This window comes from Marinobacter koreensis (assembly GCF_023156285.1).
GTDB classification, from domain to species: Bacteria; Pseudomonadota; Gammaproteobacteria; order Pseudomonadales; family Oleiphilaceae; genus Marinobacter; species Marinobacter koreensis.
In genome coordinates this window covers 403700-459916 of the sequence record NZ_JAKZAJ010000003.1, presented here as the reverse complement: position 1 = coordinate 459916, position 56217 = coordinate 403700, and the positions used below count along the sequence as shown (strand labels likewise).

Annotated in this window: 54 protein-coding genes and 1 tRNA gene (2 of these 55 only partly in view); 28 read left to right on the top strand and 27 right to left on the bottom strand. The window is 58.8% G+C overall.

Annotated features, from left to right (window positions below; genetic code table 11):
* Nucleotides 1-748, top strand: the 3' portion of a protein-coding gene (locus tag MLD04_RS10405; protein WP_248157869.1) for a saccharopine dehydrogenase family protein. Its footprint begins 494 nt before the window's first position; the window shows 748 of its 1242 coding nt (coding positions 495-1242); its start codon lies beyond the left edge, outside the window; its stop codon occupies nucleotides 746-748.
* Here MLD04_RS10405 and cydC read toward each other — a convergent pair.
* From cydC to MLD04_RS10385, 4 genes are read right to left on the bottom strand one after another with little or no spacing between them, the layout of a single operon-like run.
* Nucleotides 745-2361: a thiol reductant ABC exporter subunit CydC gene (cydC, locus tag MLD04_RS10400; RefSeq protein WP_248157867.1), complete on the bottom strand. Its 1617-nt coding sequence runs from the start codon at nucleotides 2359-2361 to the stop codon at nucleotides 745-747. The genes MLD04_RS10405 and cydC overlap by 4 nt on opposite strands.
* Entirely contained in the window at nucleotides 2354-4039 is a 1686-nt protein-coding gene (gene cydD, locus MLD04_RS10395; protein WP_248157866.1) for a thiol reductant ABC exporter subunit CydD, read from the bottom strand. Before cydD ends, cydC begins: the two co-directional genes overlap by 8 nt.
* Complete coding sequence (cydB, locus tag MLD04_RS10390) at nucleotides 4040-5041, bottom strand: cytochrome d ubiquinol oxidase subunit II (protein WP_248157864.1); 1002 nt, start codon at nucleotides 5039-5041, stop codon at nucleotides 4040-4042. It abuts the gene before it with no gap.
* A 2-nt stretch (nucleotides 5042-5043) separates the two neighbouring features.
* On the bottom strand, nucleotides 5044-6471 hold the full coding sequence (locus tag MLD04_RS10385; protein ID WP_248157862.1) for a cytochrome ubiquinol oxidase subunit I: 1428 nt from the start codon (nucleotides 6469-6471) through the stop codon (nucleotides 5044-5046).
* Between the two features lie 187 nt (nucleotides 6472-6658).
* Here MLD04_RS10385 and MLD04_RS10380 point away from each other — a divergent pair, with 187 nt between their 5' ends.
* From MLD04_RS10380 to MLD04_RS10330, 11 genes are all read left to right on the top strand, one after another.
* A complete protein-coding gene (locus MLD04_RS10380; RefSeq protein WP_248157856.1) occupies nucleotides 6659-7288 on the top strand; it encodes a class I SAM-dependent methyltransferase in 630 nt (209 codons plus the stop codon).
* A gap of 82 nt (nucleotides 7289-7370) precedes the next feature.
* Nucleotides 7371-7457: transfer RNA gene (locus MLD04_RS10375), tRNA-Leu, on the top strand.
* Nucleotides 7458-7775: 318 nt separating this feature from the next.
* Nucleotides 7776-8225, top strand: coding sequence for a hypothetical protein (locus MLD04_RS10370; RefSeq protein ID WP_248157855.1), 450 nt, complete (start codon nucleotides 7776-7778; stop codon nucleotides 8223-8225).
* Nucleotides 8226-8340: 115 nt separating this feature from the next.
* Complete coding sequence (locus MLD04_RS10365) at nucleotides 8341-8619, top strand: hypothetical protein (protein WP_248157854.1); 279 nt, start codon at nucleotides 8341-8343, stop codon at nucleotides 8617-8619.
* A 59-nt stretch (nucleotides 8620-8678) separates the two neighbouring features.
* Nucleotides 8679-9113 (top strand): hypothetical protein, encoded by a 435-nt coding sequence (locus MLD04_RS10360; RefSeq protein WP_248157853.1) that lies wholly within the window; start codon nucleotides 8679-8681, stop codon nucleotides 9111-9113.
* Nucleotides 9114-9138: 25 nt separating this feature from the next.
* Nucleotides 9139-9387, top strand: a complete 249-nt coding sequence (locus tag MLD04_RS10355) for a CV_2116 domain-containing protein (protein WP_248157852.1) — start codon at nucleotides 9139-9141, stop codon at nucleotides 9385-9387.
* Nucleotides 9388-9931: 544 nt separating this feature from the next.
* The gene (locus MLD04_RS10350) at nucleotides 9932-10378 is read left to right on the top strand and encodes a hypothetical protein (RefSeq protein ID WP_248157851.1); all 447 of its coding nucleotides are present in this window, start codon (nucleotides 9932-9934) and stop codon (nucleotides 10376-10378) included.
* Between the two features lie 75 nt (nucleotides 10379-10453).
* The gene (locus MLD04_RS10345) at nucleotides 10454-10987 is read left to right on the top strand and encodes a hypothetical protein (RefSeq protein WP_248157850.1); all 534 of its coding nucleotides are present in this window, start codon (nucleotides 10454-10456) and stop codon (nucleotides 10985-10987) included.
* A gap of 79 nt (nucleotides 10988-11066) precedes the next feature.
* Nucleotides 11067-11483 carry a GNAT family N-acetyltransferase gene (locus MLD04_RS10340; RefSeq protein ID WP_248157849.1) on the top strand — a complete coding sequence of 139 codons (417 nt, stop codon included), beginning with the start codon at nucleotides 11067-11069 and terminating at the stop codon, nucleotides 11481-11483.
* 89 nt (nucleotides 11484-11572) lie between these two features.
* On the top strand, nucleotides 11573-11989 hold the full coding sequence (locus MLD04_RS10335; protein WP_248157848.1) for a VOC family protein: 417 nt from the start codon (nucleotides 11573-11575) through the stop codon (nucleotides 11987-11989).
* A 66-nt stretch (nucleotides 11990-12055) separates the two neighbouring features.
* Nucleotides 12056-12304 (top strand): hypothetical protein, encoded by a 249-nt coding sequence (locus MLD04_RS10330; protein WP_248157847.1) that lies wholly within the window; start codon nucleotides 12056-12058, stop codon nucleotides 12302-12304.
* Here MLD04_RS10330 and MLD04_RS10325 read toward each other — a convergent pair whose 3' ends face one another.
* Both MLD04_RS10325 and MLD04_RS10320 read right to left on the bottom strand, forming a co-directional pair.
* Nucleotides 12305-13084 (bottom strand): alpha/beta fold hydrolase, encoded by a 780-nt coding sequence (locus MLD04_RS10325; protein WP_248157846.1) that lies wholly within the window; start codon nucleotides 13082-13084, stop codon nucleotides 12305-12307. It lies immediately after the preceding gene.
* 3 nt (nucleotides 13085-13087) lie between these two features.
* Nucleotides 13088-13225 (bottom strand): hypothetical protein, encoded by a 138-nt coding sequence (locus tag MLD04_RS10320; RefSeq protein ID WP_248157845.1) that lies wholly within the window; start codon nucleotides 13223-13225, stop codon nucleotides 13088-13090.
* Between the two features lie 192 nt (nucleotides 13226-13417).
* Here MLD04_RS10320 and MLD04_RS10315 point away from each other — a divergent pair, with 192 nt between their 5' ends.
* Entirely contained in the window at nucleotides 13418-14209 is a 792-nt protein-coding gene (locus tag MLD04_RS10315; RefSeq protein ID WP_248157843.1) for an enoyl-CoA hydratase, read from the top strand.
* 4 nt (nucleotides 14210-14213) lie between these two features.
* Here the strand turns inward: MLD04_RS10315 and MLD04_RS10310 are convergent, their stop codons facing one another.
* Genes MLD04_RS10310 through MLD04_RS10300 form a run of 3 tightly spaced genes read right to left on the bottom strand, consistent with a single transcriptional unit; the run spans nucleotide 14214 to nucleotide 16420 of the window.
* On the bottom strand, nucleotides 14214-14717 hold the full coding sequence (locus tag MLD04_RS10310) for a DUF192 domain-containing protein (RefSeq protein WP_248158275.1): 504 nt from the start codon (nucleotides 14715-14717) through the stop codon (nucleotides 14214-14216).
* A complete protein-coding gene (locus MLD04_RS10305) occupies nucleotides 14717-15478 on the bottom strand; it encodes an ABC transporter permease (protein ID WP_248157840.1) in 762 nt (253 codons plus the stop codon). Before MLD04_RS10305 ends, MLD04_RS10310 begins: the two co-directional genes overlap by 1 nt.
* 21 nt (nucleotides 15479-15499) lie before the next feature.
* Nucleotides 15500-16420 (bottom strand): ABC transporter ATP-binding protein, encoded by a 921-nt coding sequence (locus tag MLD04_RS10300; RefSeq protein WP_248157839.1) that lies wholly within the window; start codon nucleotides 16418-16420, stop codon nucleotides 15500-15502.
* Between the two features lie 152 nt (nucleotides 16421-16572).
* Here MLD04_RS10300 and MLD04_RS10295 point away from each other — a divergent pair, with 152 nt between their 5' ends.
* Nucleotides 16573-17031 (top strand): hypothetical protein, encoded by a 459-nt coding sequence (locus tag MLD04_RS10295; RefSeq protein WP_248157837.1) that lies wholly within the window; start codon nucleotides 16573-16575, stop codon nucleotides 17029-17031.
* An 85-nt stretch (nucleotides 17032-17116) separates the two neighbouring features.
* A complete protein-coding gene (locus MLD04_RS10290; protein ID WP_248157835.1) occupies nucleotides 17117-17407 on the top strand; it encodes a hypothetical protein in 291 nt (96 codons plus the stop codon).
* Between the two features lie 4 nt (nucleotides 17408-17411).
* On the opposite strand, the gene MLD04_RS10285 is transcribed toward MLD04_RS10290, so the two are convergent.
* The 4 genes from MLD04_RS10285 to MLD04_RS10270 form a co-directional block, all read right to left on the bottom strand.
* Entirely contained in the window at nucleotides 17412-17999 is a 588-nt protein-coding gene (locus tag MLD04_RS10285; protein ID WP_248157833.1) for a hypothetical protein, read from the bottom strand.
* Nucleotides 18000-18137: 138 nt separating this feature from the next.
* On the bottom strand, nucleotides 18138-19604 hold the full coding sequence (locus tag MLD04_RS10280) for a PhnE/PtxC family ABC transporter permease (RefSeq protein ID WP_248157831.1): 1467 nt from the start codon (nucleotides 19602-19604) through the stop codon (nucleotides 18138-18140).
* A gap of 17 nt (nucleotides 19605-19621) precedes the next feature.
* The gene (locus tag MLD04_RS10275) at nucleotides 19622-20272 is read right to left on the bottom strand and encodes a phosphonate ABC transporter ATP-binding protein (RefSeq protein ID WP_248157829.1); all 651 of its coding nucleotides are present in this window, start codon (nucleotides 20270-20272) and stop codon (nucleotides 19622-19624) included.
* Nucleotides 20272-21147, bottom strand: a complete 876-nt coding sequence (locus MLD04_RS10270) for a putative selenate ABC transporter substrate-binding protein (protein WP_248157827.1) — start codon at nucleotides 21145-21147, stop codon at nucleotides 20272-20274. Before MLD04_RS10270 ends, MLD04_RS10275 begins: the two co-directional genes overlap by 1 nt.
* 110 nt (nucleotides 21148-21257) lie before the next feature.
* Between MLD04_RS10270 and senB the strand changes: the two genes are divergently transcribed.
* Nucleotides 21258-22250 (top strand): selenoneine biosynthesis selenosugar synthase SenB, encoded by a 993-nt coding sequence (gene senB, locus MLD04_RS10265; RefSeq protein WP_248157825.1) that lies wholly within the window; start codon nucleotides 21258-21260, stop codon nucleotides 22248-22250.
* On the opposite strand, the gene selD is transcribed toward senB, so the two are convergent.
* The 4 genes from selD to MLD04_RS10245 all read right to left on the bottom strand — a co-directional run bounded on the left by selD (nucleotide 22234) and on the right by MLD04_RS10245 (nucleotide 27256).
* Nucleotides 22234-24510, bottom strand: coding sequence for a selenide, water dikinase SelD (selD, locus tag MLD04_RS10260; protein WP_248157823.1), 2277 nt, complete (start codon nucleotides 24508-24510; stop codon nucleotides 22234-22236). The two genes, senB and selD, sit on opposite strands and share 17 nt — an antisense overlap.
* Entirely contained in the window at nucleotides 24510-25121 is a 612-nt protein-coding gene (locus MLD04_RS10255; protein WP_248157818.1) for a helix-hairpin-helix domain-containing protein, read from the bottom strand. Before MLD04_RS10255 ends, selD begins: the two co-directional genes overlap by 1 nt.
* Nucleotides 25122-25160: 39 nt before the next feature.
* Nucleotides 25161-25559, bottom strand: a complete 399-nt coding sequence (locus MLD04_RS10250) for a hypothetical protein (RefSeq protein WP_248157817.1) — start codon at nucleotides 25557-25559, stop codon at nucleotides 25161-25163.
* Between the two features lie 167 nt (nucleotides 25560-25726).
* The gene (locus tag MLD04_RS10245) at nucleotides 25727-27256 is read right to left on the bottom strand and encodes a bifunctional GNAT family N-acetyltransferase/carbon-nitrogen hydrolase family protein (protein ID WP_248157816.1); all 1530 of its coding nucleotides are present in this window, start codon (nucleotides 27254-27256) and stop codon (nucleotides 25727-25729) included.
* Between the two features lie 195 nt (nucleotides 27257-27451).
* Between MLD04_RS10245 and MLD04_RS10240 the strand changes: the two genes are divergently transcribed.
* Entirely contained in the window at nucleotides 27452-29338 is a 1887-nt protein-coding gene (locus MLD04_RS10240; protein WP_248157815.1) for a methyl-accepting chemotaxis protein, read from the top strand.
* Nucleotides 29339-29343: 5 nt separating this feature from the next.
* Here the strand turns inward: MLD04_RS10240 and MLD04_RS10235 are convergent, their stop codons facing one another.
* Entirely contained in the window at nucleotides 29344-30261 is a 918-nt protein-coding gene (locus MLD04_RS10235; RefSeq protein ID WP_248157814.1) for a hypothetical protein, read from the bottom strand.
* A gap of 158 nt (nucleotides 30262-30419) precedes the next feature.
* Here MLD04_RS10235 and MLD04_RS10230 point away from each other — a divergent pair, with 158 nt between their 5' ends.
* On the top strand, nucleotides 30420-30980 hold the full coding sequence (locus MLD04_RS10230; protein ID WP_248157813.1) for a YiiD C-terminal domain-containing protein: 561 nt from the start codon (nucleotides 30420-30422) through the stop codon (nucleotides 30978-30980).
* Here MLD04_RS10230 and recQ read toward each other — a convergent pair.
* Nucleotides 30977-32845: a DNA helicase RecQ gene (recQ, locus tag MLD04_RS10225; protein ID WP_248157811.1), complete on the bottom strand. Its 1869-nt coding sequence runs from the start codon at nucleotides 32843-32845 to the stop codon at nucleotides 30977-30979. The two genes, MLD04_RS10230 and recQ, sit on opposite strands and share 4 nt — an antisense overlap.
* Before the next feature lie 229 nt (nucleotides 32846-33074).
* Between recQ and MLD04_RS10220 the strand changes: the two genes are divergently transcribed.
* Nucleotides 33075-34253 carry a lysophospholipid acyltransferase family protein gene (locus MLD04_RS10220; protein ID WP_248157809.1) on the top strand — a complete coding sequence of 393 codons (1179 nt, stop codon included), beginning with the start codon at nucleotides 33075-33077 and terminating at the stop codon, nucleotides 34251-34253.
* 15 nt (nucleotides 34254-34268) lie between these two features.
* Here the strand turns inward: MLD04_RS10220 and glgP (MLD04_RS10215) are convergent, their stop codons facing one another.
* Genes glgP (MLD04_RS10215) through glgB form a run of 3 tightly spaced genes read right to left on the bottom strand, consistent with a single transcriptional unit; the run spans nucleotide 34269 to nucleotide 40203 of the window.
* Nucleotides 34269-36824 carry an alpha-glucan family phosphorylase gene (gene glgP / locus MLD04_RS10215; protein ID WP_248157803.1) on the bottom strand — a complete coding sequence of 852 codons (2556 nt, stop codon included), beginning with the start codon at nucleotides 36822-36824 and terminating at the stop codon, nucleotides 34269-34271.
* A 38-nt stretch (nucleotides 36825-36862) separates the two neighbouring features.
* Nucleotides 36863-38320: a glycogen synthase GlgA gene (gene glgA / locus MLD04_RS10210; RefSeq protein WP_248157802.1), complete on the bottom strand. Its 1458-nt coding sequence runs from the start codon at nucleotides 38318-38320 to the stop codon at nucleotides 36863-36865.
* Nucleotides 38317-40203: a 1,4-alpha-glucan branching protein GlgB gene (gene glgB / locus MLD04_RS10205; RefSeq protein WP_248157801.1), complete on the bottom strand. Its 1887-nt coding sequence runs from the start codon at nucleotides 40201-40203 to the stop codon at nucleotides 38317-38319. The genes glgA and glgB overlap by 4 nt, the downstream gene beginning before the upstream one ends.
* A 194-nt stretch (nucleotides 40204-40397) precedes the next feature.
* Here glgB and glgC point away from each other — a divergent pair, with 194 nt between their 5' ends.
* The 5 genes from glgC (at nucleotide 40398) to glgP (MLD04_RS10180) (ending at nucleotide 47881) form a co-directional block, all read left to right on the top strand.
* The gene (glgC, locus tag MLD04_RS10200; RefSeq protein ID WP_248157800.1) at nucleotides 40398-41663 is read left to right on the top strand and encodes a glucose-1-phosphate adenylyltransferase; all 1266 of its coding nucleotides are present in this window, start codon (nucleotides 40398-40400) and stop codon (nucleotides 41661-41663) included.
* Nucleotides 41653-43374 carry a glycoside hydrolase family 57 protein gene (locus MLD04_RS10195; protein ID WP_248157799.1) on the top strand — a complete coding sequence of 574 codons (1722 nt, stop codon included), beginning with the start codon at nucleotides 41653-41655 and terminating at the stop codon, nucleotides 43372-43374. The genes glgC and MLD04_RS10195 overlap by 11 nt, the downstream gene beginning before the upstream one ends.
* Before the next feature lie 6 nt (nucleotides 43375-43380).
* On the top strand, nucleotides 43381-44880 hold the full coding sequence (malQ, locus tag MLD04_RS10190) for a 4-alpha-glucanotransferase (protein ID WP_248157798.1): 1500 nt from the start codon (nucleotides 43381-43383) through the stop codon (nucleotides 44878-44880).
* Between the two features lie 81 nt (nucleotides 44881-44961).
* Nucleotides 44962-45312: a PilZ domain-containing protein gene (locus MLD04_RS10185; protein WP_248157797.1), complete on the top strand. Its 351-nt coding sequence runs from the start codon at nucleotides 44962-44964 to the stop codon at nucleotides 45310-45312.
* A gap of 43 nt (nucleotides 45313-45355) precedes the next feature.
* Nucleotides 45356-47881, top strand: a complete 2526-nt coding sequence (glgP, locus tag MLD04_RS10180; RefSeq protein WP_248157795.1) for an alpha-glucan family phosphorylase — start codon at nucleotides 45356-45358, stop codon at nucleotides 47879-47881.
* Nucleotides 47882-47890: 9 nt separating this feature from the next.
* Here glgP (MLD04_RS10180) and MLD04_RS10175 read toward each other — a convergent pair whose 3' ends face one another.
* The gene (locus MLD04_RS10175) at nucleotides 47891-49303 is read right to left on the bottom strand and encodes a TrkH family potassium uptake protein (RefSeq protein ID WP_248158273.1); all 1413 of its coding nucleotides are present in this window, start codon (nucleotides 49301-49303) and stop codon (nucleotides 47891-47893) included.
* A 251-nt stretch (nucleotides 49304-49554) separates the two neighbouring features.
* Between MLD04_RS10175 and MLD04_RS10170 the strand changes: the two genes are divergently transcribed.
* The 3 genes from MLD04_RS10170 to MLD04_RS10160 are packed head-to-tail and all read left to right on the top strand — an operon-like array spanning nucleotide 49555 to nucleotide 51314.
* Nucleotides 49555-50115: a porin family protein gene (locus MLD04_RS10170; RefSeq protein WP_248157793.1), complete on the top strand. Its 561-nt coding sequence runs from the start codon at nucleotides 49555-49557 to the stop codon at nucleotides 50113-50115.
* 27 nt (nucleotides 50116-50142) lie between these two features.
* Nucleotides 50143-50715 (top strand): acyl carrier protein phosphodiesterase, encoded by a 573-nt coding sequence (locus tag MLD04_RS10165; protein ID WP_248157792.1) that lies wholly within the window; start codon nucleotides 50143-50145, stop codon nucleotides 50713-50715.
* Complete coding sequence (locus MLD04_RS10160; protein ID WP_248157791.1) at nucleotides 50715-51314, top strand: ATP-dependent zinc protease family protein; 600 nt, start codon at nucleotides 50715-50717, stop codon at nucleotides 51312-51314. Before MLD04_RS10165 ends, MLD04_RS10160 begins: the two co-directional genes overlap by 1 nt.
* Nucleotides 51315-51366: 52 nt before the next feature.
* Here MLD04_RS10160 and MLD04_RS10155 read toward each other — a convergent pair whose 3' ends face one another.
* The 4 genes from MLD04_RS10155 to MLD04_RS10140 form a co-directional block, all read right to left on the bottom strand.
* Nucleotides 51367-52419, bottom strand: a complete 1053-nt coding sequence (locus tag MLD04_RS10155; protein ID WP_248157790.1) for an NAD(P)-dependent alcohol dehydrogenase — start codon at nucleotides 52417-52419, stop codon at nucleotides 51367-51369.
* A 149-nt stretch (nucleotides 52420-52568) separates the two neighbouring features.
* Entirely contained in the window at nucleotides 52569-54770 is a 2202-nt protein-coding gene (locus tag MLD04_RS10150; RefSeq protein WP_248157789.1) for a PepSY domain-containing protein, read from the bottom strand.
* Nucleotides 54771-54791: 21 nt separating this feature from the next.
* A complete protein-coding gene (locus MLD04_RS10145) occupies nucleotides 54792-55250 on the bottom strand; it encodes a DUF2271 domain-containing protein (protein ID WP_248158270.1) in 459 nt (152 codons plus the stop codon).
* A gap of 104 nt (nucleotides 55251-55354) precedes the next feature.
* Nucleotides 55355-55747: a PepSY domain-containing protein gene (locus MLD04_RS10140; protein WP_248157788.1), complete on the bottom strand. Its 393-nt coding sequence runs from the start codon at nucleotides 55745-55747 to the stop codon at nucleotides 55355-55357.
* Nucleotides 55748-55926: 179 nt separating this feature from the next.
* On the opposite strand from MLD04_RS10140, the gene MLD04_RS10135 reads away from it, so the two are divergent.
* On the top strand, nucleotides 55927-56217 hold the start of the coding sequence (locus MLD04_RS10135) for a response regulator (protein ID WP_248157787.1). It continues 369 nt past the right edge of the window; only the first 291 of its 660 coding nucleotides appear in the window; the start codon lies at nucleotides 55927-55929; its stop codon lies beyond the right edge, outside the window.

Below are 56217 nucleotides of genomic sequence, written 5' to 3'. Positions count from 1 at the left end.
CTTCGGCGAACCCTGCAAAGACGTCCGCATGCGCGTAAAGGCGGCGAAGGGCGGCCTTTCCGGTGGTACCGTGGCGTCGATGATCAATATCGCGAAGGAAGCCGGCGCGGACCCGCAACTGCGTAAGGAACTGGCCAATCCCTTCTCGATCTCTCCGGCGGGCCATCGGTCCGAAACCCGTCAGCCAAGCCTGAAAACCGCGGAATTCGACAAGACTTTCGGAGTCTGGCTGGCGCCGTTTGTGATGGGCGCGATCAATACCCGCATTGTTCACCGCTCGAACGCATTGCAGGGCGCCCGTTACGGCAAGGAGTTCACCTACGACGAGGCCATGATGACCGGCCGTGGGCTCAAGGGCAGGGCGGCGGCCTATGCCATGACCGGTGCGCTCGGTGCCTTCTTTACGGCCTCCGCAATCAAACCGACCCGCTGGATTGTCGAGAAACTGGTTCCCAAGCCCGGCGAAGGACCGAGCCCAGAAGAGCAAAAGGCCGGTTTCTTCGATCTGCGCTTTTCCGGGCGGACCGAATCGGGCAAGACACTGATTTCGAAAGTGACCGGTGACCGGGATCCGGGCTACGGTTCCACCAGCAAGATGTTGGGCGAGGCCGGAATGTGCCTGGCGTTCGACGTTGACCGGGAGCGTCCCGGTGGTTTCTGGACGCCGGCATCCCTGCTGGACGGGGACCTGCTCACCCGGCTCCAGGAAAAGGCCGGCCTGACCTTTGAAGTGGTCAAGGCGGGCTAGTAACGGAGGTGGATGACCCTGTCCGTGGTGGGCAGGGCATCGGGCCCATGAGCCAGGCTCAGGACGGTCTTGCCAGCCAGCCAGCGGTCCATGCGCTTGATGATCTGTTCGCGGGTGTCACTGTCGACGCCCGTGAACGGCTCGTCCAGTATCACCAGGGACCGGGGCGTCATTAACACCCGCGCCAACGCCACACGGCGGGCCTCGCCGCCGGACAGGCGGCTACCGGTACTGCCAAGCCAGGTATCGAGCTGCCTGGTCTCCATGGCGAATCTCTCCCCCAGGCCCACCAGTTCCAGTACCTGCCAGAGTTCGGCATCCGACGCAGTGGGGTTGCCCAGGGTCAGGTTGGCACGGAGTGTGTCCTCGAACAGCACCGTTTGCTGGGTCAGGTAGGCGCAGGGAATCCTGGCCAGCCGGCCCTGAGCCGGTGGCAGCAAGCCCGCCAGAGTGTCCGCCAGTGACGATTTCCCGCTGCCCGAGGGACCGACGATACCCAGCCGCTGGCCCTCTGCGACCGTCAGATCGAAATGAGTCAGAAGCGGTGGCAGGTCTTCGTGCCGAACCGTGATACCGTTTGCCTCGACGGCCACACCATCTGCAGGAAGCGGGGCGTCGTCCGTTCCGGATTCGGTTGCGGGCTCGGTATCGCGATTCAGACGGGCGGCGGCCGCCAGGGTGCCACCGAGCTTTCCGAAGGCATCGGGCAGCATCGTGTAAACCTCAACCAGTCCGAGCAGAGCGATAGGAAGCAGAACCAGCACCGGCCCGGTCAGGTGTCCGGATTCATAGAGATGGAACCCGGCCCGCAGGGCGAATACGGCGGAAAGGTTCAGAACCAGATGACTGGTGGCCTGATGCCAGCCGACCCGTGTTTCGGACCGGGTCTGTTCAACGTTCATCTGATGGGCCTGGCGCAACAACCAGGATCCATGCCGGCCGAGCCGTCCTGCCGCCCTGAGTTCGGCAAACCCTTCCAGATGCTCTACCACCGCGGTGCGAAGCGCCTCCTGCTGGTCGCTCTGCCGGAACGCCAGGTCCCGGGTCCGGTAGAACACGCTAATCGTCGCGATCAGGAACGCCAGGAGTCCAAACAGCAGGATCGCGGTGCCGACGATACCATCAAACAGGATCCAGCCGAGCAGGGCCACCAGACCGGTAACGACGAGCGCCAGTGCGGCGGGCGCGATGAGTCTGAGGTAGAGCGTGTCGAGGGCGTCCACATCGCTGGTCAGGCGGGACAACCACTGGGCTCCCGACAGTCGGGACCGTCCGGTCCGGCTGGCCCCGGTCAGCTTCCGGAACAGGGTGGTCCGGATTTCGGTCAGCAACCGCAGGACGGTGTCGTGGTTGTAGACACGCTCCATATACCGCGCCACGGTCCGGGACACCGCGAAAAACCGGATGGCGCCGCCGGGCACGTAGAGATCGATGGTGGCTTTCACGCCAGCGGCGAGCAGCAGTCCCACCAGGGCAGTCTCGGTAATAAACCAGCCGGACACAGCCAGCAGGGCAATGCCGGAGAGCAGGGTGGCGAGAATCAGCAACGCCCCGATGAACAGTCGGCCACGGCGTTTCAGGATCAGGCGAAGCCAGGGAGTCAGGTCACGCATCGGCAACCTCCCCCTGGTTTACCGCCAGAATCCGGTCGGCCAGCGACAGCAGGGCATGGTGATGGGTCGAGAAAATCAGCGTCTTGCCGGCCTCGCTCAGTTTGTGGAGCGACTCCAGTACGAAGATCTCGCTGTCCGCATCCAGCCCGGCGGTGGGTTCATCCAGCAGGATCAGGTCGTAATCCGCCACAAAAATACGCGCCAGGCTCAGTCGGCGGGCCTGCCCCCCTGACAGCCCTCGACCGTCCTCCGCAATGGGGCTGTCGATGCCCTCGGGCCGACTGTTCACCAGATCTCCCAGGCCAACCCGTTTCAGGGCGGTTTCGATGGCCACATCGGAGGCGTCGGGTGAGGTAAGCCGGAGATTGTCGGCCCAGGTGCCCTGTACCAGAAAGCCCCGCTGGCCCAGCCACCCGAAGCTGAAACTTCCGGGTTCCTGGCCAAACACCTGAATGGTCCCCGATGACGGGGTCAGGAAGCCTGCCAACAGGTGCAGCAACGTCGACTTGCCGCCTCCGGAAGGCCCTGTGAGTGCAATCGCCTGTCCACGGGGAATCGTCAACGACAGCCCGCGGAGGAGGTCGGTAGAGGCATCCGCGTAGCGGAAGGTGACATTCTGGAGCTCAATGGTTCCGGAGGTCTCTGTTTTCGCTTCGACACGGCGGGGCGGTGTCCCGGCTTCCTCCTCGAATTGCTGAAAGCGGGCCAGGATTTCGGCGCTCGCGCCCAGCGCCGCCGCACGGTCGTGATAGTGCTGGGAGAGCGTGCGCAGCGGCTGAAAGAACTCCGGAGCCAGAAGGAGAATGAGCAGCCCGTTGAACAGGGTGAGCTCGTCCGCCGGACCGAACTCGATGTAGCCGAGCAGCCCGAAGCCGATGTAGATCGCGATGACGGCGATGGCCACGGAGGAAAAGAACTCCAGCACCGCCGACGACAGAAACGCGACTTTCAGCGTTTTCATGGTGACCTTTCGATACCGGTCGGAGCGATGCTCGATGATCTCCGCCGCCGGTTCGGTCTGGCCGAACAGTTGCAGTGTGGTGAGCCCCCGCACCTTGTCCAGGAACTGACCGGAAAGCCGGCTGATGGTTTCGAAATGCTGTTGGTTCAGCTTCTCGGCGCCCATGCCGACCAGTGCCATGAACAGGGGAATCAGCGGCGCGGACAGGAGCAGGAAAATCCCGGCAAGCCAGTCCAGCCAGAACACCAGGGCCAGTATCATCAACGGAATGATGACGGACAGGCTCATCTGCGGCAGGAACCGGGCAAAATACCCGTGCAGCGATTCCACGTGGTCGATCCATTCCCGGGCCAGCGCCCCGGCGGATTCCTGACCGGTAACAATCGGGCCGGCCGCCTGCCAGTGCTGATGGATCTGTCGACGAACCGAACGCCGTACCTGGGCACTCGCGTGGGTGGCCATGCGGGTCTGGAGCCCCTGGAACAGGGCGCGCACCACCATGGCGCCGATCAGCGCAAGGAAGAGATACGTGAGATGGGAGACCGGGGTCTTTTCGATCAGGCCCCGGTAGACAATGAGGGCCAGAAGTACCATCTGGCCTATGGTGGCGACGCCGGCCAGGGTACCGAAGAGAACGGTACCCTGTATCCACCGGCGGTTGCCGTTAGCAAGCTCCGTGAGCCAGCGCCGGGTTGTACGCTGTTCCGGAGCCGTCACTTAGTGGTAACCCTCACCCGGCCGGACCTTGCCACGGAACACCCAGTAGGACCAGGCGGTGTAGGTCAAGACGATGGGGATGACGAACAGCAGTCCCAGCAGCAGGAACAGCTGCGAGTTATAGGCTGAAGCGGCGTCCCAGAGGGTGTAGTTGGGCGGCACCACGTAGGGCCAGCGGCTGACCACCAGTCCCAGGTAGGTGGTGATGAACAGCCCCATGGTGGCCACGAACGGCATGCCTTCGAACCGGTTACGCACCGACCGGAAGATCTGGAAGGCACACAGCAGAGTCAGCACCGGCAGCACCCAGATCACGCTGAGGTTGGAGAACCAGCGATCCCGAACCATGTCATCCACGAACGGGGTCCACACGCTGATGATGCCGAAGATGACCAGCACCGCAGCCAGCAGCGGCAGCGTGATGCGATAGGCCCACTCCTGGAGCCGTCCTTCGGTCTTCATGATCAGCCAGGTGGATCCGAGCAGGGCATAACCGGCCAGCATCCCCAGACCGGTAAGGACCGTGAACGGCGTCAGCCAGTCCAGGGCGCCACCGACGTACACGCCATTGGCGGTCTCGAAGCCCTGGATGTAGGTGCCGACCACCGCGCCCTGGGCAAAGGCCGCCACCGTGGAGCCGCCGGCAAACGCCCAGTTCCAGAGGTAGCGCGATGTCCGCGCCTTGAACCGGAACTCGAACGCCACACCGCGGAAGATCAGGCCGGCCAGTAGCAGGAAGACACCGATGTACAGCGCCGGCAGGAAGATGCTGTAGACCATGGGGAAGGCGGCCAGCAGGCCGGCACCGCCCAGCACCAGCCAGGTCTCGTTGCCGTCCCAGACCGGTGCCACAGAGTTCATCATGGTGTCCCGGTCGGTCTCACTGGGCGCGAACGGGAACAGGATGCCCACCCCCAGGTCGAAGCCGTCCATCAACACGTACATGATGATGCCAAAGCCGATGATAAACGCCCAGATCAGGGCCAGATCGAACTGTTGCATAATTAGTGTCCTCCCTGATTGGCGGGTTTGCCGTGGTCGTCTTCGCCGATTTCAAACGGCACATGGGCCGCAGAGAACGGACGCATGGGACGATCGGACTCGTGCTCCTCTTCGTCCTTATCTTCAAGGCCGACGTACAGCACACGCATGAGGTAATAGACACCGGCTGAGAACACACAGGCGTACACAACGATATAGCCGATCAGGGTGAACAGCGCCATACCGCCGGTCAGCGACGGAGTGACCGAGTCCGCCTGACTCATGATGCCGTAGACCAGCCACGGCGCGCGGCCGGTTTCAGTCACGAACCAGCCGGTCAGGACCGCCAGGAACGGCGCAATGCTCATGAAGCGAAGGCCCTGGAGGAACCAGTTGGTCTTGTAGAGGCGGCCGCCCTTACGCAGGAACAGGCCTGCCACCGCAAACAGCACCATCAACACGCCCATGGCCACCATGATCCGGAACGACCAGAACACGATGCCAACCGGCGGTTGCTCGTCCACGGGAATGTCCTTGAGGCCCGGCACGACACCGTCCCAGGAGTGGGTGAGAATCAGGCTGGCCAGCCCCGGAATGCCCACTTCCACCAGGTTGCTCTGGCTTTCCTTGTCAGGAATGGCGAACAGCAGCATGGGCACGTGGGAAGAGGTTTCCCAGTTACCTTCCATCGCCGCCACTTTCTCCGGCTGGTGTTCCAGGGTGTTCAGGCCGTGGAAATCGCCCACCAGCACCTGGGCCGGGGCGATGAACAGCAGCAGCCAAAGGCACATGGACAGCGCCTTGCGGTTGGCCTCCACTTCGCGCCCTTTCAGGAGGTACCATGCGCTGACACCGGAGACCACGAAGCCGCCGGTCAGGAAGGAAGCGAGCACCATGTGGGTAAAACGGTAAGGGAAGGAATCGTTGAAGATAGCAGCGCTCCAGGAAGTCACATGGAACATGCCGTCTTTCAACTCAACGCCGGCCGGAGTCTGCATCCAGCTGTTGGCCGCGAGAATCCAGAATGCCGAGATAAATGTGCCCAGCGCCACCATGATGGCCGCAAACAGGTGAACGCCGGCAGGAACCTTGTTTCGTCCGAAGAGCATGACACCGAGGAAGCCAGCCTCCAGGAAGAACGCCGTGACCACCTCGTAACTGAGGATCGGACCGAGGAAGTTGGCGGAGGCCTGGGCGAAATTACTCCAGTTCGTGCCGAACTGGAAGGACATCACGATACCCGACACCACGCCCATGCCGAAGACCACCGCGAACACCTTCGTCCAGAAGCCCGAGAGTTTTTCCCAGACCGGATTGCGGGTTTTGAAGGCCAGGCCTTCAAGAACGGCGATATAGGATGCTAGGCCGATGGTAAACACCGGAAATATGGCGTGAAATGACACCACAAACGCGAACTGGATTCGCGATAGGATAAGAGGATCAAGTTCCATGGGAACCTCCGGCAAAACCATACATCACAAAAGAACAAGCGCTGCTGGAGCACTCGCTCAGCCGCTGCCTTAGCTCATATTGTTCTGTTGTTATTACCGGCAGATGGTGAACATGCTACATAAATTTCATAAACGCCAACAGGTCAGAATGTCGCACCGTTGACTTAAAACAATTATGGTGATTCCAATGAGTTTTTACGAAGACCGGATACTCCCACACATCATAGACAAGGCCTGTTCCATGGGCCAGGTCATGAAGTTACGGAGCCAGGTCGTGCCCAGGGCAAAAGGCGTTGTGCTCGAAGTAGGGATGGGCTCCGCCATCAACCTTGAGTTCTACGATCAGTCACAGGTGGATCTGGTGTACGGCCTTGAGCCGTCCGAAGGCATGCGCAAGAAGGCACAGCCAAACCTCAGCCATTCAAATGTATCCGTTGAATGGCTGGACCTGCCCGGCGAGAAGATTCCCCTGGACGACGAATCCGTCGACACAGTGCTGCTGACCTTCACGCTGTGCACCATCCCCGACAGCCACGCAGCTCTGCAGCAGATGAAGCGCGTACTGAAGCCCGGCGGAGAACTGCTGTTCCTCGAACACGGACAGTCCGTTGATCACGGCGTGCGCAAATGGCAGGACCGCATCACCCCAGCCTGGAAGAAACTCGCCGGTGGCTGCCACCTCAATCGCCACATTGCCGACCTGATCGGCGAGGCGGGCTTCGAGGTCCAGGAACTCAACAACCTCTATGTGCCGGGCGCACCGAAGATCGCCGGTTACATCTACCAGGGCCGGGCCATCAAGCCGCACGCAAGCTGAAAGAGGGGCGGTTGGCGGATTGAGAATTGCGTTACCAGACACGGCCTTATACAATTCCGCCCCTCAAATCTCCCTCCGAAATGCCCGGATGGTGAAATTGGTAGACACAAGAGACTTAAAATCTCTCGGCCGCAAGGCCGTGCCGGTTCGATTCCGGCTCCGGGCACCATTTAGATCAGCATATTCCTGCTTTCTTTTCACTTGCTAATTACGTTCTCTCGCCAAAAATACAATTGTTGGCACTTGACGGTGTGTGGCATTCAAACTGTCAGGGTCCAATCCAGATACAGTCTCACCTCGAGCGAAACGAGAAGCCAGGCGATTACATGGCAACCACGCCCAGCGTTGGCTAAGCTGTTGTTAATTTGAGAACTTTAGGCCGCGAAGGTTAGGGAAAAATGCGGAGTTATGTGGGACGCACTTTTTGGCAATATCTTGGCATTCGGTCTAGTTGCTGTTATGCCCTACGGCGGGCCATGGGATTTGAATGCTAAAGGTTACGGGGTTTCACCTTACGATAATCGCAGTTCTCATCAATCTGAAGAACTGGTTTGAACAGCCCATCGATACGTTGCCTGTAATTGGGCTTGCCGTGCCCAGTGAGGCCACATGGCTAAACCCGGTACTCTACGCGTGGTTTGGGATAGCTATTCTGCTGTACGTCCAGCTTTTTATCCGTAATGGTTTTTCAGCGATATCAGGCGAATATCAAGATGTTGCCCATCCTCACTACGAGCATCAGGCAGTTATGAGTGACTATGAGCGGGTAACGAACGGTGGAGATTATGAGCCGAGCCCTGCAGCCAAAGCTGCGGGTGCGCTCAAACTATTGATTTGGTACCCATTAAAGCTGTTATTGCTTAGCCCTGTTGCACTTGGTTTTTTGCTTCCGGTTTTTTTCAGTGGTGCAGCGGTAGCATCGATCTTTTTGGCATAACCAGTCATTCCAGTTCGTTACGGGCCCGAGGGCCCGTAACCGGACGGCCTTTTCTCCGCATCGCTACGCAAAGGCGGCCGCTGAATATTGGCGTTAGAGCGTTTCCGGAGGATTTATGGAAAAGGTCAAAAGCTACGATATTGAAATCGTCAACTCATGGTTCGATGTAATAGTTTATGAAAAATCTTACGGTAGCGGTTTCGTAGGTGAATATTCTGGTATTTCGCCGAAAGCCACTCAGGTAAAGCCTGCTGGAGGGCACACGCCAATTATGAAAGAGCGGGGAGGCGGAACGGTCACGGGCTACGACCTCGAGCAGGTTGTTCAGCAATGTTTCGTAGAGATCGAAAAGATTGATGGCGAGATCGTGAGAAGCATTGAGCGCAATGAATAGCTATTCTGGCGTTTCGCCTGGAGCAGGCTCAAAAAAATGTTAGAAACAGGGAGGGGATTATGTCAGATGAAGGGAAAAAGAAGCCATTTCTGAAGATGTTCTCTCTTGCTGACAGGGCATCGTGCGAAAAAGCGATTCGAATTGGCGGGATCGTCGCGATGGTATCTGCGGCGTTAACCGGCATTTTCGCTGCTATTGGCTTTTTCTCAGATCCCTCAGATCCAGAGTTGGCCTACCTATTTGACCCCTATATGGTACTCGATTTCGTAATAATCTTTACCCTTGCCATTTTCATATTAAGAAAAAGTCGCGTCGCTTCAACTACGATGTTGGGGTATTTTATATTCAATAATTTGTACTTTTGGCAAGATACCGGGAATATACAGGGCCTAGGGATCACAATAGTGCTTTTTGTTGTTTATCTCACCGCGATGAGGGCCACATATATCTGGCATGGCTCTTATAAAATTGAAAGCCATAACGAAGACATCTGATCGAACTTATTGTGGATGAGGTCACATGGACATTGTGGAATATAAAGGATTTGAGTTGGTTCCTGCACCGTATCAACTCGCAGAGACGAGCGAATGGGCAGTACGGGTAACTATTACCCGCCACCATGATGTGCGTGGTCAGTCTCTAGAAAAAACCTGTATTGCCCAGAACCGCGCGGACACTCTGGAGGAAGCTAAATATTTAGCGATCCAGTTTGGAACAGGAATTATAGATGGGAAGCATCCAGATGTGTCACTGGATGATCTTTTCTAACCAGTGCAGGCACGGCGACGCCCATTACATTGCGCCTTCGGCTTCATTCCATGGGCGCGCATGCTGCAAGCGTTAGGGCCACAGAGGATGAGCGTTCACGGGAGATAGCTGAATGGTAGGGAATATTGTTGTTAATGCCATCTTGGCAGCGATTCTCTTCGGGGCTTACAGCTGGACGCCATGGGCTAGTCTGGTCCTCGCTACACTATCCGCGCTCGCTTTTAGTCACATCTTTATTTTTGACCGGGCTTTTCTTGAGGAGATCGCCAAGCAAGGAATAGACAGGTTCTCGTTGCTTATTGGGGCCGGGATTTCATACATTGGGGTCATTGTATCTATAGTGGGACTGCTGGTAACGCAATGATCAGGTTCTACCTTCACCGTTGCAGCCCTAACCATTCATTCCAGTTCGTTCCGGGCCGGACGGCCTTTGCTCCGCTTCGCTCCGTAAAGGCCGCCGCTGAATATTGGCGTTAAGAGTTTCAGGAGGCATACGATCGACTCCAGTTTAAATGACGAGTTGTCGGCAGTTTATGAGGAGATCATGTGGCTTGCTGCCCGCCCAAATGTTACTCCGAGCGTGGCTCGCTCTTGGTATACCCATGCAACTGCAGAGCGGCTTAAAAAGAAAATTCGAATGTTCACGGGGCGCGTCTCCAAACAAGCCTCCTATTTCGAGGACGAGTTGCGGCTGGAGCACTTTTTGCGAATTCAGACCACTCTGACACAGCTCGTTAAAAGGCATCTAAGAGACGATCATCGAGACGCCCAAGAATTTATCGAAACCATCAAACGCTGCGAGCAGGTTCATATCGTAACTAGATCTGAGAATTACGCGGCGATGAAAGCGAAAGGCGACTATCAAGATGCTGGTATAGAGCTCTTGGACTGGTCTTCGCTGGACTACGAAACTCAATCTAAGCTTTGGAAGAAGATGCTGAAGGGCAAGGTAGCCAATCATGATGAGTACCAGCCTCTAAGTCATTCTTAACAAGGCGCATTAGTACACGGCCGATGGCCGCCGGACGCCACTCTCGTGGCGCCGCTGTGCTCGGCGTTAGGTATTATGAACATAACGGATAAGCAACTCGTAAGGGCGATTTACTCGACTTGGGACTTCCAGCAAGCCCTGTCTGCTTTGACGTTCCTGCTTGAAGACTGTGACTTTGGAGCGAAATATAGTCACGTAGAATTGCGTCGATTCAGATGCTATGAATCCAACCTAATAATCTCAATGGCGCGGCCCTTCGAGACAACCAGAGGCGGGACGACAATTGGTTTGCGCGCGCTCGGTATCACCTTGAATCAAGAGCAAAAGACGCTAGTTGACAGAATATTGGACCTGCGTCGCAAGATAGTGGCGCATTCCTCGGAGGAAGAGATGCATTTTAGGGTTTCTACCATCCCCATAGAGGACGGCCGATTCAATCTTCCCCATTTTCAGTTTAATGAGCGATTGCATCTCGAAGAGAAGGAGCTTCGCCAACTCGAATCTTTTCTAAGATATTTGAAAAGTCAGATGGTCGAGTTTTTTTATAAAGTGGCCCAAGAGCAGCCCGACCTCCTTGATCGTTACAAGGAGCCTACCAATTTTTTGTAGTTCGTTCCGGCCTGCGGCCTCCACCGGACGCCCCTGTCGGGGCGCCGCTAAACAAGCGCTTTAATTACCAAGGAGAGGTATGGACATTAGCTTCAAGGTGAATCACCCCATTACCACTGACCAGTTCATCGGGTTGTTGGAGAGTTCTACACTCGGGGAGCGACGGCCAATCCACGACCGAGAATGTATGGAAGGGGTGGTTTCCAATTCCAATCTCCTCATAAGCGCTTGGGATGAGGATTTATTGGTCGGTATCGCCCGCAGTGTCACGGACTTTCACTATGCGTGCTACCTGTCCGATTTGGCCGTTCACAAGGGCTACCAAAGATCAGGAATAGGTAAGCGATTACAGTCACTGACCCAAGAGCAACTGGGGCCGCTCTGCAAATTGATACTCATCGCAGCACCGGCAGCCAACTCGTACTATGGGCAGATTGGTTACACGCACAATGACCGCTGTTGGGTTCTGGATCCGGGGGCGACCATCGGCAATTGACAAGGTCAGGCACGCGGCGCCTACTGCATCGCGGCTTCGCCTCCATCCGGTAGCCGCACATGCTGGCCGGCGTTATAGAAGGAAGAATCATGAAGCCACGGATTAGTATGATTACTTTGGGTGTGAGTGATATGCAGCGTTCGATTGAGTTCTATGAAAGAGGGCTTGGCTTTCCCCGAATGGACTCTCCGCCGGAAGTAGCCTTTTTTACTTTAAACGGCACATGGCTGGGTTTGTATGGTCGTGACGCCCTAGCGGAAGATGCGCAGGTAAGTGCAGGTTCCGGAGGCTTCGCTGGATTCAGTCTGGCGCACAATGTAAGTTCAGAAGACGAAGTTGACCAGGTCATGTCTCATGCTGCTTCCGCGGGCGCTGTTGTCACGAAATCCGCCCGAAAGACGGAGTGGGGTGGCTACTCAGGCTACTTTGCAGACCCTGATGGCTATCTTTGGGAAATCGCACACAATCCATTGTTCTGGGTCGGTCCTTCCGATGAGCCCGCATAACCAATTGCAGCAGTTCGCGGCCTGGGGCCGTCCAGTATTGGCGTCCATCCCTTCGGTGACCCTTACATGAGATTCTGGATCCTCCTCACAGCCCTTGTTCTCACCGGCTGCGACAACACCACGGTGTCGGCGGCTCCCAATTTTTCGCTCTTTGAAACCTCAGCAGGTGTTGTCTATTTGCTGAATCAAAATACCGGAGAACTGAAAGTCATTTCCTCGGAGCCGACTATCATCAATACCGGAGACGTTTTCAGAGACGATGAGGGGCCGCTCTTCAGATACCTGGGGAACGGGGAAGTTCATAGGCTCCAGTAATTACCCCAAAAATTCCCGAACCACCTCCAACACCTCATCCTCCTGTTCCCGGTGCGGAACATGGCCACATCCCTTCAAAAGTTTCAGCGTAGATGGTCCTTTCGGCAGCTCCGTATAACGCTCCGCATGACGTGGCGACCCGAATTCATCGTCATCCCCATGAATGGCCAGAACCGGGCACTGGACCTGCTTCAGCGTCTCATCCAGTTGCCAGTCCTGAAAATCGTCCGACAGCCAGGTGTCGATCCAGGCGCTGAGTACCCAGCGGGCCTTGTCTCCATGGTAGCGCGCGAGACGATCCACCTGGCCTTCTTCGGCGAAGGCGATTTTGGCGTCTTCGATCCCGGCTACGGTGCGGTCTTCGACAAACGCCTGGGCGGATTCGGTAATCAGGGCTTCGCAGTCGTACGGGTAGTGGGCAGCGCAGGCGGCGGCCATGGCGCCACCAACGCTGTGGCCGAAGGCGATGAATTTGTGGATATCCAGCGCCTGGCGCACGGCGTCGAAGGTGGCTTCGGCTTCTTCCAGAATGAACCGTTTATTGAGCGTGCCGGGGTGGGCATCGGACTGGCCGAAGCCGAGGCGGTCGTAGGCGATGACGGTGCGGCCGGTGGCCTCTGCCAGGTGCTCCGGGAAGGATCGCCACAACTGGACGCTGCCGAGGGAATCGTGGAACAGCACGATGGGCGCCTTGTCGGACTTTGCATCCCCATGGCTGTTCCAGGTTTTTACATAGATTCGGCCTTCGGAGGTGGAAAGGGTAACGTCAGAGCTGGTCATTCATTATTCCTGAGTGGGTACCGGCGAAATGCTGTTGATGTTGCCGGATGGGACGTTCGGGTCGTCGTCCATAATGACGAGTATGCCTCCGACAATAATGGCGATCGCAACGATGGCTTTGAGAATCATTGATTTGGACATGGTATTCACCTCCCGAGTTTGAGGGAACTACCAATAGGTGTGAGGGCGAGGGTGCGGAATTCCAACCACCCTGGGTGACACGCCGGTACCGACAAAAGTCGCTTCGACAGGCTCTGTACTCTGGTCAATACTGTTTCTGGCCTCTTTGGACAGGCGCACACGTTTCACTGACAACAGGACAGGGCATTTTCCATGACAGACGCTGCCGAACTGCTTATTCACACCTATACCGAAAACGGCGTCACCACGTTGATGCTCGACCATCCCGAGCGGCGCAACAGCCTTTCAATGGCCATGCTGAATGCGCTGGGCGAGGAACTGGACCGGGTAGCCCGGGATGACGAGACCCGTGTGGTGGTCCTTGCCGCCCGTGGCAATGTGTTCTGCGCCGGCCACGACCTCCGGGAAATCCGGGAACGCTTCGACAGTCACGAATTCCAGCAGGCGCTGTTCGACCGTTGCAGCGAGGTGATGCAGAAGATCGTAAACCTGCCCAAGCCGGTAATTGCACGGGTGGCGGGCGTGGCGACGGCGGCCGGGTGCCAACTGGTGGCCTCCTGCGATCTGGCTATTGCTGCTGATACCGCCCGCTTTGCGACGCCGGGGGTAAACATCGGGCTGTTCTGTTCCACGCCGATGGTGGCGCTGTCGCGGAACGTTCACCGGAAGCAGGCCATGGAGATGTTGCTGACCGGTGAGCTGATCAGCGCGAGCCGGGCGGAAGAGATTGGCCTGGTCAATCGGGTGGTGGACGAGCAGATTCTGGATGAATCGGTGTACCGGATGGCACGGACCATCGCGGACAAATCCGGCCACACACTCCGCATCGGCAAGGAGGCGTTCTATCGCCAGCTGGAGATGCCGCTGGACGAAGCGTACGCCTATACCGCAGTGGTAATGGCCGAAAACATGAAGGCCGAGGACGCCCAGGAAGGTATCTGCGCGTTCCTGGACAAGCGCAAGCCGGAGTGGAAAGACCGCTGATCGGTCAGCCCTGGCAGGCGGCCCGGCCGATCCTCAGTCGGTCGCCGGGTTGTATGTCCTTCTTCGAAAAGAAGCCCGCGTTCATCTCAACGGCGGACCAGTAGGACTTGTCGGCGGGGTAAACCGGGCAGTGCTGGCCCTGGGACCTGGGGCAGGGCGTCATGGTCCGGATGGTGTGGATCGTCCGCTCTTTGTCCAGAAACGCAATGTCCAGGGGGATGAGGGTGCGGTACATCCAGAATCCCTGCGAGGCTTCCCGTGATTCCGGATAGTCAAACAGCATACCCCGGTTGGCGGGCAGGGTTTGCCGCAACATCAGTCCCATCTGCCGCTGGGCATGCTCCGTGGCCAGTTCCAGAGTGACCGGAATAAGCCCCTCGCTCGTTTCAAAGCAGGCCTCCACTTCGTCCAGTCCGGTCTGGGGCGGCGCCGCATTGGTTCCGCAGCCGGCCAGCGCCAGCACCAGGAGCGCCGGGATGCCGATGGCCGGATGGCGAGGGGTTTTCATCACGGGCGCAGCCGGTAGCCGGTCCGGAAGATCCACCAGACGGTGGTCATGCAGAGCGTCAGGAAGACCAGGGTCATGCCCACGCTCACGCCCACATGCACGTCGGCAACGCCGTAGAACGCCCACCGGAATCCACTGATCAGGTAGACCACCGGGTTGAACAGGCTGATGGTCTGCCAGATCTCCGGCAGCATGTCGATGGAATAGAAAGTACCGCCGAGAAACACCAGCGGGGTGACGATCATCATCGGCACAATCTGGAGTTTTTCGAAGCCGTCCGCCCAGATGCCGATGATGAAACCGAACAGGCTGAAGGTCACTGCAGTGAGGACCAGGAAGGACACCATCCAGAAGGGATGCAGCACGTGGTAGTCCACAAACAGCCGGGCCGTAGCCAGGATGATCAGGCCGAGGATCACCGATTTGCTTGCGGCCGCACCGACATACCCGAGAACCACCTCCACGTAGGACACGGGCGCCGACAGTACTTCGTAGATCGTGCCGGAAAATTTGGGCATGTAGATGCCGAAGGAGGCGTTGGAGATGCTCTGCATCAACAGCGAGAGCATCACCAGCCCCGGAATGATGTAGGCGCCATAGCTGATGTTGTTGATGTCGCCCATGCGGGAGCCGATGGCGGATCCGAATACCACGAAATAGAGGCAGGTTGAAATCACCGGTGACAGTACGCTCTGCATGACCGTGCGTTTCATCCTGGCCATTTCGAACTTGTAGATCGCCCGGATGCCGTACAGGTTCATGACGTTCTCCCGTTTCTGTGCTCAGTCATTGAGTAATCCGACAAAAATCTCTTCAAGGGAACTCTCGCGGGTCTGGAGGTCGCGGTATTCGATGCCGAGTTCGCCCAGGGTTCTCAGCAATCGCGCCACGCCGGCCTGTTCGTGCTGGGAATCGAAGGTAAAGATCAGCTCCCAGCCGTCTTCGGACAGTTCCACCGGCTCCAGGGTCAGTTCCCCGGGCACGCGATCCAGCTTGTGCTGGAGTTGGAGGCGCAGTTCCTTTTTGCCAAGCTTCGACATCAGGCTGCTTTTCTCCTCCACCAGGATGATCTCGCCCTGGCGGATCACGCCAATGCGATCCGCCATTTCCTCGGCTTCCTCGATGTAATGGGTGGTGAGGATGATGGTAACGCCGCTTTCCCGAAGCTGCCGGACCAGGTTCCACATATCCCGGCGAAGCTCGACGTCCACGCCGGCGGTGGGTTCGTCGAGGAACAGGATCTGGGGTTCGTGGGACAGGGCCTTGGCAATCATCACGCGGCGCTTCATACCGCCGGACAGGGACATGATGCGGTTGTTGCGCTTGTCCCAAAGCGACAGGGCCTTGAGCACCTTTTCGATGTGGCCGGGGTTGGGCGCCTTGCCAAACAGGCCCCGGCTGAAGGAGACGGCGTCCCAGACGGTCTCGAAGGAATCGGTGTTGAGTTCCTGGGGCACCAGGCCGATGGTTTCGCGGGCTTTCCGGTACTGGGAAACGATGTCGAAGCCGCCGGCGGTGACGTTGCCACTGGTCATGTTGACCAGCCCGCAGATGATGCTGATCAGTGTGGTCTTGCCGGCACCATTCGGGCCCAGGAGGGCAAAGATCTCTCCCGGATGTATTTCAAGATTGATGTCCTTCAGGGCCTGAAACCCATCCCCGTAGGTTTTGTTCAGGTGCCTTACGGATATATCCGACTGCACGGGCGTGTCCTGTGATCAAAGGTTGAAAGAGGAACCGTTCCAAAGATCGGACGGAAGGCGCGGTATTTTCTCATGAGTGGCGACAATTTAGAAACCTTTGCCTTGTCGTCGCGAACCCTCATAATGCGTTTTTCGCTGACCGAGGGTGAACAATGGTACGTGTCATCGCCATCGCGGGATTACTGGTGGCCCTGATCGCTGCGGTGGTATTCGGGCCACGTTATCTGTCCTCCACCGATACGCAGGCACCAGCCGGCGGGTCGGCCGCGGCCTGTGATCTTCAGGCAGGGCCCTGCACCTGGGAAAACGAAGCAGGGCAGTGGGCGGTGGCCATTACGTCCGTCGGCACCGGCGATCAGGGCACCGAATTCCGGTTATCGGTGACCGCGCCAACCCACCCGGGTCGATTCCTGGCGGTGCTGCGTGGCGAATCCATGTACATGGGGGAATACCCGGTGCCCCTGAAACAGGCCGGGGACAACCGCTACACCGCGCAATTTACGGCGCCGTTCTGCACCAGTGGCTCGGAGATGCAGTGGCGGATCGACCTTCAGAGCGGCGAGGATCCGGTAGGGCGGGCACCGGAAAAACTGACCTTCTGGGCGCGGTGACGCGCCGGAAGCGTGATCCGGGTGGTGCTCCCGGTGCCCCGGGTTGGTGTACCATTCGAATCGGTTCAATCAAAGGGAAAGGGTAATGGATTACGGTGACAGTGTTCAGGGTGTACTTCTCAGGAAAATCCGCAAGGCCGAGCAGGATGTGCTGCAGCTGAGGCTGGACTACTGCCGGTTTGTGTTCGGGCTTTCTCACCGCTCCCGGGTGTTGTCCGGCGACCGGGTCTATGAAGTCACCGGGGTCGACGTTGACAGCATGGTGTACACCGACGATGGAAGCCTGTCCCGGCCCGGTATTACCGGTGTGCCCGTGGATGCCGGAGCCAGTACCGAGCCGGTGGATCTGGGTACTGACTGGTCACTGGACGCGTAAGCGATCAAATAAAGGCGTTACTGGTGACCGCGTCGAACAGGCTGGAAGGTGTCGGTACAAAATGGTGTCGCCCCCAGTGTTCCGCGCCTTCCAGACCGCAGCGATAACAGGCCAGGTGCACCACATCTTCCGTCAATGAATGGATCGCGGCCAGGGCGCCGCGCTCACTGACCCCGGCTTTTCGCTGGGCGATCTGGACCACAAGCTGCTTCAGCGCTTCCGAATGTCGCTCGGCGGGTTCGCACAGGGCGTTGGCAGCACCGTAAAGCCAGGCTGCGGCGTAACGCCGTACCGGTTCTGCCGCGACCGGCAGGTACAGCCCCCGTTCCCGACAATCCCGTTCCTGTAATCCGGCCACAATGTGCAGTTGGGTGATCAGTTCCGCCTGGCGAAGCTGGCTGGGACGGCTTGTCGATGTTTTCCGGGCCTGGCGCTGGTAGGGCGCGGATGGGCGGGAATACGGCGAAGCCGTAACCCGGGCCACCGGTGCCGTTGCCGATTCGGAGCGCGTGAGCATCAGCATCCTGAACGCAAGCAGCATCAGGAGGCCAATCAGGCTCGCCTGGGTAATCACGATCAGCCAGTCCGACATACGATTTTCCGATCCGATATTCAGTGGATTTCAGATCGAGTGTAACAGTGTGTAACGTCAAAAGAATGCCGATGACTGTGGGTTTGCGATTTTGGTCGGTGCTACTTGACGAAAATGTGACGGCGCTCTCGGTGCGGCCTAGCAGGTCGGCATGGTTTGGAGGGCGAGCTTGCGGCGAATGTAACGGCCAAGGGTGTCGATGCCGATGTTCAGCAGTGCGGTGATCAGGATCAGCACCAGCGCCCGGTCAAAGTGGATGTTCTGGATGGCGCTGTCGACGTAGAAGCCAAGGGTGTAAATCCCCAGGATGCCCAGGATCGCGGTTTCCCGCATGATGATTTCCCACCGATAGAACAGGAAGGCCAGGAACGAACGGTAGACCCGGGGCGTCAGCTCCCAGGTATAGCGGTTGAAGCCTTTGGGGGCATCCGGGCGCAGGCGGATGCTGTTGGTCTGACGACCAATCAGGTGGCCGATGATGCCCCCGTTGTGCAAGGCCAGGGCAACCACAGCCGGCAGCATGGACGGCCCCCACAACTGGAGCAGAATGTACGCCAGTACGTATTCCGGCGTGGAACGGGCAATCACCAGGAAGACGTGGCCGAAGGTGCGTCGGATGGGCCCGCCGAAATGGTTGGACACCAGGGGGAAGGCCAGCAGGGCCAGAATGCCGGTGGCAACCAGGGCAATCTGGGTGAGGATCACCGTGTTCCAGATCCCCGGCAATGCCGCGTTTACCATCAGATCATTCAGCCAGGGCCCGAGGCCGGCCAGACCCTCGCCATTGCGCAGCGGCGCGGGAACAATGTCCTGGGTGAAGAACCGCGCCACATTGCCCCAGACAATCGGCAGGCCTTCCCCCAGGAAGAACGGTGCCGAGAGCACATAGATGGGCAGCAGTTTCGGGCGTACCCAGATGGGAATGGTGGCGATCAGCACGTAGAACAGGATGAGCATGGCGCCGGCGTCGGAATAGAGCCCCTGGGAAAAGGAGGCTTCCAGGTAGAAGCCCAGGGTCGGCAGGCCCACAAAGCCCAGTATGGCGCTGGAGCGGAGGCCGCATTCGAGCCGGTAGGCGGTGTAGGTGCGGATCTGGTGCCAGCAGTCCGGGATGCGTGCAAACAGGAAAGCCGAGATAACCCCGGTGCCCGGTGGCAGCAGGTTGCGCGGCTCGGGGTCCGCCTCGTCCAGGATTTCGGAGTAGACCTTGGCAAAGATGCCCGCGTAGGGAATGGCGATGGCCAGCACGCCGGTGAGCGGGTGAAACCCGAAGAACTGGAGAAAGATCAGTGCCCAGAACAGTTCGTGGATTGCCCGGATGAAGTTGCAGAAAATCCGCACGGGCAGAAAGCGGTACACCAGCGCCAGCAGGAATCCGGAAGCACTGCCGACGGCCACCCCAACGAACGCAAAGGCCACCGTGCGTAGCAGGGCGGTCATCAGGCCTTCGGAGCTGAAAAAGTTCGGGGTCACCACGCCAAGGAAGAAGTTTCCCAGATCCTGCCAGGGGTTGGAGGACGTGATGGCGATGTCCGAAAACAGCAGACTCACCAGGGCAATGGCGACAAAGATCAGGCTGGTACGAACCGTGGGATAGGAAAACATGGCGTCAGGCCCGACCGTCAGTAAAGCGACATGATGTCGGACGCCACAAGCCGCTCACTGGGTTCGTCGAGAGCGACCATGCCATTCTGAATCCCGATGATCCGGGTGCAGTAGGCGAGCGCCAGTTCCACGTCGTGCATGGCAACGACGCTGGTGGCAAACCGGTCACGAAGCAGTGCCATGACCTGGTGCGCCCTGGGACCGTCCAGGGCGGAAACCGGCTCGTCCGCCAGCAGGAGATCCGATTGCCGGTAGATGGCCCGGGCAATGGCAACTCGCTGGCGTTGCCCGCCGGACAGCGCCGCCGTGGGCGTCCAGAGTTTTTCCGCCATACCAAGCTCACCGAGCAGCTGACTCACCACGGACTGATCGGCGGCGAACGGACGAATCAGTGTCCAGCCGTTATACCACGTGGAGTGCCGGTCGAGTTGTCCCATGAACACATTGTGGAATACGGGCAGGGCGTTCACCAGGCCCAGGTCCTGGGGGACCAGGGAAGCCTGCTGCCCTACCTGTTGGTACAGCAACCGGATCAGTGTGGATTTTCCGGCGCCGCTGCGGCCGACAAGGGCGACCTTGTCGCCCTTGTCAACGCTAAGGGAGAGCGGTCCGAGAACACGCTCTCCTCCGAACGAGGCCGTCAGCCCCGAGACTTCGAATGCAGACATTAATCGAGGATTCCGATCTCTTCTGCGGTTTTGCGGATGGGCTCGTAGGCGTCGTTCGACACCGGGATGAATCCGGAGCGGGGGAAGCTTTCAAGCAGCTTCGGATCCTTCAGGTTCAGCAGCGCCTGCTTCACTTTTTCCTTGAATCCGTCGCCGAAACGGTCGTTAACGTCGCCACGAATGGTCCACTGGTAGTCGGGGAAGGGCGGTGTTTTCCAGATCACGCGAACGGCATCGGTATCGATGTTTCCGTCATCCATTTCCTTTTTCCAGACCTGGAAGTTCAGGGCGCCCACCTGGTAGGTACCCGCTTCCACAAGGCGAAGCGTCCGGGTGTGGTTACCACTGAAACCTACCCGTGAGAATACGTCTTCAGGTGCTTCGCCGAAGGCTTCGCGAATGTGGTATTCGGGCATCAGTCGGCCAGAGGTAGAGCCTTTGGAACCGAAAGTGAAGGTCTTGCCGCGCAGCTCGTCAGCCAGGTCGGCGAGGTTGTCCGCCGGCTCAATGCCTGTGCTGGTGTTGGCGATGAAGTAGGTTTCGAAGGCCTTGTCTTCGACGCCCTGGGCCAGTGCTTCGGAACCCGGTACCAGTTTGCGCGCCTGGACACCGGACAGACCACCGAACCACGCCAGCTGGACCTGGTTGTTGCGGAATGCGGTAATGGCTGCGGCGTAGGACTTGACGGGAATATAGCGGACATCCACGTCCAGCTGTTCAGACAGGTAGTCGGCCACGCCCTGGAAACGCTCAACGAGTTTGGTTTCGTCTTCGTCCGGTATGGCCGTGAACACGAAGGTTTGAGCGGTTGCGACGGATGCGCTGAAGAACAGAAGGCTGGAAACAACCAATTTCCGTATAAAGCTGGTAGCCATAATAAATCCTTGTTGTGGAGGGGATTGCGTGGGCGTCAGGATACCCTGATTTACCCGAACTCTGAACAGCTATACGATTGAGGCTCTTTATTGGCTCAGAAGCCCCTGTTATGAACATCCTGATCATCACACCAGCACTGCGCGGCTCGAGGGCCGGAAATCGAGCGACCGCCGAACGCTGGCAGCGACTGCTCGGGACGGCGGGTCACGATGTGCAGGTGATTACCGAGTACCGCGGTGAGGCCTGCGATCTGCTTATAGCACTGCATGCCTGGCGAAGCCGGGAGGCCATTGCCGACTTCCGTTCAGACTGGCCCAATGTGCCTGTTATTGTGGTGCTGACCGGTACCGATGTCTATCAACACCAGGCCCGCTACCCTGCGGACACGCTGGCCTCGATGGAGGCGGCGACTGTGCTGATCGGACTCCATGACCGGGTGGGACAGGATATCCCCACGCATCTGCGTGGTCGCCTGGTGACGCTTTACCAGTCAGCGGCATTGCCTACCCGGCGGTCAGAGCCGCCATCCGAGGCCTTCCAGGTGTGCGTGATTGGTCATTTGCGGGACGAAAAAGACTCGCTTCGGGCTGCAAGGGCCGCGCGGAAAATGCCGCCGGCATCACGAATTCGGGTGGTTTGTGCCGGAAAGCCGCATAACGAGCAGTGGCAGGCTGCGGTGGCAGCCGAAGTGGCGGAAAACGATCGTTTCCAGTGGGTCGGAGAGCTCGGTGAGGCAGACACGGCCACGTTGCTGACTGGCAGCCATCTGATGGTGATCAGCTCCGTCATGGAAGGCGGGGCGAATGTGGTGTCCGAAGCCTGTCGGGCCGGGGTACCGATTGTTGCCAGTGATATTCCGGGCAACCGGGGTTTGCTGGGTGACGGCTACGAAGGCTATTTCCCGGTCGGCGACGAGGCTGCCCTGGCAAACCTGCTCTGGCGGGCAGAAACCGATCCGGCCTTTCTGGACCGGCTCAGCCAACAGGTGAACCGGCTCGCACCGAGGTTCACGCCGGAGATGGAGCGAAAGAGCCTCGAGCAGGCGCTGGCCATGGCGGTAGAGCGCGGCTCTTCAACTCAGGGAATCAATCCCGAAGGGTAATCGGCTCGATGGGCCCGGTCTCATCCTGCGCGGTGACACGACCGATGACGGCTGTGTGCAAATATCCCAGGGATTTGAGTTCCCGCACACACGCCTCGGCGTCTTCTGCCGTGACACTTGCCAGCAATCCGCCGGCGGTCTGCGGGTCGAAAATCAGCGGATACCTCGGGTGGTTCACCCACTTTTCCTGATCCCGGATACCGCGGCGCAAGCGGACGTTTGCCGGCTGCAATGAACTGAGGATGCCTTCGGCCACGGTTTCTTCCGCACCCGGCAGTATCGGAATCCGGGACAGATCCAGTTCCGCATCCACACCCGATGGACGCGTCATCTCCACCAGGTGTCCCAACAGGCCAAAGCCGGTGACATCCGTGCAGGCCCTGGAGCCAAACCGGCGCAGGCACTCGGCGGCGAGTTTGTTGGAATGCATCATTGAAGCGAGGGCGGCGTCGATCCAGCGTCCCTTGGCGGCCATGCGTGCGTGGGCGGCAAACAGGGTGCCGGTGCCGATGGGCTTGGTCAGGATCAACACGTCACCGGCGCGCAGGCCGCCCTTGCTCATGACCTCTTCGGGATCAATCAGCCCGTTCACCGCAAAGCCCAGGGCGAGTTCCTTGCCTTCACCGGTGTGTCCGCCAACCAGGGCACAGCCGGCTTCGTTCAGGACCTCGACAGCACCCGACATCATCTGGAAGACGGTGTCCTCCACCTTGGATTCGATGCCGTAGGGAACGGTCGCCACGGCGGTGGCGCTCTGCGCCTCGGCGCCCATGGCAAAGACGTCGCCGAGACTGTGGTTGGCCGCGACCTTGCCGAACACGTAGGGATCGTCGATAAACGCCCGGAAGAAATCGACCGTATGCACCACGGCCTTACCGGGCGGAACGGTCAGGACAGCAGCGTCATCCGGCGCATGAAGACCGATCAGGATGTCATCCCGCTCAATGGGTTTGAGTTCACTCAGTGCGCGCGACAGAACCGTGCTGCCCACTTTGGCGCCACAGCCGCCACAGCGCATGGCAACGGCGGAAATCGCCTGGGCGGCTTCCTCTGAACTCTGTGCCGCTGCGGTATCCGGCAGATCGGCGGTGTCCTCCATCGCCGGAAGGTCGCTGAATTTGCGCATGAACCTGCGATCAATCCAGTCTTTCCAGCGCCACACCCAGCGGCCATGGAACTCGGTGTCTCCCCGTGACGCCACCGCGTACTGGTCGCCGGTGCTGATCAGGGCAAGCCACTTCTTCTGCGGGTAGAAATTGCGGGTGGCCTTGCCGGTGGCCAGCCGTTTCAGGTTGTCGGCCAGGGGCGGGCCCTGACGGACCGCGAAAACGCCGGCCTTTTCCCGGGGATGATTCACAACATTGGCAATATCGCCGGCCGCGAAAATATTGTCGTCCGTTTCGCTCTGGAGCGTATCCCGGACCCGGATGAATCGCCCGTCATCCAGCGCCAGTCCGGTGTCCTCCAGCCATTTCGGGCCACCTGCCCGGGTTACCCAGAGCACTTCGTCCGCCTCGAAACGTTGTCCGGATCCGTCGGTCAGAATGCCGGCCTCCACCTTCGAAACGGCGGATCCGAGGTGTACCTGGACGCCTCGCTGGGCAAGCTTCTCCTGGAAAATTGCCCGTACCCGCTCGTTGTGCGTGGGCAGGATTTCGTGGGCGGCGTCGAAAAGGTGAAAATGCAGCTGGTCCGGGTCTTTGCCGCGCTTTTCCAGTTCGTTTCTCAGTCGGAACTGCATGGCCAGGGTCAGCTCGACCCCGCCGGCCCCGGCACCGACCGTCGCAATGGTGAGCGGCCCTTCGTGTCCTTCAATCCGGTTCAGCAGGGACAGCCAGCGCAGGTTGAAGCCGTTGATCGGCTTGACCGGTACCGCATGTGCCTCCGCACCCTCCACATCGCTGACCCGTGGAGACGATCCGATGTTGATCGACAGGATGTCATAGGGAACGTCGGGCCGGTTGCGGCAGTGGATACGCTGACGGTCACGATCGATGCCCATGGCTTCGTCCCGGTAAAACCGGGCGCCGGCGTATTCCGCCAGACGGCTCAGATCGATGTGCACGTCGTCGTAGCTGTAATGGCCCGCTACGTAGCCGGGCAGCATTCCGGAGTAGGGGGTGTGGGTGTCGCGGCAGATAAGGGTCAGGCGCACGCCGGGGACAGGGTTCATGGCGAACCGCTTCAGAACCCCGACGTGACTGTGCCCGCCGCCAACCAGGACAATGTCCCGTAATACAGGCTGGTCAGGCGTTTGCATCAGAGTACTTTCTTGGCCTCGACAGAGAGCTGGTCGTAGCCTTTAAGGCTCTTGAACGCCTTGAGCTTTTCCTTGTCATCCGCGGACGGATTGGCAATCTGCTCAATCGAGGTAATGCCCGCCGCTTTCATTTTCTTGGCGGTGGCCGGACCGATGCCCTTGACCTTCGTGAGGTCGGACTTGTCGACGGGTTTGGCCGCCTTTTTGGCCGTTGAAGCAGGGCGCTTGGGCGCGGTCTTCGGTTTGGCTTTCGGAGCTGCCTTTTTGGCAGCGGTGCTGGCTTCCTTGCTGACTTCGTCGGTCAGTTTCTTGACGTCCGTACCGGCTTCCTTAGCCGCGATACCGAGGCGTTCCAGTATGCTGCTCTGCAATTCGTGGAATTCGTTCAGGCGACGCTCGAATTCTTCGTTGAAGCGCTGCATTTCCCGCTCACGGAGATCGTTCACTTCCTTGAGCAGCTTGCGAACCGGCTCCTCGATCTGGGACTGAAGGCTGTCGAACTGTTTGAGGGCATCGTTCACCAGTCCTTCGATCTGGGAGGATGTCTTCTCGAATTCCTTGTTAACCTTCTTGACGATCTTGTCGACGCTCGGTTTGGCTTTCTTCGCCATGAAATTTCTCCTTGGGAATGATTGAAACGGGCAGAGCGGTCAGGCCATTTGCCGGAACCCCGACAGGGGGCCTGATGACGAAACGCGGCGGGATTTGAGTGTCAGCTTGCGTGACAGCACCTCCCGGATTCTTGCGAGCTTATCCTGCAACGGAGATCCGTCTTCAAATTCCTGAAAATCAATGGAATAGAAGAAATTGCTACAGTGCTTTCTACGTTCAGTAACCAGCGCGGGAATGCCATCCGCACGAATCTTGTCGAACGGCATATCCATCACAAGATCCAGCACCAGGTTGTCACCCGGCTTGAAAACCTTGTCGGTTTTCAGCACGCAACCATAACTGTCCAGTTCAAACAGCGAGGCCTCCACGGTCTCCCTGCGAAACAGTCCGCGCTTGATCCGAAAGCGGGCGGTAAGGTCCGGTAGTGCTTCGTTCATGAATTCTGATCTCTGGTGATTTCCGTATCCACTGCGATCCGCCTGATGGACAGACGGATTGGACATTGGTTAAACAATAGACGCTGATCCGGGCAATGGCAATCCAGTCAGTTATCTACGGTATAGGGCTAACACGGTTCATCAATAGTGCAAGCGGGCCAATTGATTTACCGCGTTTGTTTCAGTCCGACATGGTACATGTCCACGCGGCGATCCTTCAGGTTGTTGACCGAACCCTCGTTCCGAACCAGCTTGAGCTTCTCCAGGTCCATATCGGAGAACATGATCATCTCCGTGTTGGGTGTGGTTTCGGCCATCACGGCATCGTGCGGGAAGGCAAAGTCCGACGGGGAGAATACCGATGACTGGGCATACTGAACGTCCAGGTTCTCCACTTTCGGGAGGTTACCCACGCTGCCGGTGATCACCACATAGCACTCGTTTTCGATCGCCCGGGCCTGCGCACAGTGGCGTACCCGCAGGTAACCGTTCTTGGTGTCGGTCCAGAAGGGAACGCAGATGATATCGACGTCCTGCTCGGCGGCGATCCGGCCCAGCTCCGGAAACTCGATGTCGTAACAGATCAGGATGGCCACCCGACCGGCGTCGGTATCGAACACCTCGAAATGATTGCCGCCCTCGATCACCCAGTCCCGGCGTTCGTGGGGGGTGATGTGGATCTTGCGCTGCTCATCCACACGCCCATCCCGATGGCACAGGTAGGACACGTTGAACAGGCGATCGTTTTCCAGCAACGGCATGGAGCCGGTGATGATGTTGATGTTGTAGCTGACCGCCATCTCGGACATCTGATCCCGGAACTGCTCGGTAAAGCCCGCCAGGAAGCGGATGGCCCTGGTCTGGTCCATCTGGTCGGTCAGGCCCATCAGGGGTGCGTTGAAAAATTCCGGGAAGAGGGCGAAGTCACTCTTGTAGTCGGACAGGGCGTCAACAAAGTACTCCACTTGCTCGAGCACCTCTTCGACGGACGAGAATTCCCGCATCTGCCACTGCACGGCGCCCATACGTACCTGGGTCTTGCGCACGCTGAGAACCGGCGAGGGCGGGGTATACAAAATGTTCCGCCATTCCAGCAGGGTGGCGTAGCCCATGGATTTCTCGTCTTCCGGCAGATACTTGTGCATCAACCGGGTCACCTGGAAATCGTTGGACAGCTGGAAGGTCAGGATCGGATCGTAGATCTCTTTCCGGTCCACACGCTGAATGTATTCGGCTGGCGAGTACTGATCCTTGTACTTGTGGTAACTGGGAATGCGCCCGCCGGCGAGGATCGCCCGCAGGTTCATGGAACGGCACAGTTCCTTACGGGCTTCGTAAAGCCGGCGACCGAGCCGGTAGCCCCGGTAATCCGGATGAATGAACACGTCCAGACCGTACAGCGAGTCGCCGTTGGCGTTGTGCCAGATCTTTTCGTTCCGCAGGATCAGGTCGTCATAGGTGTGCGGGTTGCTGAACCGCTCGTACTTCACGCACACCGTCAGCGCGACCGCAACGAGATGGCCGTTGTCCTCTATGCAGATCTGCCCGTCCGGGAACTGCTCGACCAGCGCCTTGATGGTCTCCTTGGGCCAGGCTCCGCCGATGTCGTCGTAGACCCGGTCCATCAGCTCCTGGAGCTGACCATAATCGTCCAGTGTGAGATTGCGGAGATTGAGATGCAGTTCTTCAGGGGGCATTCGGTGCAGCTCCAGTCGAAGATAGTGGATTGCTCGGAGTCCGGATTTGTGCGTTTTCCGAAAAGTTTAACAGATGGTGCTCAAGAGTTCGCAGTCCGGGCCGAAACATGAATTAACGGATATCAAGTTTGTACCACGTTACGCATTTCTGGAAACGATATCTTCCCCGCGTTTTGGCTGAACGAGGATCTACCTGTGAACCTGTCATTTGGTCAGAAACTTCTGATTGCTTTTGGCATTCTGTTGCTCCTGGCGATGGGGGCTTTCACCCTGTCGGGCGATTACCGGCTCAGGAACACCACCGACACTTACGTTACTGCACTTGTGGACGATACGGTGAACCAGAGTACGTCCAGTATCGCGCAATGGCTCAATACCCGACTGGGAATGACGGAAGCGACCGCCAAAGCCCTTGAGGGCGTCGAATCCGATCCGGCGGCCAGAAACATCCTCATGGCCATCACCCGCAGTGGCGGTTTCAAGGATGTGTACGTTGGCAGGGCGGATGGCTACATGCTGATGAAGACGGAGAAAGACAACGCCACACTGCCGGCTGACTACGATCCCCGTAAACGCCCCTGGTATAAAAAGGGTGTTGAACTGGGGCAGGCGTCGTTCACTGCACCCTACCGGGATGCCAGTTCCGGTGAGACCATTATTTCCACCATGGCACCGGTGGCCAGCGGGAGTTATAAAGGCGTGGTGGGTGCTGACATCACGTTGGGTGCCATCGAGAAGACGCTGTCCACAGTCACACTGGCGAACACCGGCTATGCGGCCCTGATCAGCAAGGATGGCACGGTGCTTTTCCATCCGGATCAGGAACTGATTGGCAAGAATATCAGTGCCCTGATAGGCAGTGAACCGAAGCTGGACGGCAGTGCCATCGATTATAAGACGGATGAAGCCGATTGGGAGGTCAGTTTCCACCCGATTGCCGATGCCCGCGGTGTCGACTGGTATCTGGGCACCTTCGTGAACCGGGACAAGATTCAGGCACCGGTAAGAAACGCCCGAGTCACCGGGTTGATCATGGCAGCGATTGGCCTGCTGATTGCGTTGGTGATTCTGCATCTGGGTATCAAGGCCCTGATGGCGCCGGTGCGCCGGCTGAACCAGGCAATGGCTGACATCAGTTCCGGCGACGCCGATCTGACCCAGCGGCTGGATGACAGCAGCCACGACGAGTTTGGAGAGCTGGCGCGCAGTTTCAATCGGTTCGTGGAGAACATCCGGAACGTGGTGCGGGATGTTCAGCAGGGCAGCGAGGAGCTGGCCAGCAACGTCGTGTCCTTGAAGACGACCGCAGGGGCCAGTCGCAACAGTGTTGAGCAGCAGCAGTCGGAGATCGACATGGTGGCGACGGCCATCAACGAGATGTCGGCTGCGGCCAACGAGATTGCCCAGAATGCCCAGCAAACGGCCGACGCGGCCAACACCGCCGACGAAGACAGCCGGGCCTCGCTGGAGACTGTGGCAGCATCACGGGATGCGGTGCAGAAACTGGCGACGGAAGTGAATGCGGCTGCCGAAGTAATCGATACGCTGGGACGGGATGTAACCTCCATCACCTCGGTTCTGGAAGTGATTCAGGGTATCGCGGAGCAGACCAATTTGCTGGCGCTCAATGCTGCCATCGAGGCCGCACGGGCGGGAGAGGCCGGCCGCGGTTTTGCGGTGGTTGCCGACGAAGTCCGAAACCTGGCGCAACGGACCCAGAGCAGTACCGAGGAAATCAACAACATGATCGAGCGTCTGCAGAAAGGCGCAAACGACGCTGTCGACGTGATGAAAGCGTCCACGGCCGTATCGAACGTCAGTATGGAGAAGGCCCAGGATGCGATGGAGGCACTCAACCGGATTGCCGAAGCGATCACCTCCATCAGCCAGATGACGTCGCAGATTGCCACCGCCTCGGAGGAGCAGACCTCAGTGACCGAAGAGCTGAATGCCTCCATTAACCGGATTGCGGATCAGGGTCAGGAAGCCGCCGCCGCGGCCAGTGAGAATGACGTCTACAGTGGACACATCGAAACCATTGGCCACAGCCTGCAGCAGAACGTCTCCAGATTCCGGGTCTGACCTGGCTAGTGGCTGGAAAGGAAGTCCAGCCGCCGCTTGAGGTTCCGGAACGTTTTCCGCCCGATGAGCCGGGATTCCTCCGTCAGGTCGGGGTTCTGCAGCCGTATCACAGTGCGTTGGCGCAGGCGCAGGGCTTCGACCGCCGTACCGTAGTAAGTCGCCAGGTAGTTGCCAAAACTGCCATCCTCGATGGCGCGTTCCAGGCCAAGTTGAAGGCGCTGGGCGATTTCGTGCTGTCTCGGGCCAACAAACAGGTAGGACGGCATGGGGTAGGCGAGCAGGAGGTTGGGCTCCACCACCAGGTTGGGATCCCTCTCAATACCCAGGTCGTAGAGCACTTCACTGACGCCACGGGCGAAGCAGTCGAACCGGTCGTTGCGGAGCATCCCGAACAGGATTTCATAGCGCGAGTGGGTGACTACGGAGATTCCGTTTCCCCTGAGGATCTGCGTATCCGGCCAGTGTGCGCCCTGGCCAATCCGGATGTTTCTTTTCCTGATATCGTCGAGAGTGCGTATACCCTGAAACAGTGGCAGTTTGTCCGGTGTTACCACGCATACACGAAGCCCCAGAAGTCCGCCATCTATGGGAATCGGGATCGCAGTGAGCTGCGTTTCGCGTTCCTGCGATGTGGCCACATTCACGATGTCGACAAGCCTTGTATGATCGTCAGCGAGCTCCCGAAGTGCCCGCCCCTGGCTGAGTTCCTCGCTGCGAATCAGGCGAAACGGGCCATATTCCGGGGTCTTTTTCAGAGCCAGGGTGACCAGGGCGCGGATGGCAGAACTGTCGTAGTTTCGATACCACAGGACGTAGCCGTGGGTTTCAGGCGCCACGTACCGGCTCGGATCAGCTGACCCCGCTGCGGGCCAGCCAACAAGAGCCCAGCAGGACAGCAGGGCGAGAATGCGGGTGCACGACACCAACGAGTTCCTTCTCTCAATGTTGATCAACTGAGTCTACTGTAGACCAACCTGCCTGGGAAAAACCGGACGGTATCTAAAAAACTGTAAAAGATGCTTGCCGGTGACCGGGGAGATTGCAATCATCGCCAACACCGATAGGGACAGGACACAAACACATGGCACTGATCGATAACATTGTTGGCGCGACCGGGCAGTGGGTTGCGTCCGCGGATCCCCGGGCAACACTGGCCCATCCGCTGGCCTGGCTGAAGAAAACCAGTGGCTATGCGGCGGTCAATCGACTGGTGGGATTATCCATTCCGTTCGCACCCCGCAATGGCTTCCGGGTCGAGGAAGTCCGGCCGGGCTATGTGCGGGCCAGTATCCGATTGAAAGGCAACAAGAACCACTTTGGAAGCCTGTACGCAGGCGCGTATTTCCTGGTGGCGGAAATCCCGGGCGGTGTGCTCACGCTGTTTGACCTGGGGCCGTCTTACACGCCAATTCTCAAGGAAATGACGCTGCAGTTCCTCCAGCCGGCCAATTCCGATGTCACGGTAGAATTTTCGCTCAGTCCCGAGCAGGTGGCCTCGATCCAGCACGATGCGGATACGACCGGGCGCGCGAAATTTACCCTCGAGGGCGTGCTGACAGACAAGGCCGGCGAGCAGGTGGCCACCTCCATTGCCCACTACCGCGTCCGCAAGAAGGGGTTCTCAGGGGAAAAGCCCGCCTAGAGACTGGCGGCTTCGGCGAGGGCTTGCAGAAAGGTCTCACCGTACTTTTCCAGCTTCGCCGCGCCGACGCCGGTTATCTCTCCCAGCTCCTCCCGGGTGCGGGGGAGCCGTTTGAGCATTTCATACAGTGTCGCGTCGTGGAAGATCACATAGGGCGGCACACCCTGCTGATCCGCCAGGGCTTTCCGGCAGGCGCGCAGATGGTCCCAGGCCGCCTGGTTGATATCATCGCCAATCACAGGCCGTGTCCGGCTGCCTCCGGCCTTCCGGCCGGAACTCCGACGTGCCACCGGGTCCTTGCGAAGCAGGATACTGTTCTCGCCCTTCAACAGGGGGCGACAGCGTTCGGTCAGTTGAAGCGAGCCGAAACCGTCCGGGTCAGCCCGGAGATACCCGTTCGCCACCAGCTGCCGGAATACCGATTTCCATTCGTTGGCCGTTAGTTCCGTCCCGATGCCGTAGGTGGAAACGGCATGGTGACCGGCCTGACGAATTCGTTCGTTTTCGGCACCACGCAGGACGTCGATCAGGTAGGTCACACCGTACCGCTGCCCGGTCCGGAAGACGCAGGACAGCGCTTTCTGGACTGCCACCGTTCCGTCCCAGGTCTCTGGGGGATTCAGGCAGGTATCGCAGTTGCCGCAAGGTGCTTCGAGGGTATCGCCGAAATATTCCAGCAGTACCTGCCTTCGACAACCGGTGACCTCGCACAGGCCGAGCATGGCATCGAGTTTCTGGCGTTCGACGCGTTTGAAATGGTCGCTTCCCTGGGAGCCCTCGAGCATCTGCCGGAGCTTGATGACATCCTGCAGGCCGTACACCATCCAGGCAGTGGACGGGTTGCCATCCCGGCCGGCCCGACCGGTCTCCTGATAATAGGCTTCGAGGCTTTTGGGGAGATCCAGGTGGGCAACGAAACGCACATCCGGTTTATCGATACCCATTCCGAATGCGATGGTGGCGACGATGATAACGCCATCCTCGCGAAGGAAACGTTCCTGGTGTTCCGCCCGTTGTGCCGGGTCCAGTCCGGCGTGATAGGGGAGCGCCGTCAGGCCATTCTGGCCGAGCATCCGCGCGGTTGCTTCCACTTTGTTTCTCGACAGGCAATAGACAATCCCGCAGTCGCCATCGTGCTCGGTTTTGATGAAATCGAGCAGTTGCTTGTTGGCGTTGGTCTTCGGAGCAATCCGGTACTGGATATTGGGGCGGTCGAAGCCGCTCACGAAGTGCCGCGCGTTGTTGAGCGACAGCCGGTCGGCAATTTCAGCCCGGGTCCGTTCATCGGCGGTTGCTGTCAGCGCAATCCGGGGTACATTCGGAAAGGCCTCGGCCAGCATGGAGAGCTGGAGATAGTCCGATCGGAAATCGTGGCCCCACTGGGAGACGCAATGGGCTTCATCGATGGCAAACAGGGCTATGGGCGCGCCGTGCAATAAATCGAGTGTCCGGGGCTGGATCAGTCGCTCGGGGGCGCAATACAGCAAGTCGAGTTCGCCGGTTGTCAGGGCGTATTCGGTGCTCCGGGCCTGCTCGAAGTCCATGGTGGAATTGAGAAAAGCCGCGCGGACACCCAGTTCCTTGAGGGCTGCTACCTGATCCTGCATCAGCGCGATCAGTGGAGAAATGACGATGGCGGTACCGGGCCGGACCAGCGCCGGCACCTGATAGCAGAGCGATTTCCCGCCGCCGGTAGGCATCAGGACAAGGGCATCGCCCCCGTTGATGACTTCCTCGACGATCTCTCCCTGCAGTGGCCGGAATGATTCATAGCCGAACACCTCCTGCAGAACCTGTTGAGGCGACGTCCTGGCCAGGGTGGGGCGTTCTTTGGCAAGCTGTTCGAAGTCCTGATCAGGGTACATGGCTAACCGAGCATCGTTTCCAGGGAGAGAGGGGAATTCTTTGTCGGGAGGCGGCATCCCGAACGCGTGGCGCATGATATCAGAATAGACGCGCCGATTGGTCAACCCGGCTTTCGGGTGAGGCAAATCCGCGGGATAAACGCTACAATAGCGCGGCTTTAGCAACGCGGTGATGTTTGATTCATAATCCGGGGGCACTCCCCGCAACAGCCACAATAACAGGGTTTCAATGCAGGAATTTGATGCCATCCGTCCGTATTCGGACGAAGAAACGGCTCCGGCGATTCATCGTCTGGTCAATGACCGGGAATTTCTGGACATGGTCGGCCGCTTCAAATCACCCACGCTTTCTCGCTGGACACCGGCAATGCTCCGGGTGTTTGTCCGCCATTGGTTGATTCGCCAGTTCGGCCAGTTCACCCGTGTTGATGATCTCCAGGCGAAGCTGTCGACATACGTCGGCGAGCTGGTTGAAGGCACCACGACCAGGGTCACTCACAGCGGTCTGGATCGTCTGGACAAGAGGGGCGCCTACCTGTTCATCTCGAACCACCGGGACATCGTTTTCGATCCGATGGTGGTCAATTACCTGCTTTTCCAGAACGGTTTCCACACCACGCGTATTGCGATTGGCGACAACCTCCTGCAGAACCGGGTGTTCGCGGAGATGATGCGGCTGAACAAAAGCTTCGTGGTCCGGCGGAATATAACCAGCCCCCGCGAGATGCGGGATGCCTATCTCACGCTGTCGGGTTTTATCAACCACAGCATCGATACCAATCACAGTATCTGGATTGCCCAGCGTGAGGGGCGGGCGAAGGACGGCATCGACCGGACGGATCCGGCGATCATCAAGATGTTCTACATGAGCCGGAAGAAAAGCGGGCTGGGTTTCGACGAGGCGATGAACCGGCTGCATATTGTGCCGGTGGCGATTTCCTACGAATACGATCCCTGTGATGTGGACAAGGCCCGGGAGCTCGAAACCCGTGCCCGGACAGGCACCTACACCAAGACCGAAGGTGAGGACAGTGAGCAGATCGTCCGGGGCCTCACCGGGTTCAAGGGGCATGTGCACGTGCACTTCGGCGCGCCGATCCAGGACGCTCCGGACAATCCCAAGGCCATGTCCGCATTGATTGATCGCGAAATGCACGCGAATTACCACCTGCATGCGTCCAATCTTGTTGCTTACCAGCAGCGCGGCCTGCATCCCGGGGCGCATGACACGCCGGAGGCAGTGACCGACGCGGTGGTGACCGCAGACACCTGGTCACCGGCGGATATCGCGGCGGCAGAGGCCGAAATGGAACGCCGGCTCGAAGCCTGTGACCCGGCGATTCGGCCCTATCTACTGGATATGTATGCCAATCCGGTCGTTACCTCGCTGGAGGCTAACGAGGGCTGACTCCTGTCTGTATTCCTACACCCATAACATGCTGCCCATCTCAAGGAGATGGGTGAGCGCCGGGTGATAGGGATACATTCTCAGGCGCAGGGTCTGCAATCCGGGATACGGCGGCGGAACCTGTGCCGAAAACAGGGTTCGCCCATCCTGCTCACCTTCCTTTTCGAGGATAAAGCGGTTGGGGCCCGATGCCTCATGGCTGCCGGTGCAATCCGGCGTCACCAGGCACTCGATTCGCACGTCTTCGGCGGCCAGCCCGTTCAGTACCACTTCAACCCTCAGTTCGACGGTTTCATCGTAGGCGCACTGGGCGTCCACACAGCCGACCACGGACATGGAGACACCGGACCAGGCCTCGCGCACCTTCGCCTTCCATTGGGCCAGTTCCCTCGCTTCGCGGGCCTTGTTTGCCATCAGGCGCGCTCCCTGCACTGAGGCCGGGTGGTAATAGCGTTCCACGTAATCCATCACCATCCGCTGGGCATTGAAGCGTGGCGTAATGGTTTTCATGGACGCCTTGGAGCGCTTTACCCAGCCTTTGGAGTAGCCCTGGGAGGCCCGATCGTAGTAGAGCGGGATGATTTCGAATTCCAGCAGGTCCAGAAGGTCGCGGGACTCCTCAAGGTTGCGGAATTCCGGATCGAGCCTGGTGTCCCGGGGTGTGATGGCCCAGCCGTTCTCGCCGTCGTAGCCTTCCCCCCACCAGCCATCAAGGACGCTGAGGTTCAGTGCACCGTTAAGCGCGGCCTTTTCTCCGGACGTCCCGCTGGCTTCCTTCGGATATTCCGGGTTGTTCAGCCAGACATCCACGCCCGACACCAGGTATCGGGCCATGGCCTGGTCATAGTCTTCCAGCAACAATACGTGGCCCATCAGGGCAGGGCGCATGGACAGATCGTGGATCACCTTGATCAGGTGCTGGCCGGGGTTGTCCCGGGGATGGGCCTTGCCGGCGAAGATGAGAATGGCCGGGCGCTCGGGATCAGTCAGCATCCGTTCCAGCCGGTCGAGGTCCGAGAATATCAGCGTTGCCCGCTTGTAGGTCGCGAAACGGCGGGCAAAACCGATGATCAGGGTGTCCTTGTCCGGAGACACCAGTTGCCGGGTCATCCGTTCGGTCACTGAGTGTCCGGTACCGTTGCGCTCGTGCTGGCGACGAAGCTGCTCGACCACAAACTCTCCCATCTGTTGCTTGAGGGCTTTATGGACACTCCAGTAATGGTAATCGGGGATCTGGTCGATAAAATCCCAGTATTCCGGGTCTCTGAGTTCCGAGCGCCAGGTGGGCGACTGAATGTCGAACAGGCTGGCCCATTCCGGCGCCAGGAAGGTCGGCACGTGGACACCGTTGGTGATGTAGCCAATGGGATTTTCGGCCGCTGGAATCTGTGGCCAGATGTCGCCTTCCATGACGGACGCGACGCCTCCGTGGATGCGGCTGACGCCATTGTGGAACCGGGATCCCCGCAACCCGAGGCTGGTCATATTGAAGCTTTCACCACCGTCCTTGCTCCCCAGTGCGAAGATCTGATCGAAATTCAGCCCCGACTGCTCCAGGTACGGACTCAGTGCATGCTCTACCAGGCCCTTGGGAAAAATGTCGTGACCGGCCGGGACTGGTGTATGGGTGGTAAAGAGCGTGGATGCGGCCACTGCTTCGAAGGCCGCTTCAAAGGGTAGGTCATGCTTGCCCATCGTCTGTCGACAGCGTTCGAGTATCTGGAATGCCGCGTGGCCTTCGTTGATATGCCAGGCGGTGGGTTCAATCCCCAGGGCATCCAGAACCCGTGTTCCGCCAATGCCGAGCAGCATTTCCTGCTGGATACGCGTGTTCTCGTCACCGCCGTAGAGCTGGAGGGTCAGCTCCCGGTCCTCGGCCGTGTTTTCCTCGGTGTGACTGTCGAGCAGGTAAAGGCGTATGTGTCCAATCCGCGCCTGCCAGACTCGTGCGGTGAGCATTCGGCCCGGGAAGGGAACCGAGACCTTCAGAACGGCGCCGTCCTGCATAACCGGCGTGATCGGCAGCTCGTCGCTGGTATGGGATTGGTACCGGGCTATCTGATGGCCCTGGGCGTCGATGGATTGAATGAAGTATCCCTGCTGGTACAACAGGCCGACGGCGACGAACGGTAAACCAAGGTCGCTGGCTGCCTTGCAGTGATCGCCTGCCAGGATCCCTAGACCGCCCGAATATATCGGAAAACTCTCATGTAACCCGAACTCGGCACAGAAATAGGCAACCCGATATTTGTCCGGATCAAGGTATTCGGTGACTTCGGGAACGGGTTCGGATTCGCAGTAGGCGTCGTAGTTGCTCAGTACGCGACGATACTCGGCGAGGAAGGCCCTGTCCTGGGAGGCTTCGTCCAGACGCTCCTGGGCAACCCGCCGCAGGAACAGTTTGGGGTTGTGCTCCACTTTTTGCCAAAGGGGCTGATCGATCCGGGCAAACAGGTTCCGGACACCGTGGTCCCAGCTGTAGAACAGGTCGTTGGCGAGTTCATGCAATCGCTCCAGTGAATCCGGGATACGGGGTCTGGCTTCCAGTCGGAACCGGGTTGCTTTGTCCATTGCTATTGCCTCCTGTATGGCAATCGTGAACGGCCTGTTCAGCGCGTTAGACAGCGTTCTTCGAGTAAGGTTTGGTAGAGTTTGCCGTATTCCCGTGCCCGTTCTTTCCAGGAATATTCCCCGGCCATGCCATTACTCTGCAGTTGGCGCCACCGTTTGCGCTGTTGCCGGCATTCCAGTGCTCTTTCGACCGACGTCCGGAACGCCCCGCCGGTTGGCTCGTAAAAGCTGAATCCATTGGCCTGGCTGTGCCCGACCTGATCGGGATCCAGAACGGTATCTCCGAGCCCGCCGACCCGGTGCACCACTGGAACGGTCCCGTACCTGAGGCTGTACATCTGGTTCAGGCCACAGGGCTCAAAGCGCGAGGGCATGAGAAACAGGTCGCTGCCGGCGGTGATCCTGTGGGCGAGGGGCTCGTCATATCCGATGGTCAGTGACAGTTGCCCCGGGTGCGTCTTTGCCAGGGCGCGCAGAGGTTCTGTGTAGCGAATTTCGCCAGAGCCGAGGATGGCGAACTGGCAGCCCTGCTGTAACAGCGGGGGCAGGGCGTCCAGCAACCAGTCAATCCCCTTCTGTTCGACCAGGCGGCCAATGGAACCTAACAGTGGCGCGTCGCCGGGAACCAGTCCCAACTGCTTCTGAAGGGCCGCCTTGCACTCCTGTTTTGATGCCAGCGTATCTGCATCGTAATGGCAGTCCAGATATTGATCGGTCGCCGGATTCCAGAGTTTTGTGTCGATGCCATTGAGAATGCCGGAAAGATGTTCAGACCGGTACTGGAGCAGTCCTTCAAGCCCGTAACCGAAACCCGGTGTCTGAATCTCTGCGGCGTACCCGGGGCTGACCGTGGTTATTCGATCGGCGTAGACCAGGCCGCCCTTGATGAAGGACAGCTGGCCGTGGAACTCCAGCCGATCAAAGCGCCAGAGGCTGTCGGGCAGCCCCAGGGCTCGAAAGGTGTCATGGGAAAACAGGCCCTGATAGGCGAGGTTGTGAATGGTGAAAACCACAGGGGGACGGTTGGGAGCCGGTTCCAGAAAGACCGGTACCAGCCCCGACTGCCAGTCGTTGCAATGAACGATGTCGGGCGTCCAACGAAGCCCGGCCTGCCCCGTGGCCATCATGGCAGCCACCCGACAGAACAGTTGATACCGATGAGCGTTATCCCACCAGTCTTCACCTTCCTCATTCTGATAGGGGTTGCCGGGGCGATCGAACAGCCCGGGGCAGTCGACCAGCCAGAGCGTGACGGAGGTGCCGGGCAGACGGGTTCGCCACAATGCGACGCTGTACTGGCCGATCACCAGGCGCGCCTGGCGCCGCGAACCACTAGCGCGGGCCGCCTTCATGGCAGCAGGGTAACCCGGCAACAGAATATGGACATCGTGGCACTGGCGACACAGCGCTTCCGGCAGGCTGGCTGAAACGTCGGCCAGACCGCCCGTTTTGATCACCGGGTAGACCTCACTGGTGACGAAGAGCACTCGCGTCATGGTGCAGGCCTCAATACGATGGCCGCCAGCGGTGGCAAGGTCAGGTCCACGGAGAAGGGGCGCCCCATCCACGAGTTTTCGGACGCATCCAGGCCGAGGGGATTCCCCACATTACTACCACCATAGTATTCCGAGTCGGTGTTGAGGACCTCTACCCAGTGACCTCCCGAGGGCACGCCAATTCGATAGCCGTAGCGGGGGATCGGGGTGAAATTGATGACAACCACCGTTACGTCATTGCCGTCTCGACGAAGGAAGCTGATGACCGACTGATGGGTGTCGTGGCAGTCGATCCATTCGAATCCGTCCCTCTGGTAGTCCCGCCGATGCAAAGACGGTTCCCGCCGATACAGCCCGTTGAGATCCCGGATCAATGTCCGGATGCCGGCGTGCTCGGGGTACTGAAGAAGCTCCCAGTCCAGTTCCCGGGATTCACTCCATTCCCGTCGCTGGCCAAATTCACCGCCCATGAACAGCAGCTTCGAGCCGGGGTAGGTGTACTGAAAGGCGAAGAGCAGGCGAAGGTTGGCCCGCTGTTGCCAGTCGTCTCCGGGCATCTTGTGGAACAGGCTGGCCTTGCCATGGACGACCTCATCGTGGGAAAGGGGCAGCATGAAGTTCTCGGAGAACGCATACAGCAGGCCAAAGGTCAGTTTGTCGTGATGGAATTGCCGATAGACCGGGTCCTGGTGCAGATAATCCAGTGTGTCGTGCATCCACCCCATGTTCCATTTCAGGTTGAATCCGAGTCCACCCACTTCCGGTGGTCGCGTGACCTGCGGCCAGGAGGTGGATTCCTCCGCCACCATCAGTATGCCGGGAAACCGGCTCTGGCAGACCTGGTTGAGGGTCCGGAGGAAGTCGATGGCCTCCAGGTTTTCATGCCCGCCATGCACGTTGGGCAGCCACTCGCCGTCTTCCCGGGAATAATTCAGGTAAAGCATGGAAGCAACGGCGTCCACCCGCAACCCATCCAGATGGAAGGTGTCCAGCCAGAACAGGGCACTGCCAATCAGGAAATTGCGAACCTCGTGGCGACTGTAGTTGTAGATCAGCGTGCCCCATTCCTTGTGCTGGCCTCGCCGGGGATCCTCGTGCTCGTACAGCGCGGTGCCGTCAAAGCGGGCCAAGGCGTACTCATCCTCCGGGAAGTGGCCGGGTACCCAGTCGAGAATCACACCGATGCCGTTCTGGTGGCATTGGTCGACGAAAAACCGGAAGTCATCCGGGTTTCCGAAGCGACTGGTCGGTGCGTAATACCCGGTGGTCTGGTAGCCCCAGGATTCATCGAGCGGATGTTCCGTCACCGGCAACAGTTCGATGTGGGTGAATCCCATTTCCAGCACGTAGGGAATCAGTTGAGCAGCCAGTTCCCGATAGCTTAGCCAGCGACCGGCACCATGATGCTGCCAGGAGGCGGCATGCACCTCATACACCGAAACCGGCGCTTCGGACCAGGACCAGCGACTGCGGCGAGCCAGCCATTCACCATCGCCCCAGCTGAAGGTGCCGCGCTGGACGACGATGGCTGCATTGGACGGCCGGAGTTCGAATTGTTGGCCGTAGGGGTCGGTTTTGAGAATTTCACGGCCTGACCGGGTTACGATGGCAAATTTGTACAGGGTGCCGGCGGCAATCCCGGGCACGAAGAGACTCCAGACGCCGGAGCTGTCATGGGCGGCCATGGGGTGCCGGCCCGGCGACCAGCCGTTGAAATCACCAACGACGCTGACGCTCCTGGCGTTGGGTGCCCAGACGGCAAAGCGAACACCCTCGGTACCCTGTTGTCGGCACGGGTGGGCGCCGAGCACGTTGTAGATATGCCAGTGACGACCCTCCCCAAAAAGATACAGGTCGAAATCGCTGAGCGTGGGGCTGTCCATAGTCCGTGCTTTTCCCGAAACGATGATCGTTATTGAACGCTATCACAGGCGGTTAAAAAGTGATCTGTAACAATTCTAGGTCATAATTACATGCTACTGTTCTAATATTATTTCGACAGCCTGAAACCGTTCGGTACCGGGTTTTCCGGCCAACAACGGTACGCGTTATTTCACTGTTTTGCAGGGATGGACCCATGCATACGGCAAAGCGTTTTGTCAGTCGTCTTACCCGCCAGACTCTGGCGCTGGTTCTTGCCGGAGGTCGCGGTTCGCGCCTCCACGATCTCACCAAATGGCGGGCGAAACCAGCCGTGCCTTTCGGTGGCAAATTCCGCATCATCGATTTTCCCCTGTCCAACTGCATCAATTCCGGCATCGGTCAGGTTGGGGTGGTTACCCAGTACAAATCCCACTCCCTGATCCGGCACATCCAGCGGGGCTGGGGGTTCCTGCGGGGCGAGCTGGACGAATTCGTCGAACTGCTCCCTGCGCAGCAGAGAATTGAAACCTCGTGGTATGAGGGTACCGCTGACGCGGTTCTGCAGAATCTCGACATCATCCGGAGCCATCGGCCGGAGTATGTTCTTATTCTTGCCGGCGACCATATTTACAAGATGGACTACGGCACCATGCTCGCGGCCCACGTGGAAAGCGAGGCGGACATCACCGTGGGATGCATCGAAGTCCCCGTGGAAGACGCGAAGGGCTTCGGGGTGATGGCTGTCGACGAGGACCTCCGGATCCGCGAATTCGAGGAGAAGCCCGAGCATCCGAAACCGATTCCCGACCAGCCCGGCAAGGCACTCGCTTCCATGGGAATCTACGTCTTCAGCACGCACGTGCTGTTCGACGAATTGATCCGGGACCATCAGGCCCAGGCCGAGTCCTCCCACGATTTTGGCAAGGACATCATACCGTCGGTGATCAACCGCCTGCGGGTCATGGCCTTTCCCTTCAAGGACCCGGTTGCGGGGAAGTCCGCTTACTGGCGCGACGTCGGTACGATTGACGCGCTCTGGCAGGCCAACCTGGAGCTGATTGGTGTGAGCCCGGAACTCAATCTCTACGATTCGGACTGGCCGATATGGACCTACCAGGAGCAGCTCCCTCCGGCCAAATTCGTCTTCGATGATGAAAACCGGCGAGGCACTGCCGTGGACTCCATGGTTGCCGGGGGCTGCATTGTGTCGGGCGCGCTGGTGCGTCATTCCCTGCTGTTTTCCCAGGTGCAGGTCCATTCCTTCAGCGAAGTCACGGATTCGGTCATCTTTCCGGATGTCGATATTGGCCGCAATTGCCGGATAAACCGGGCCGTCATCGATCGCGGCTGCCGGATACCGGCAGGCACGAACATTGGCGTCGACGAGGCTGAGGATCGTAAACGGTTCCACGTGTCGCCCAAGGGCGTTGTTCTGGTGACGCCCGAGATGCTCGGGCAGGATTATCCCCATGGCCTCTGATAACAGAACGCCGGTGGTGTTGTGCTGGCACATGCACCAGCCCGGCTATCAGGATGTGAAGACCGGGCAGTTTCTTTTTCCCTGGGTCTACCTTCACGCAATCAAAGATTACAGCGATATGGCGGGCCATCTGGAAGCTCATCCCAATGCCCGCGCTGTGGTGAATTTTGCGCCCATATTGTTGGAGCAGATTGAGGAATACCTGGTTCAGATCGAGCGTTGGCGACACGGCGTGGGTGAACTGGGCGACCCGTTGCTGGCCGCGCTGGTCTCCGAAGAGCTTCCGGAAACCGGAACGCCGGCGTTCCTGGACCTGATGAACAAGGCACTCAGGGCCAACGCTGACCGCATCATCAAGCGGTTTCCGGCCTATGCCCGCCTCGCCGAACTGGCTGAGCTGTATCGTTCCCGACCCGAAATCCAGCGGTACCTGTCCAAGGGACTTTTGCGGGATCTGCTCGTCTGGTACCACCTGGGCTGGATGGGGGAGACGGTCCGCAAGCAGAATCATTGTGTCCAGAGCCTCCAGGAGAAGGGGGCCGGGTTTTCGATGGATGATCGGCGGGCCTTGCTGGATGTTATTTTCGAGGTGATGGCGGGTATTGGTCCCCGTTATCGGAATCTCGCCAACCGGGGCAACGTGGAGCTGTCCGTCAGCCCCTATACCCACCCCATTCTGCCGCTGTTGCTTGATCTCGGCTCTGCGAGGGAGGCGATGCCGGATATTCCGCTTCCGGCACACAAACACTATCCCGGCGGTGAGCTGAGGGCGAGCTGGCAGCTGGATCAGGCCCGGCGCGTGTTTCAGCGCTTTTTCGGTATCGAGCCGGCCGGATGTTGGGCATCCGAGGGCGCGCTTAGCCAGGCAACCCTTTCTCATCTGGAACAGCATGGTTTCAAGTGGACGGCCAGTGGCGATTCGGTCATCCACAACAGTCTGAATCAGGCACGTGACGCAGGGGAGCCGGTCGGGGATAACGACATCCACAAACCGTATCGGTTCGGAGACTCCGGGCTGAACGTCTTTTTCCGGGACGACGGACTGTCGGATCTGATCGGCTTTACCTATGCCGATTGGCATGCGCAAGACGCTGTCGGGGACCTCGTTCATCACATGGAAAACATCGCTCGCGCAGGCAAGGGCAAGGCCGTTCCGGTGATTTCGGTCATCCTGGATGGGGAAAATGCCTGGGAATATTACCCTGAAAACGGCATCCACTTCCTGGATGAGCTCTATGAGGTTCTGGAAGACCATCCACGCCTGCGTCTGACCACCTATCGGGATCTGGTGGATGAGCCGGTGTGCGACCCGGTTGCGTTGCCCCATCTGGTAGCCGGTAGCTGGATCTATGGCACGTTCTCGACCTGGATCGGCGATCCGGACAAGAACCGCGCCTGGGATTTGTTGTGTGAGGCCAAGGGACACTACGACCGGGCGATGGATAACGGGCGCCTGAATGCAGACCGTAAAGAGGCCGCCAGAAAGCAGCTGGCCCTCTGTGAGGGATCCGACTGGTTCTGGTGGTTTGGCGACTACAACCCTGCCCAGATCGTTTCGGATTTTGAGCATCTGTACCGGCGGCATCTCGTTAATCTCTACGAACTGATTGAGTTCGAACCACCGTCATCGGTTTTCCAGCAGTTGAGCCAGGGCGGCGGGGAACCTGCGCGCGGCGGGGCGATGCGGCCCGGTCATGAAGAAGGAAAGTGAGGCAAAATGGGTGAACAGGATGCGCACTCGTCAACGCTGTTCGAACACCGGATGGCCGGAGTCCTTCTCCACCCCACAGCGCTCGCGGACCAGCACGGAATCCTGGGCAAGAATGCACGCCAGTTCATCGACTTTATCGCCCAGAGCGGTCTGAGCGTCTGGCAAACCTTGCCCGTAGGTCCCACCCATTCGGACCTGTCTCCCTACCAGTCTCTTTCAGCCCATGCGGGAAATCCCTGGTTTATTGACCTGTCGGAACTGGTCCCGCTGGAACTTCTCTCTGAGCAGGAACTGGTGCAGATGAGCGACGGGGAGCGCGGTCGCCTGCTGCGGCTGGCGGCGAACCGCTTCTTCCGTGGAGAGGGCCTGCTCCACCGTGAATCCTATGACCGGTTTTGCCAGGAGCAGTCGCGATGGCTTGAAGACTTCGCGCTGTTTTGTGCCATTCGGGAACACCAGGGGGGCCTGAGCTGGCCGGACTGGCCTCGTGCTTTGAGGGATCGGGCGCCGGATGCAATTTCTGCCTTCGAACAGGATCACCAGACGATCGTTCGGGAAATACGCTTTGAGCAGTTCCTGTTCCACCACCAGTGGCAGGCGCTGAAATCCTATGCCAATGCTCGTGGGGTCAGGCTTTTCGGCGACATTCCGATTTTCGTTGCCTACGACAGCGCCGATGTGTGGGCCAACCGACATCTCTTCAAACTGGATGAATCCGGGGCCCCGACGGTGGTTGCGGGGGTGCCGCCGGATTATTTTTCTCCGGACGGGCAACACTGGGGGAACCCGCTGTACAACTGGGATGCCATGGCGGCCGATGGATTTGCCTGGTGGCTTGAGCGCCTGGACAGCCAGCGACATCTGTTTGATCTGATTCGTATCGACCATTTCCGGGGGCTGGAAGCCTATTGGGAGATCCCCGCTGCGACACCGGAACCACGGTTTGGCTACTGGGTTCCCGGGCCGGGTCGGGCGTTCCTTGAAACCTGCTTCCAGCGTTTTCCGGATCTCCCGCTCATTGCAGAAAACCTGGGGATCATCAGTGATGAGGTCGAGCAGCTTCGCCATGCATTCCAGTTACCGGGGATGGCGGTCATACAATTCGCATTCGATGGCAATTCCGACAATCCGCACCTGCTTCACCGACACGAGCAGCGGGGAATCGTGTATACCGGTACCCATGACAACGACACCACGTTGGGCTGGTACCAATCACTCGACGAGTCCACCCGTGGCTACGTGAACTCGTACCTGTCGACCGATGGTCACGATATGCCCTGGCCAATGATAGAGGCAGCCTGCCGCTCCGCCTCCTGGCTTGCCATGATCCCCATGCAGGATTTTCTTGGACTCGACTCTTCTGCGCGTTTCAACACGCCCGGAACAACCAGCGGAAATTGGCTCTGGCGGCTGGATCTGTCCCTGTGCACGACAGAGCTTGTGTGCAGGATTCGACAATTGCTGGAACGTAATGAACGATCTCTCTCCGGGGTGGTCATAATTTGACCAGAGTCAACCGGTGCCCCGGTGGGCTTCGGTATAAACAGGATGTATTGATGGCGTTCTTTTGAGTCAAGGGAGGAAACAATGGAGCACCGACTCAGCAAGCGCATCCCCGGTAGAGTCTCTCTTCTGGTCTTCAAACGCGGCATGCCCGTCGCGACAGGGCTTGTGCAGGATGCATCGCGCCGCGGTGTGTTCGTGGCCACGGACTACGATGACATCAAGCTCAATCAGACCGTCGAACTGGAATTGTATTATCCAGACAGGACCATGGAATCCCTGAGACGGTTGAAGGCGCATGTGGTGCGCAAATCCGAGCAGGGCATCGGCCTGGATTTCGACATGGTGGAGAACGATGCACTGTGCATAGCCCATCTCCTGCAATGGTTACAAAAGCACCCGAAGGCACAACGCCATTATTCGCCGATGCACTGACAGCAAAGGACGGGCGCATTCCCTGGAAGGACTCTGATCAACCATGACACTCGCTGCCTATCGGCCCCGCAAGGTTCCGGAAGCACTCGTTGGACTATTCACACTTGCTCTGGACCTCCGGTGGAGCTGGCATCACGGCAGCGATGTGCTGTGGCGTACACTGGATGAAGAAACCTGGACCGCAACCCGCAACGCCTGGCTGGTACTGAACAGTGTCGCCGGCGATCGTCTGGAAGAGCTCAGTCGCGAACCTTCATTCCTGGCGCGCTACCGGGAACAGATGGAGGAACACGATGCGTTTGTCCATGCCCGGACCTGGTATTCGGATCAGTGCGCCAATGCCCTGGACCGGGGCGTTGCCTTCTTTTGCATGGAATACGGCCTGAGTGAATCCCTGCCGCTATACAGTGGTGGCCTGGGGGTACTTGCCGGCGACTACCTGAAAGCCGCCAGCGACCTCGGGGTGCCGGTGACCGCCGTGGGATTGCTATACCAGCAGGGCTATTTCCGGCAGGCGATCGGCGCTGACGGGGAACAGATCGAACTCTACCCGTACAACGATCCGACCATGCTGCCGCTGTCGCCCTTGCGCGATGAAAACGATGAGTGGGTAAGGGTAGTCGTGCCCCTGCCGGGCCGGGACGTAAGACTCCGCGCCTGGATCGGGCGGGTAGGGCATTGTGATCTGTTGCTTCTCGACAGCAACGATCCCAGGAACGAACCGGGGGATCGCGGCATCACAAGTGAACTCTACAGTGGCGATCCGGAAAAGCGCCTGCAGCAGGAGATGGTGCTTGGAATCGGCGGCTGGCGCCTGCTCCGTACGCTGGGGCGTAATCCTTCAATCTGCCACATCAATGAGGGGCATTGCGCGTTTGCCATGCTGGAACGGGCCTTCAGCTGGGCAGAGGATAATGAGCGGGATTTCGACACCGCGCGTCTGGCCACCCGTGCGACCAATCTTTTTACCACTCACACGTCGGTCGCAGCAGGTTTTGACCGCTTTCCCCGGCGTCTTATCCAGCTCTATCTCGGACCCTGGCTTGCCGGTCAGGATATGTCGGTGGATGAACTGTTTTCGCTCGGCAGCGCGCCCATCGACAGGGATGAGAGTGGACAGCCCTTACTGAATATGGCCTGGTTGGCCGTGAACCTGAGCGGTCGTATCAACGGTGTCAGCCAGGTTCACCAGAAGGTCAGCCAGACCATTCTGGAACCCTTTTTCCCTCGCTGGCCACGCGAAGACATCCCGGTAGAGTACGTCACCAACGGTGTTCACACACCAAGCTGGGACTCTCCGGAATCGGATGAACTCTGGACGACGGCCTGTGGCCGGGACCGCTGGCGTAAGCCGATGCGCAATGCCAGCCCCTTGGACGGGATATCGGATGAGTCCATCTGGGCGATGAGGCTGGCCCAGAAAAAGCGCCTGGTTCATTACCTCCGGCAGCGGTTGTCCAGTCAACACTGCGATCAGGGACCGGGCAACAATCCGGCCACAGCGTGCGGCCTGCTGCTCGACAGTGAGACCCTGACGATCGGTTTCGCCCGACGGTTTACGGAATACAAACGCCCGGATCTGTTGCTTAGGGACGAGCGCCGGCTGCTCTCCCTGTTAACCAATCGCGACCGGCCGATACAGGTCGTTCTCGCTGGAAAGGCCCATCCGAAGGATCGAACGGGCAAGGCACTGATTCGGAGATGGAAACAGTTCTCCAGGCGTCCGGATGTGGAAGGCCGGGTCGTGTTCATCGAGGATTACGACCTTGGGGTCGCGACGCAATTGATCCAGGGTGTCGATGTCTGGCTGAATACCCCTCGCCATCCATGGGAGGCGTGCGGAACCAGCGGGATGAAGATACTGGTCAACGGTGGCCTGAATCTCTCCCAGTTTGATGGCTGGTGGGCGGAAGCCTGGAACAACGATGTTGGCTGGGCCATCCGGCCCGGTGCGACGTTCGAGGAACTCAGCCATACCAACGACCACGATGAGCCGGATTCTCGGGAACTGTTCGACCTGCTTGAGAATCAGGTGATCCCTGCTTTCTACAACGCCGGCCAGGATGGGCGTCCCAAGGAGTGGATTGACAGAATCCGTGCGAGCATGAATCAGCTTACAGCGCCGTTTTCCGCCACCCGAATGGTCAGGCAGTATGTTGAGGATTTCTATCTTCCAATGCGTGCGCTGGGGAAACAGAGAGACTCTGAAACGGCGCATACGCTCGTTCAGGAAGCCCGTGATATCGCCTCCCATTGGCCCCGAATGCGGTTCTCCGGACTGAACGTCCACGACAAGGATGATCAGCATTTGTATGTGGTGGATGTTTATCTGGATGGCGTCAGCGAACAGCGGGTCCAGGTAGAGCTCGTCGCCGAAGCGTCGGAGTTCGGCGAACGCGAAGTCCATGAGATGAAGATGGTTCAGGCGCTGGAAGGATCCGCCCATGCCTGGACCTACCAATGCCTGGTACCGCCCAGACCGGAGGGGCACTACACGCCGAGAGTGCGAATCCGGGATGAACGGTTGAACCTGCCGCTGGAGAATCCGTCCGTTCTCTGGCTGAAGTAAAACTGTCCGTTAGCCTCGCCAGAACGCCGGCGACAGAACGATCACCACGGAGAGAATCTCCAGACGCCCCATCAGCATTCCCACGGCGAGAATCCACTTGGCAGCGTCCGGCAAGGGGCCGAAGTTGCCGGCCGGGCCGATGATTTCCCCGAGCCCGGGACCGACATTTGTCAGGGCAGTCAGCGCCCCGGACAGAGCCGTCACGAAATCCAGCTCCATGGCTGCCAGCGCGAGTGTGATCAATGCCAGGCACAGAAGAAAAATAAAGGTGTAGGCGATCATCGAGGAAATGATCTCGTCGCTCACCGCCCGCCCGTTGTAATTCCGGGTCAGTACCGCACGCGGGTGGAGCAGGCGCATCAATTGCTCGCGCAGTATCAGGATCGATAGCTGGAACCGGAAAATCTTCATACCGCCTGCTGTCGATCCGGAGCAGCCGCCCACGAACATCAGGAAAAAGAACACCACGAACGCCAGTGAACCCCAGGCGGAATAGTCCTCTGAGGCATAGCCGGTGGTCGTGACGACCGATGTAACGTTGAAAAGCGTGGAGGTGTAGTTGTGGAAGGGATCGAATTGATCCGGGGATATCCACCACTCATGGAACGTGAGCAGCAGGGGCACAACCAGTAACAGGGTCAGGAACATGCGCACCTGCTGATCCCGGAACAGGACCCCGTGCTGGCCGTGCATTTCCCTGACAAACAGGAAGAACGGCATACTGCCGATCATCATGAAGAACGTGGCTTCCATGAGAATCAGGTCGTCGAATTTCCCCATGGACATGTCCGAGGTTGAAAATCCGCCGGTGGCAATACTGGTGAGGCCATGGTTGAACGCGTCGAACAGGTCCATGCCCGACACGCGGTAAGTCACCACCGCGATGATCGAAAAGAATAAATAGACAAACAGAAGACCCCGGCTGAGGGTTTTCATCCGTGGCAAGGCCTTGTCCGTCCACTCCGACGATTCGGTGGCGAACAGGCGCATGCCGCCCACCCGGAGGAAGGGTAGCACCGCGACGAACATGCCGATGATCCCGATTCCGCCAATCCATTGGAGAATCGAGCGCCAGAGCAGGAGATCGCGATCCATCGTATCCAGGCCACTGAAAACCGTGGCGCCGGTGGTCGTGATGCCCGAAGCGCCCTCAAAAAACGCATCGGCCGCCGAAATCCCGTTATCGCTGAGGAAGAAGGGGAGAGCCGACAACAAAGCGATGATGAACCAGCTGGAAACCGTCAGCACGAACATGTATCGGGGTTTGAGGTCGCTGGCGTAACCCCGCGTGGCAAACATCCCGATAAGCCCGAGACCCAGGCAGATGCTGGCAGACTCTGCAAACGCAACGGCATTGGGCGCAGTGGACTGCACCAGTAAAAGCACGGGGAGCGTCATGAAAATGCTCAGTAGCACGAACATGACGCTGACAATGAAGACGACGGGGTAGAGGTTTCTCAAGAAATGCTCTTGTCAGCGACACCTGAAGACCGCGTCAGAATACCCACGCCCTCCGGCTTCTGCAAGGTAAAGGCGCGTGGCTGCGGGCATTTCGGGGACATTAAAGTGATGTAAATTCGGCGTAAATCCGGATCCTTTCTCTGGCAACATTCGTGCGGTTGTTGCATCTTGGAAATCGGCACAGCCGAATGAATCGGTAAAGGAGAACTCAGATGAAACGAACAACAAGTCTTGCCATGACAATCGCAGGCATCGCCAGCGGCGCACTGCTCGCCAGTAGCCCGGCAATGGCTCAGGATATGTACAAATCCTCTGTCGGAGGTCTTTATGCGGGACTGAACTACACGTTCATGAATGCCGATTACAACGACAGCAACGCGGATGCGGACCTGGGCACGCTCTCGGGCAAAGTTGGCGTAATGGCCACGCCGTTTCTGGGCATCGAGGCCCGTGCCGGCTTTGGCGTGGATGATGATCGGGTCGGGATCGCCGACGTGTCTATCGACAATTTCTATGGTGGGTACGCCACGGTCAATCTTGCCAACGAATCCCCGGTAACCCCATACGCCGTGCTGGGCTTCACCCGGGTTGAGTCTGAAGCAGACCTGGGATCTTCAACCATCCGTGATGATGGCTCCGACGTCTCCTATGGTCTCGGCGTCAACATGCAGTTCGCGCCGAACCTGTCGGGTAACCTGGAATACATGCGCTACTACGACAAGGACAACGTTACCCTGGACGGACTCGGCCTCGGTGTTCAGGTAAACTTCTGATAAAGGTCACCTGAAACAGGATCTGTTTTGAACCATCTTGCCCACGTTTTCCTGGCACCGGACACCGCGCAGGCACGCGTGGGCAGTATCCTTGGGGACTTTACCCGCGGGGTTGAACTTGAGAGTCTCCCCGAAGAAGTTCGCCGGGGCGTGGAGCACCATCGCATGGTGGACAGCTTCACGGACCGGCACGATTCTGTCCTTGCCTCGAAACGCCTGTTTTCCGCAAGACGCCGGCGTTTCGCAGGGGTGGCGCTGGATATCCTCTACGACCATTTTCTGCTCAAGCACTGGTATGCCTTCAGTGATCAGGACCCCGATACGTTTATTATGAAGGTCTACGACGAGCTTGAGTCTCGCCAGCATCTGATGCCACCGGACATGGCGCGAGTGACGTCCCGTATGGTCACCCATGACTGGTTCAACGCCTACCGGAGCCTGGACAACATCGGTCAGGCCCTTGACCGGGTGGCGGCGCGGATCCGTTTTCCCAATCGATTCGAAGGGATGATTCTCGAAATCCGGGACCATCATGACGAATTGGAAGCATATTTTTTAGAGTTTTTCCCAGAATTAGAGAAGGTTGCACAGGATTTTTGATGCGATTTATTAGTTTTTTTGTGCTTGTTTTTTCCGTGATCATCGCGCCCTGCGTCAATGCCGAACCGGACCAGAGCGAAAAGGTCCCTGAGGTGCTGGGTTTTGTTGAGTGGACCGTTCTCAGCGATGCCGATCTCCGTTTGAAGGCCCGTCTGGACACAGGCGCCAAGACATCGTCGCTTCACGCGAAGCAGGTTGAAGAGTTCAAACGGAACGGCAAGGAATGGGTTCGTTTCGTGATTCCGTTGGGTGATCACAAGGACCAGCGAAGTGAAGGGCAGGTAGATCCGAAGGATGTCGTCGTGCAGTTTGAGCGCCCCGTCCGCAGGGTGGTTCTGATCAAGAGGAAGGGAGCGCCTCCGCAGAGGCGCTATGTGGTCGATATGGATTTCTGTATTGCCGGCACGCGCCATACCACGCAATTTTCGCTCACCGATCGCAGCGCTTTTTCCTACCCGGTGCTGCTGGGACGGCGCTTTCTGGGCGACGACGGCATCCTGATCGATTCCTCCGACAGTTTTCAGGCGAAAAAGGAGTGCGCATCGCCCACGCTTGAGGAACTGGTGCGAGAGCACAAGGCAAAACTGATCAAACCCTGAATGAAAAAGACCGCCCCTGAAGGCGGTCTTTTTTCTCATGCGCGTCGTGGGTTCACTCGGCCAGAGTCGCGTTATCGATTACAAACCGATATTTCACGTCGCTTTTCAGCATCCGCTCGTATGCCTCGTTGATCGCTTTGGCGGGAATCAGTTCAATGTCCGCCACGATCTTGTGTTCTGCGCAGAAATCCAGCATCTCCTGGGTTTCCGCAATGCCACCGATCAACGATCCGGCGATATTGCGACGCTTGAAGATCAGGTTTCCGATAGCGGGTGAGGGGTGTGGATCTTCCGGAACGCCCACCATGGTCAGGGTGCCGTCCCGCTTGAGCAGGTTGGTGTAGGCATCGAGGTTGTGGCTGGCTGCGACGGTATTGAGGATGAAGTCGAACGTGCCGGCATGGGCCGCCATTTCTTCCTCATTCCTGGAAACGATGACCTCATCGGCCCCCAGCTCCCGGGCTGCTTCGCGTTTGTTCTCGGAGGTCGTGAAGGCAACGGTGTGGGCGCCCATGGCGTGAGCCAGTTTTACCCCCATGTGTCCCAGGCCACCAATACCTACAATTCCCACTTTTTTGCCGGGGCCAACGTTCCAGTGACGCAGCGGTGAGTAGGTGGTAATACCGGCGCACAACAGCGGTGCCACCGCCGCGAGCTGCTCCTCCGGATGGCGAATCTTCAGTACGAAGTTCTGATCCACAACGATTTTCTGTGAATAGCCACCCAGGGTGTGCCCGGGGTGATCCTCGGTTGCGCCGTTGTAGGTTGGGGTAAAGCCATTTTCGCAATACTGCTCAAGACCTTCGTCACACGAATGACAGTGCTGGCAGCTGTCGACCATGCATCCCACGCCAACGGTGTCGCCCACACGAAAGGCGCTGACCTTGTCGCCGACGGCGCTCACGTGGCCCACGATTTCGTGGCCAGGTACGCAGGGGTAGTGGGTGCCTCCCCACTCGGAGCGAACCTGGTGGAGATCGGAATGGCAGACGCCGCAGTAAACAATGTCGATCTGCACATCGTCCGGTCCGGGCGCCCGACGCTGAATGTCCATGCTCTCCAGTGGTTTGTCCGAGGCATAGGCGCCATAAGCTTTCACTTCCATAGCATGCTCCCTGATGTTTGTGACGTGAATGTCGTTCTGATAGCGCGCAAGCTTAGCCTGCAAGTCGTTACCCTGCTATCTACGTTGACGAGGTTGATGTGGCTTAGCGACTTCGACCAAAGTTTCAGTCGCCTTGATCTCCACAAAAATCAGTAAACGTCTTCGAGGTACCGCCCTTCGGCTCTGAGGGCGCTTACATCCAGTTTCAAGGGCGCGAGGATTTCGTCGAGGGCCGTCATAACGCCCTGCGCCATTTCCCGGCCTCCACACACGAGCACCTGGCCGCCATTGTTGATCACTTGCCGGAGCCTGGATGCATCGGCCAGGAGACGGTCTTGCACGTAATGCCCCTGTTCAACCCGGGAGAACGCGGTATTCAGCTCGCTCAGCCGCTTATCCTCAAGGCATCGTGTCAGGACATCCCGATACAGAAAATCGGAGTTGGGGTTACGGCCACCCCAGTACAGGTACATCGGCTTTCGTGCTCCGTTTTTCCGGATAAAGCCGGCCAACGGACCAATTCCCGTTCCTGCGCCGATCAGAACGACCGGAGAGCCGCCGGTGGTTGGCCGGAAATCCGGGTTGGGCTGGATGAACGCATCGATTTCCTCGCCCGGTTGCAGCTGCTGGAGATGTGTCGAGCAGAGACCGCCCTGGTGCTTGCGGACACAGATTTCCGCAACGCCGTCTTCGCTGGACGACGCCAGAGAATAGAATCGCGGCGTCTCGCTGCCGGGTGGGAGGATGCCGATCAGATCACCCGCTTCGAAAGGCCGGGTTTCCGCACCCCGAGTGTTTTTGATACCGGACGCGGATGGACGAAAACGCAGGACGAAAATAGGCGAGTCCGGTTCTCCATAACTCTCACGGTCCAGCAGCGTCATCGGTTGGGTAGCCGGCCTCTCCGGCGTGTGATTCACAGACAGTTTGAGGCCCGTGGACTCGCCCAGTCGGCGGCTCCACCGATTGAATACCTGACTGTTCTTCCGGTCGATCCACTCGGCCGCAATCAATCGCGGCCACCCCTTGCGCGCCAGGGCATGGTCGACGTCCTTGGCAAAACCACAGAATGCCGGGAATTGTCTGTCGCCGAAGCCGAGCACGGTGTAGGGAAGTTTCAGGTCATCCGGCATCCGCTCCAGCCGATCCAGAAATCCGGAGGCCGAAGCGGGTGCATCGCCTTCTCCGTAGGTGGCTGTCATCAGGATCATTCGTCGGGCCTTGGGATAGGACCCCGCCAGGCTGTTCATGGCCGCCAGATGCACACGCAATCCGCCATCGATGAGTGCCGTGGCAAGGGCTTCGGCAAACCCCCAGGTCGTGTTGCCTTCGCTCCCGACCAGGATCACGGTGTCTGCATCGTCGCGGGAATGGCCGACGGACTTGGGTGCGGATCGCCTGCGACGCCACCAGATAGCAGTGCCGGTCATGGAGAGGGCCGGAATGCCCAGAGCCCCTATGCCGAGGATAACGGCCAGCCACCACAGGCCTTCACCGGTATGCAGCTGATAGATCAGCCCGTAAATGCCCGACGGTACTGGGCGCGGTGTGAACGAAAGCAGGGCCCCGGTGACCGGATCAACGAAACCGGCACCCCGGCTGGTTCTCAGCGAATAGACATCTTGAGGATCATCAGGGAAGGGGAAGACCAGCTCCTCAAGCTGGGCAAGGTCGACACTCCTGAGGGCCTTGAGGTCACCAACCGGCGCCCTTGGCGCATCGTGGTTAACGGTCGGGAACGGTGGCTCTTTCAGTGAGGCATCAGGGAGCAGCCCGAACCGGGTTGCGGACATGTAGGTCCCTGAAAGGGCAGAAAGCAGCAGTATCACGACGGTGACTCGTCCGATCTGGGTGTGCAGCCGCTGTGCCAGTGTGCCTTTGAGTGGCTTCGCCAGATTTCGCCAGCCGCCCTGGCGTCTGACCAGGAACAGTAGGCCGGCCAGGCACACGACCGTCATCAAGGCGGCGGCAATGCCGACGGCACCTCGTCCTGCGTCACCAAGCATCAGTGAACGATGCAGGTCCTTTACCCACCGGAAGAACCGGGAGGGCTCGTAGGGCGCGATGGCTTTGCCGGTATTCGGGTTGATGAGGACGGCCCCGGCCGATCCGTCATTGCTGTAGTAGGCGATGACGGACCCTGAGGGGGTGCGCTTGATCTGTTCGGTGCCGGGATAGTGGCTCACAATACGGTCTGCAAGCTGGGCGACAGACAGTTCGCTTGCGGCGGGCACAACCGCCTGGCTGCGCTCCAGCACAGGATGGATTGCCATGATCGCCCCGCTGATCGCGAGGACGATGGCAAAGATCCCGACGATAAGTCCGGGTATGGAATGCAGTTTGCGCAACATGCTCAGCTCCGGCAACGAGGATTATTTGAAATCGTAGCGAAGGGATTTGACGTAGCCGCGCCCTGATACCGGCGTGCCGGCCCCATCGCGGGTTAACGGAACAACGACGTCGGAGGGAGCATCCCGCAGGTCTTCAACGGCGCTGTCGATTCGAACCTGATATCCGCCATCGAACAGTTTGTCCGCCAGATCAACGGTCACGTTCAGGGTTCTTCCGCTCTGGACCGAAGCCCCGGTCAGGCCATCGTATTCGCTTCGCGAAAGATTGCTGCCCCGGGCCCAGTGCCGGAGGTGGCGGTAGTATTTGGACTTTCCACCAGCCACCCACAAGGTGCCCTGGTACTGCCCCTTGTCGTCAGTGACGTAAAGCGCAAGGTAGGCGCCGTCGCCATAGTAGGGTTTCAGCTCCGCGGAAAAGGTCACTTCCCTGGCTGAAGCCGGCATGCTGGCCGCCAGGGCAGGGATCAGCAGCAATGCCATGAGCACCAGGCGCCGAATGGCCGTTCCATGTCGCGGTTGTGAATTGTCATTCGTCTTCAGTTGATTCATTCGTTCTACCCTCTGGATTTGAAACGATCGAGACTTCACTGCACCGATACCTTCGGGCGAGCATTAATCAGGCTGTTCGCTGGAGGCTGGGCCGGGGTGGATGTCTGAGAATCGACGGACGGAGCCAGCCTTTCATGTTCGTTCTCCTCGTCTTCATCGCCTTCGTATTCCTGGCCCATACTTTCGAACGTCGACGGAGAGAACGTTGCTTCGACACGCTGGCCCTCTGGATTGACCCCTTCCACTTCATAGCAGCCGTCATCGACCTTGATTCGCATAACCTGCCATCCCGAACTCTGCAGGTATTGGAGGAGCTGGGACTTCGGGCGCCAGTTCGCGACGGGCTCGTAACAGTCTTCGTCAGCCTGCGCGCCCGTACTCACAACAGTGGCGGCGAATACGGCGCCGGCTATCAGTAATGCTTTCATGCGATGTCTCCTGACCTTGAGCAAGAACACCGGTTATCCGGTAGCTATAATGGCGCAGTGTAGAGAGCGTTCCTGACATCAACCTGAATGAGCCTGTTCAGGTTCCGGTAAGGTTTGTGTGTAACCATGCCTCGCTGATCAAAGACGGCATTTGGGTAATTTGTGGGAGTTGGCAAAGCGTGCGAATCCTTTTGGTGGAGGATAACCCCGTACTCGGCGAGGCAGTCGTGGACCAGTTGACGGACGATGGCCATGCCATGGACTGGGCAAAGACCCTGGCTGAAGCCGAAGCCATCGCTCGAGTGACCGATTACAACCTGGTGTTGCTGGACCTGATGTTGCCGGACGGGCAGGGCCTTGATCTGCTCAAGGATTTTCGACGGCGGGGTGATCTTTCACCGGTCATTATTCTTACCGCGAAAGACCAGGTCTCCGACCGGATTGCCGGACTGAATGCGGGCGCTGACGAT

Bases quoted from the DNA above. Each gene is read 5' to 3' on its own strand.
- cydC (WP_248157867.1), bottom strand. From the start codon at position 2,361: ATGCGTGACCTGACTCCCTGGCTTCGCCTGATCCTGAAACGCCGTGGC.
- cydB (WP_248157864.1), bottom strand. From the start codon at position 5,041: ATGCAACAGTTCGATCTGGCCCTGATCTGGGCGTTTATCATCGGCTTT.
- MLD04_RS10385 (WP_248157862.1), bottom strand. From the start codon at position 6,471: ATGGAACTTGATCCTCTTATCCTATCGCGAATCCAGTTCGCGTTTGTG.
- MLD04_RS10380 (WP_248157856.1), top strand. From the start codon at position 6,659: ATGAGTTTTTACGAAGACCGGATACTCCCACACATCATAGACAAGGCC.
- MLD04_RS10370 (WP_248157855.1), top strand. From the start codon at position 7,776: ATGCTAAAGGTTACGGGGTTTCACCTTACGATAATCGCAGTTCTCATC.
- MLD04_RS10365 (WP_248157854.1), top strand. From the start codon at position 8,341: ATGGAAAAGGTCAAAAGCTACGATATTGAAATCGTCAACTCATGGTTC.
- MLD04_RS10360 (WP_248157853.1), top strand. From the start codon at position 8,679: ATGTCAGATGAAGGGAAAAAGAAGCCATTTCTGAAGATGTTCTCTCTT.
- MLD04_RS10355 (WP_248157852.1), top strand. From the start codon at position 9,139: ATGGACATTGTGGAATATAAAGGATTTGAGTTGGTTCCTGCACCGTAT.
- MLD04_RS10350 (WP_248157851.1), top strand. From the start codon at position 9,932: ATGTGGCTTGCTGCCCGCCCAAATGTTACTCCGAGCGTGGCTCGCTCT.
- MLD04_RS10345 (WP_248157850.1), top strand. From the start codon at position 10,454: ATGAACATAACGGATAAGCAACTCGTAAGGGCGATTTACTCGACTTGG.
- MLD04_RS10340 (WP_248157849.1), top strand. From the start codon at position 11,067: ATGGACATTAGCTTCAAGGTGAATCACCCCATTACCACTGACCAGTTC.
- MLD04_RS10335 (WP_248157848.1), top strand. From the start codon at position 11,573: ATGAAGCCACGGATTAGTATGATTACTTTGGGTGTGAGTGATATGCAG.
- MLD04_RS10330 (WP_248157847.1), top strand. From the start codon at position 12,056: ATGAGATTCTGGATCCTCCTCACAGCCCTTGTTCTCACCGGCTGCGAC.
- MLD04_RS10325 (WP_248157846.1), bottom strand. From the start codon at position 13,084: ATGACCAGCTCTGACGTTACCCTTTCCACCTCCGAAGGCCGAATCTAT.
- MLD04_RS10320 (WP_248157845.1), bottom strand. From the start codon at position 13,225: ATGTCCAAATCAATGATTCTCAAAGCCATCGTTGCGATCGCCATTATT.
- MLD04_RS10315 (WP_248157843.1), top strand. From the start codon at position 13,418: ATGACAGACGCTGCCGAACTGCTTATTCACACCTATACCGAAAACGGC.
- MLD04_RS10310 (WP_248158275.1), bottom strand. From the start codon at position 14,717: ATGAAAACCCCTCGCCATCCGGCCATCGGCATCCCGGCGCTCCTGGTG.
- MLD04_RS10305 (WP_248157840.1), bottom strand. From the start codon at position 15,478: ATGAACCTGTACGGCATCCGGGCGATCTACAAGTTCGAAATGGCCAGG.
- MLD04_RS10295 (WP_248157837.1), top strand. From the start codon at position 16,573: ATGGTACGTGTCATCGCCATCGCGGGATTACTGGTGGCCCTGATCGCT.
- MLD04_RS10290 (WP_248157835.1), top strand. From the start codon at position 17,117: ATGGATTACGGTGACAGTGTTCAGGGTGTACTTCTCAGGAAAATCCGC.
- MLD04_RS10285 (WP_248157833.1), bottom strand. From the start codon at position 17,999: ATGTCGGACTGGCTGATCGTGATTACCCAGGCGAGCCTGATTGGCCTC.
- MLD04_RS10280 (WP_248157831.1), bottom strand. From the start codon at position 19,604: ATGTTTTCCTATCCCACGGTTCGTACCAGCCTGATCTTTGTCGCCATT.
- MLD04_RS10275 (WP_248157829.1), bottom strand. From the start codon at position 20,272: ATGTCTGCATTCGAAGTCTCGGGGCTGACGGCCTCGTTCGGAGGAGAG.
- MLD04_RS10270 (WP_248157827.1), bottom strand. From the start codon at position 21,147: ATGGCTACCAGCTTTATACGGAAATTGGTTGTTTCCAGCCTTCTGTTC.
- senB (WP_248157825.1), top strand. From the start codon at position 21,258: ATGAACATCCTGATCATCACACCAGCACTGCGCGGCTCGAGGGCCGGA.
- selD (WP_248157823.1), bottom strand. From the start codon at position 24,510: ATGCAAACGCCTGACCAGCCTGTATTACGGGACATTGTCCTGGTTGGC.
- MLD04_RS10255 (WP_248157818.1), bottom strand. From the start codon at position 25,121: ATGGCGAAGAAAGCCAAACCGAGCGTCGACAAGATCGTCAAGAAGGTT.
- MLD04_RS10250 (WP_248157817.1), bottom strand. From the start codon at position 25,559: ATGAACGAAGCACTACCGGACCTTACCGCCCGCTTTCGGATCAAGCGC.
- MLD04_RS10245 (WP_248157816.1), bottom strand. From the start codon at position 27,256: ATGCCCCCTGAAGAACTGCATCTCAATCTCCGCAATCTCACACTGGAC.
- MLD04_RS10230 (WP_248157813.1), top strand. From the start codon at position 30,420: ATGGCACTGATCGATAACATTGTTGGCGCGACCGGGCAGTGGGTTGCG.
- recQ (WP_248157811.1), bottom strand. From the start codon at position 32,845: ATGTACCCTGATCAGGACTTCGAACAGCTTGCCAAAGAACGCCCCACC.
- MLD04_RS10220 (WP_248157809.1), top strand. From the start codon at position 33,075: ATGCAGGAATTTGATGCCATCCGTCCGTATTCGGACGAAGAAACGGCT.
- glgP (WP_248157803.1), bottom strand. From the start codon at position 36,824: ATGGACAAAGCAACCCGGTTCCGACTGGAAGCCAGACCCCGTATCCCG.
- glgA (WP_248157802.1), bottom strand. From the start codon at position 38,320: ATGACGCGAGTGCTCTTCGTCACCAGTGAGGTCTACCCGGTGATCAAA.
- glgB (WP_248157801.1), bottom strand. From the start codon at position 40,203: ATGGACAGCCCCACGCTCAGCGATTTCGACCTGTATCTTTTTGGGGAG.
- glgC (WP_248157800.1), top strand. From the start codon at position 40,398: ATGCATACGGCAAAGCGTTTTGTCAGTCGTCTTACCCGCCAGACTCTG.
- MLD04_RS10195 (WP_248157799.1), top strand. From the start codon at position 41,653: ATGGCCTCTGATAACAGAACGCCGGTGGTGTTGTGCTGGCACATGCAC.
- malQ (WP_248157798.1), top strand. From the start codon at position 43,381: ATGGGTGAACAGGATGCGCACTCGTCAACGCTGTTCGAACACCGGATG.
- MLD04_RS10185 (WP_248157797.1), top strand. From the start codon at position 44,962: ATGGAGCACCGACTCAGCAAGCGCATCCCCGGTAGAGTCTCTCTTCTG.
- glgP (WP_248157795.1), top strand. From the start codon at position 45,356: ATGACACTCGCTGCCTATCGGCCCCGCAAGGTTCCGGAAGCACTCGTT.
- MLD04_RS10175 (WP_248158273.1), bottom strand. From the start codon at position 49,303: ATGTTCGTGCTACTGAGCATTTTCATGACGCTCCCCGTGCTTTTACTG.
- MLD04_RS10170 (WP_248157793.1), top strand. From the start codon at position 49,555: ATGAAACGAACAACAAGTCTTGCCATGACAATCGCAGGCATCGCCAGC.
- MLD04_RS10160 (WP_248157791.1), top strand. From the start codon at position 50,715: ATGCGATTTATTAGTTTTTTTGTGCTTGTTTTTTCCGTGATCATCGCG.
- MLD04_RS10155 (WP_248157790.1), bottom strand. From the start codon at position 52,419: ATGGAAGTGAAAGCTTATGGCGCCTATGCCTCGGACAAACCACTGGAG.
- MLD04_RS10150 (WP_248157789.1), bottom strand. From the start codon at position 54,770: ATGTTGCGCAAACTGCATTCCATACCCGGACTTATCGTCGGGATCTTT.
- MLD04_RS10145 (WP_248158270.1), bottom strand. From the start codon at position 55,250: ATGGCATTGCTGCTGATCCCTGCCCTGGCGGCCAGCATGCCGGCTTCA.
- MLD04_RS10140 (WP_248157788.1), bottom strand. From the start codon at position 55,747: ATGAAAGCATTACTGATAGCCGGCGCCGTATTCGCCGCCACTGTTGTG.